Genomic DNA, 57,671 nt, shown 5'->3' with positions numbered 1-57,671 from the left:
GATCAGCGGCATCAGCGTTTCGCTGACAAAGCGCCCGCCATGGATGCCGAAGCGGCCCTGTTCGTCGGGACCGGTCATGAAGCTGTTGATGAGGTCGTCGGCCATGATGCTCTCCCGCAGGGTCAGAAACGCTATCTAAGGTCGATATGCGCAAGGGTAAACCCGATGCGCCCAAGGAAGCGCCGCGTTCTTGCGCGCAGCATGGCTGGCTTGCAGGACCAGGGGCGGCGCGCCTCAGCCAGGGCGAGCAGGGCCGCAGTGATCGGGGGCGCGAGCGGATTGCGGCCATGTGGACTTGCCATGCCGGGCAGCGGGCCGGGACAGGCCCGACATCATTCAAGGCTGATGGCAGGCCGAAATGCCGCCGCCCGCCCCGCCCTGCATGAGCCGCTTACCGGCACCGCATCAAAAAGCCGAAAATGGGAACCGAGCCCTGCCGCCGGTTGTCGGTCCTCTCCCCGGTCGGCAGGGCCGCGAGGGCCGGAACGTCATCGCGGCCTGACCGCGCGCCCGATCACGGGGCAGGGGCTGCGCCCGCTGCGGCGACGAAAGCGGCGATGCGCGCCGCATCCTTGACGCCGGGGGCGCTTTCGACGCCCGAGGAAACATCGACGGCTTGTGCGCCGGTCAGCCGCACGGCCTCGGCCACGTTGTCGGGGGTCAGCCCCCCGGCCAGCATCCAGGGCTTGAGAAAGCGCCGCCCGACCAGCAGCCGCCAGTCGAAAGCCAGCCCGTTCCCCCCGGGCAGGGCTGCATCGGCCGCGGGCTTGGCATCAATCAGCAGCATGTCGGCAACCAACCCATGATCCCACAGCGCATCCAGATCGGCGGGGCCGGCCACCCCTACGGCCTTCATGACGGGCAAGCCGGTCCGTGCCTTGATGGCGGCCACGCGCGCAGGGGTTTCATGTCCGTGCAGCTGGACGATGTCCAGCGGAACGCGGTCCAGAACCCCGTCCAGCGCCGCATCATCAGGATCAACGAACAGCCCCACCCGCGCAAGGCCCGCAGGCGCCTGCGCCGCCAGCGCGGCAGCTTGGGCAGGGGCGATGTTGCGCGGAGAGCGGGCATAGAACACCAGCCCCCCATAGCGGGCACCTGCATGGGCCGCGGCGCTCAGATCCTCAGCGCGGGTCAGGCCGCATATCTTGACGGCGACGTTCATCGCAAAGCGGGCGGCAGGGCCTGTGTTGCGGCGCCCTTGGCTAGCGCTGCATTGCCAGCCGGGCGAGGCGCGTCAAGAATGGCGAGCACCTCGTCGCGCGGGGCGGCATGGGTGATGCGCAGGCCGCCCACCTCGTGTTCAAGCCGGTTCAGCGCCGATGCGCGCCGTGCCGATTCCTGGCGCAGATGCGCCTCGCGCAGCCATTCCCAGATCACACCCAGGATCATCCCCGCCAGCAGCGCCAGGATGATGACCAGGAACAGCGGCATTCCTGCTGACCAGCTGTGGCCGACATAGGACGCGAACTGGCCGGGCAGCAGGCTGACCTGCACCACCTGCCGGTTGGCCAGCGAAACCGTCACCAGTGCGATTGCCAGAACCGCGACAAAGATCATGCGAAGATAGCGCATCATGTTCCTGGATCGCATGTCACGACAGCCGGATTGGCCGCCGCTGTGGGAATTGCCGCGCTCAGCCGCCGTTGTCCAGCCCGTTCAGCCGGTCGCGCAGCAGCTTGCCCGTCTTGAAGAAGGGGACATATTTCTGTTCCACCTGAACGGCCTCTCCGGTGCGGGGGTTGCGGCCGGTGCGCGCGTCGCGGCGCTTGACCGAAAAGGCGCCGAATCCGCGCAGTTCCACCCGGTCTCCGCGCGACAGGGCGCCGGTAATCTCATCGAAGATGGTCGTCACGATCCGCTCCACATCGCGCTGCAGCAGATGGGGATTATTGTCGGCGATCTTCTGGATCAGTTCGGACCGGATCATGAAAGAAACCTGTGGAATATTGCCACCCGTCGGGGGCGCGGCGAGGATGGATGGTGGCCAACGCCCGGCATATGACAAAAGTTGCAGCAAGACTGCCGGCGTTAAACGGAAAAGGCCGCCCCCGCAGGGACGGCCGGGTGCGCCTGGCATGGACGGGCGCAGGCCGCAAGCGGCCCGCGCCTCGTTCCATCTCAGTTGCGGTTCTTGAGGGCGGCGCCCAGGATGTCGCCCAGCGAGGCGCCCGAATCGGACGAGCCGTACTGGTCGATCGCTTCTTTCTCCTCGGCGATCTCGCGCGCCTTGATCGACAGGCCCAGACGGCGGGTCTTGGTGTCGATGTTGGTCACGCGGGCATCGACCGTGTCGCCGACATTGAAGCGCTCGGGGCGCTGGTCCTGACGGTCGCGGGCAAGGTCCGAGCGGCGGATGAACGACTTGACGCCGTTATATTCCACCTCGATCCCGCCATCCTCGATCGCCGTGACGGTGACCGAAACAACCGAGCCGCGTTTGACGCCATCGACCGCCTCGGTCATGGTGTCGTTTTCCAGCGCCTTGATGGACAGGCTGATCCGCTCTTTCTCGGTATCAACCTCCTGCACGACCGCCTGGACGACATCGCCCTTGCGATAGTTCTGGATCGCGTCCTCGCCGCGCTGGTCCCAGGACAGGTCGGACAGATGGACCATCCCGTCGATGTCGCCGTCCAGGCCCACGAACAGGCCGAACTCGGTGATGTTCTTGACCTCGCCCTCGATCTGGGTGCCGGCGGGGTGGGTTTCGGCGAACACTTCCCACGGGTTGCGCTGGGTCTGCTTGAGGCCCAGGGACACGCGGCGTTTCTGCTCGTCGATCTCCAGCACCATCACATCGACCTCCTGCGAGGTGGACACGATCTTGCCGGGGTGGACGTTCTTCTTGGTCCAGCTCATTTCGGACACGTGGACCAGGCCCTCGATGCCGGCTTCCAGCTCGACGAAGGCGCCATAATCGGTGATGTTGGTCACGCGGCCCTTGTGAACCGAACCGATCGGGAACTTGTCGGCGACGGTATCCCAGGGATCGGACTGCAGCTGCTTCATGCCCAGGCTGATCCGGTGGGTCTCCTTGTTGATCTTGACGACCTGGACCTTGACGGTCTCGCCGATCGACAGGATTTCCGAAGGATGGTTCACGCGGCGCCAAGCCATGTCGGTGACATGCAGCAGGCCGTCAACGCCGCCCAGATCGACGAAGGCGCCGTATTCGGTGATGTTCTTGACGACGCCGTCCACAACCTGACCTTCGTGCAGGTTGCTGATGACCTCGGCGCGCTGCTCGGCGCGGCTTTCTTCCAGGATGGCGCGGCGCGACACGACGATATTGCCGCGGCGGCGGTCCATCTTGAGGATCTGGAACGGCTGCTTGAGACCCATGAGCGGGCCGGCATCGCGCACCGGACGCACATCCACCTGGCTGCCCGGCAGGAACGCCACCGCGCCGCCCAGGTCCACGGTGAAGCCGCCCTTGACGCGGCCGAAGATGGCGCCGTCGATCCGCTCTTCCTTGGCATAGGCCTGTTCGAGCCGGTCCCACGCCTCTTCGCGGCGGGCCTTCTCGCGGCTGATCGAGGCTTCGCCGCGGGCGTTTTCCACGCGGTCCAGATAGACCTCGACCTCATCGCCGACCTTGACCGAGGCATCCTCGCCGGGGGCGGCGAATTCCTTGAGATCGACGCGGCCTTCCATCTTGTAGCCGACATCGATGATGGCCTGGCCCGCCTCGATGGCGATGACGCGGCCCTTGACGACCGAACCTTCGTCCGGGGTGTCGATTTCGAAGCTTTCGTTCAGGAGGGCTTCGAATTCCTCCATGGATGCGGTGTGCGCCATGCGGCTTGCGGTTCCTTTGCAGGGTTTCTGGCCGGGCGGTTGGCTCCGCCGGTCTGTGCGTCCAGTTAACGCGAACGGGCCGCGGCACATGGCCCGACCCGTTTCTTCCGCGGCCTGTTCTGGCCATGTCGTTCACAAGACTTGTGCGCCTATAGCTCGCCCCGTCCCGCTGTGCAAGTCATCCCGGCCTGCAACGGCCTCATCCTGCGCAGGATGGCCGGGAGGGCGCGCCCCTCAGCCCTGCTGCTCGCGCCGGGCCTTGCGCTGGGCGCGCAGCAGGATCACCAGGGCCAGCGCCATCATCGCCGCCGCCGCGATGAAGGGCATCCCCGGTGCATAAAGGGGCGTCGCCTCGCGCGTGAAGAAGGCAAAGATCGCGGTCATGATCAGGGGCGAGGTGCCCATCGCGATGGCGGCCACCGATGACAGCACGCCTTGCAATTCGCCCTGCTGATCGTCGCCGGCGGTGTTCGACATGATCTGCTGCAGCGCCGGGCCGCCCAGCCCCGCGATCGCCGCCAGCGGCGTGAAGGCCAGCGCCAGCACCGGATCGCTGACCACCCCGTAAAAAAGGAAGGCCACTATTTCGAGCGCAAAGCCCACCGTCACGGTGCGCCATACGCCGAAACGCTGGATCGCCGGGCCGACCAGCACACCCTGAACCAGCGCCATCGCAACGCCAAAGGCGGCCAGCGACAGGCCGATATGCAGCGGGTCCCAGCCGAAACGGGCCTTGCCGAAAAAGCTCCAGACCGCCGGATAGACATAGCCCGCCAGGTTGAACAGCGCAAAGACCGCCAGCAGCGGCGCCAGTCCCGGCAGCCGCCCGATGGCCGAGAACGAGGCCAGCGGATTGGCCCGTGCCCATGAAAACGGCCGGCGGATCGACCGCGAAACCGTCTCGGGCAGCACGAACCACCCGAACACCAGGTTCGCTGCGGCCAGCGCGCCCGCGATCCAGAACGGCGCGCGCAGGTCGATCACCGAAGCAAGGCTGCCCAGCACCGGCCCCAGGACAAACCCCACCCCGAAGGCCGCGCCGATCAGGCCGAAATTGCGGCCCTTTTCCTCGGGCGTGGAGATGTCGGCCATGTAGGCTGCGGCTGTCGCATGGGTCGCGGCCATGATGCCGCCGATGATCCGCCCGATCAGGATCAGCGTGACGGTATGGGCCAGCGCCAGCAGCAGATAATCCATCGTCATCACCAGCAGCGCCGTCAGCATGACGGGCCGGCGCCCATAGGCATCCGACAGATTGCCGACCACCGGGCCGAACAGGAACTGCATGGCCGAATAGGCCGTGCCGAGGATCCCCCCCCAGACCGCCGCGCCGGCCAGGTTCTGTCCGGTCAGCTGTTCCAGCAGGTCGGGCATGACAGGAAAGATCAGCCCCATGCCGGTTGCGTCGATCAGCACCGTCAGCAGCACGAACAGCCGCGCCGCCCGTCCTGCCTTGCGGCGAAAGGCGGCGCGGCGGCGCTCGGCGCGGGAACGAAGGGCAGTCTCGGGCATGATCCGCTCGGCAGGCTGGCAGGGCAGGGATAGGCGTAGGGCTTGGAACTATGTGCCATGCCGTGCATGCGGGCGAAAGCGGAAGGGCGATCGGAGGCCAGATATCCGGCGGGGAAACGTCGTTGACGCCTGCATCGTTCCGCCTATGGGGCGGCACGCCGCAGATCGGCAAGGGCTGCGGACAGATCCTGCATCAAGGAACGGCGCTCCTCGGGCGAAAGAAAGGCGCCCAGTTCGATCACGCGGGCGCCGTCGCTCAGCGTCAGGTAATCCTCGACCGGCCCATCGCCGCGGATCGACAGCCGCGCCCAGTAGGGGTTGCCCTGCCAGTGGCGTGCCGGCCGGCCTGGATCATGCCGGGTCACGCTCATCCGCCCGCGTGTCAGCATCACCTCCTCGCGCGTGCCGCCGCCCCGCCAGCCATGCTGCACGCCGCCCCACAGCCCCGCCAGGGCAATGACCGCAAAGGGCAGCAGCCCCCACATCGCCGTGCGGCCCAGAACCGCCAGCAGCGGCATCAGCAGCGCGGCGGCAGCGGTTCCGATCACCCAGGCAAATCCTTGCGGCGTCAGGGAACGATGGCGCCAGATCAGCAGCCTGCGGGCGCCGTCACCGGCATCATCGGACCATTCATAGGGCATCTGTGCGGACCGCGTGATCATCGAGGGGTTGGCAGGCAGGCAGCAAGCCGCCTTGAGGGGCCGCGGCGTCGGACACCGGCCGGCCCCCTCGCGCCGAAAGGGCAGGAACAACGGCGGTGCCGCTATCTGCTGGCCGGCCGGCGCCCGCCCGGCCCATGGGCGGGACGGGGCGCAAAACCTGGCCGGCGCAGCGCGCGGGCTGCATGCCGGCAGGCGCTGGCAGGGGCTGTGTCCGGGGCATGAAGGGTAAGGGTTGCATCGCCTGTGCAGGGTGCCGGGGCTGCATGTTTCCCACCGGGGGCAAAGGCTGCCTGATCAAGGCGATCATGCTGCCGCCCGTGGCCAAGGGCAAGGCCCTGTGACCCGCCGACAGGACAGCCTCAGGCTCTGTCGCCGGCAGCGATGGCAACAGGCCGGGCCGCGCGATCATTGCCGCCATGTTCCGGGGCAGCTCCGCATTGGGGCTGCGATAGGCAGGTCGGCGGGGAACCGGCATCCTGATCCGGCGGAACGGCGACGTCTGCATCTGCAAAGAAAGCGGCCCCGGATCGCTCCGGGGCCGCAAGGGTATCACGTTACGCTCAATGGGCAGCGGCGTGGTCCCAGTCCTCGCGCTTGGGCAGCGTCTCGAACGTATGTTCGGGCGGGGGCGAGGGCAGGGTCCATTCCAGCGTGTCGGCGTATTCGTTCCAGTAGTTGTTCTCGGTCACGCGGCGACCGGCGAACAGCGTGTAGAAGACCACCCCGATGAAGAACAGGAACGAGGCGAAGGACAGATAGGCCCCCAGCGACGAGATGTTGTTCCAGTAGGCGAAGGCCTCGGGATAGTCGATGTAGCGGCGCGGCATCCCTTCGCGGCCCAGGAAATGCTGCGGGAAGAACAGCAGGTTCGAGCCGATGAACATCATGAAGAAATGCAGCCTGCCGGCCCATTCGGGATACTGGCGCCCGCTCATCTTGCCGATCCAGTAATAGACGCCGGCAAAGATCGCATAGACCGCGCCCAGCGACATCACATAGTGGAAGTGGGCCACGACATAGTAGGTGTCGTGATAGACCCGGTCCAGCGGCGCCTGGGACAGCACCACGCCGGTCACGCCGCCGACGGTGAACAGGAACAGGAACCCGAAGGCCCACAGCATGGGCGTCTTGAACTCGATCGAGCCGCCCCACATCGTCGCGATCCAGCTGAACACCTTGATGCCCGTAGGCACGGCAATGGTCATGGTGGCGAGCATGAAATAGCTCTGCTGGGTCAGCGACATGCCGGCGGTGTACATGTGGTGCGCCCACACGACAAAGCCCAGCACGGCGATCGCCGCCATGGCCAGAACCATCGGCAGATAGCCGAAGATGGGCTTGCGGGCAAAGGTGGCGATCACATGGCTGATGATGCCAAAGCCCGGAAGGATGATCATGTAGACCTCGGGATGCCCGAAGAACCACAGGATATGCTGATACAGCACCGGATCACCGCCGCCGGCAGGGTCGAAGAAGTGGGTGCCGAAATTGCGGTCCATCAGCAGCATGGTGATGGCGCCGGCCAGCACGGGCAGCGACAGCAGGATCATCCAGGCGGTGATGAACACCGACCAGGCGAACAGCGGCACCTTGAACAGGGTCATGCCCGGTGCGCGCATGTTCAGGAAGGTGGTGATGATGTTGATCGCGCCGACGATGGACGAGGCGCCCGAGACGTGGACGGCAAAGATCGCCAGGTCCATCGAATAGCCGCCTTCGGTCGTGGACAGGGGCGGATACAGCACCCAGCCGACGCCCGAGCCCATCTGGTCGTTCCCGCCCGGCGCCAGCAGCGAGGCGATCCCCAGCGCGACACCGGAGACATACAGCCAGTAGGACAGGTTGTTCAGCCGCGGAAAGGCCATGTCCGGCGCACCGATGTGCAGCGGCATGAAATAGTTGCCGAAACCGCCGAACAGCGCCGGGATCACGACGAAGAACATCATCAGGACGCCGTGATAGGTGATCATCACGTTCCACAGATGCCCGTTCGGGGTGCAGGGCTGGCTGGCATCGGCGATCAGCCGCGCACCCTCCAGGCACATGTACTGAACGCCCGGATGCTGCAGTTCCATCCGCATGTAGACGGTGAAGCAGACCGAGATCAGGCCGACGATGCCGGCCGTGAACAGGTAAAGGACACCGATGTCCTTGTGGTTGGTGGACATGAACCAGCGGGTGAAGAACCCGCGGGTGTCATGGTGCCCACCGTGGCCGTGTAAGGCGGCGTCAGCCATGGGTGCTCTCCTCAGAACCGTGACCGGCTGGGCTGCCCCGGCCAGTGGACTCGGCTTCAGCTTGTAAGCGAGTCCCGTTCCCGAGGCAATGCACCCACGGGCCAACAATGCTGGCAGGCGGACAGGAAAAACCCCGGACGGTCAGACCATCCGGGGGCGTTTCAGTGCGGCGCCGCCGGGCATGGCACCCGGCGGGGCGATCAGTTGGATGCCGGGACGGCCGGAGCACCTGCGGCCGGGGCAGCCGGGGCAGCCGGGGCAGCCGCAGCACCCGCGGCTGGGGCGGCGGCCGGTGCGGCACCTGCGGCCGGGGCGGCGGCGGCACCTTGCGGGGCCGCGCCCGCCTCGGGCGAATTGGCCTTGAGGTAGGCGACCACATCGGCCTGATTCTTGGCCAGCTTGAAGGTCATCTTCGTCTTGGCGCCGGCCTCGCCGGTCTTGTCCTGCGCGTATTTGTTGGGATCGGTGATATAGGCGGCGATGTCCGCCTCGGTCCACACCTCGCCGGCCTCGCCCAGCTTGATCAGGGTCTCGGAATACTTGAACCCCGGCTCGGTTCCCGCCTTGCGGCCGACCACGCCGTAAAGGTTCGGCCCGGTCTTGCCGCCCTTCACGATGTCCTTGCCGGACGGATCGGTGATGGCATGGCAGGCCTTGCACTTCTTGAATTCGTTTTCACCCTTGACCGGGTCGCCCGCCGCATCCTGGGCGGCGGCGGGAACGGCGAAGGCGAGCGCCGCAAGAGTGGCGTACAGGCTGATCTTCATTGTCACGTCCTTCATGACGGGCTGATTCCATGACCGGAAGGTTAGCCTGCCGCAAGGGCGGGGGCATCCCCTTCCTGTTCGGTCAGGTAACGCGGCAGCCCTCAGAAAGTGCCGCCCCTGCCGAAGTCTTTCGGAAATGTGAGCCGGAGCGCCCCGTCGAGGTCATCCATCGTGACCGGCAGCCCCAGATCGACAAGGCTGGTGACGCCGTGGCCCTGGATGCCGCAGGGCACGATGCCTCCGTAATGGGACAGGTCCGGCTCGACATTGACCGCGATGCCGTGAAAGCTGACCCAGCGGCGCAGCTTTATCCCGATCGCCGCGATCTTGTCGTCACGCACCGAGCCGTCGGGCAGGGGCGGCCTTTCGGGGCGCGCGACCCAGACCCCGACACGACCGGGACGGATCTCGCCCCTCACCCCGAATTCGGCCAGCGCGGCGATCACCCACCCTTCGAGCGAGGCGACGAACCGGCGCACGTCGCGGCCGATCCGGTCGAGGTCGAGCATGAGATAGACGATGCGCTGGCCCGGCCCGTGATAGGTATATTGCCCGCCCCGGCCCGTGGCATAAACCGGAAAGCGGCCGGGATCGGTCAGATCCTCGGGGCGTGCCGAGGTGCCGGCGGTATAGACGGCGGGATGTTCGACCAGCCAGACCGTCTCGGGCGCCGCGCCTTGGCGGATCGCCGCGGCGCGCGCCTCCATCCAGCGGACGGCGTCGGGATGGGGAATGAGGCCGGGGGTCAGCAGCCAGGCAGGCCCCCCGCCCGGCATAGGCGGCAGGCAGAGGGTGTCGGGCGTGGGCAGTTCATCGGTCATCACATCCGCAGGGATGGGTGCTGGCGCAGCGAAAGACAAGGTGGGCGGGCGATGATGAAGGCTGCTCATGTCCAGCCTGCATGACATGAATTGGTCATCGGCCCATGCGCGTCCTATATGCATCCCGTCAGCCTTGCCCGGAGTCCCGCGATGATCCGCTCTGCCGCCTTTGATGCCCTTGGCGCCGCCGCGCGCGAGCGTATCCTCATCCTTGACGGGGCGATGGGCACGCAGATCCAGAACCTGCGCCTGGCCGAAGCCGATTTCCTGGGGCAGACCAGCCGGGCGGGCGGCTGCGCCTGCCACATCCATTCCGACCACCCCCAGCAGGGCAACAACGACCTGCTGAACCTGACCCAGCCCGAGGAGATCGAGGCGATCCACCTGCGCTATGCGCTGGCCGGGGCGGATATCGTGGAAACCAACACCTTTTCCTCGACCAGCATCGCGCAGGCCGATTATGGCATGGAAGGCCGGGTGTTCGAGCTGAACCGCGAAGGCGCGCGGCTGGCCCGCCGGGCGCTGGACCGCGCCAGCGCGCAGGACGGCCGCCCGCGCTGGGTCGCGGGGGCGCTGGGTCCGACCAACCGCACCGCCTCGATCAGCCCGGACGTGAACCGGCCCGGCTTTCGCGCCATCAGCTTCGACGGGCTGCGCGCCGCCTATGTCGAACAGATCCGCGGTCTGATCGCCGGCGGGGCCGACCTGATCCTGATCGAGACGATCTTCGACACGCTGAACGCCAAGGCCGCGATCTTTGCCGCCGAGGAGGTGTTCGAGGCGACCGGCCAACGCCTGCCGGTGATGATTTCCGGCACGATCACCGACCTGTCGGGGCGGACGCTGTCGGGGCAGACACCGACGGCCTTCTGGCATTCCATCCGCCATGCCGCGCCGCTCACGGTGGGGCTGAACTGCGCGCTGGGGGCCAGCGCCATGCGCCCCCATCTGGCAGAGCTGTCGCGCGTTGCGGGCACGCTGATCTGCGCCTATCCCAATGCGGGCCTGCCCAACGAGATGGGCGAATATGATGAAAGCCCCTCGGTCATGGCCGCGCAGATCGCGGGCTTTGCCGAGGAGGGGCTGGTCAACATCGTCGGCGGCTGCTGCGGATCGACGCCCGACCACATCGCGGCCATCGCCGCGGCCGTCGCCGGCAGGCCGCCCCGCGCCATCCCCGAAATCGCCCCCCGCCTGCGCCTGTCGGGGCTGGAGCCCTTCGTCAAGACGGACGACATCCCCTTCGTCAATGTGGGCGAGCGCACGAACGTCACCGGCAGCGCCCGTTTCCGCAAGCTCATCACGGCGGGCGACTATCCCGCCGCGCTGGACGTGGCGCGCGACCAGGTCGAGAACGGCGCCCAGATCATCGACATCAACATGGACGAGGGGTTGATCGATTCGGCCGCCGCCATGGCCGAATTCCTCAACCTGATCGCGGCCGAGCCCGACATCGCCCGTGTGCCGGTGATGATCGACAGCTCGAAATGGTCGGTGATCGAGGCGGGCCTGAAATGCGTGCAGGGCAAGCCGGTGGTGAACTCGATCTCGCTGAAGGAGGGCGAGGCCGCGTTCCTGGAACAGGCGCGGCTGTGCCTGCGCTATGGCGCGGCGGTAGTGGTCATGGCCTTTGACGAAACTGGTCAGGCCGATACGGAAAACCGCAAGGTCGAGATCTGCACCCGCGCCCATGATCTGCTGACCGGCATCGGCTTTCCGCCCGAGGACATCATCTTCGACCCCAACATCTTTGCCGTGGCGACGGGGATCGAGGAACACGACAACTACGGCGTCGACTTCATCAACGCCACGCGCCGCATCCGGCAGTCGCTGCCGCATGTCCATGTGTCGGGCGGGGTGTCGAACCTGTCGTTCAGCTTTCGCGGCAACGAACCCGTGCGCGAGGCGATGCATGCCGTGTTCCTGTATCACGCCATCAAGGCGGGCATGGACATGGGCATCGTCAATGCCGGCCAGTTGGCCGTCTATGACCAGATCGACCCGGCCTTGCGCGAGGCCTGCGAGGATGTGGTCCTGAACCGCCGCCCCGGCGGGACCGAACGCCTGCTGGAAATCGCCGAGCGATTCCGCGGCGAGGGCGGGGCGAAGGCGCGCGAAAAGGATCTGTCCTGGCGCGAATGGCCGGTGGACAAGCGGCTGGAACACGCGCTGGTCAACGGCATCACCGAATTCATCGAGGCCGACACCGAGGAAGCGCGCCTTGCCGCCGAACGCCCGCTCCATGTCATCGAAGGGCCGCTGATGGCCGGCATGAACGTCGTGGGCGATCTGTTCGGCACGGGCAGGATGTTCCTGCCGCAGGTGGTCAAATCGGCCCGCGTGATGAAGCAGGCCGTCGCCCATCTGCTGCCCTGGATGGAGGCCGAAAAGGCCGGCGGCGGGGGGGCGGGTTCGGCCGGCAGGATCCTGATGGCGACGGTCAAGGGCGATGTCCACGACATCGGCAAGAACATCGTCGGCGTGGTCCTGGCCTGCAACAACTACGAGATCATCGACCTTGGCGTCATGGTTCCCGCAACCAAGATCCTGGAAACCGCGCGCGCGGAACGTGTCGATGCGATCGGCCTGTCGGGCCTCATCACGCCCAGCCTTGACGAGATGGTGCATGTCGCATCCGAGATGGAGCGCGAGGGCTTCGACATCCCCCTGCTGATCGGGGGGGCCACGACCAGCCGGGTCCATACCGCTGTCAGGATCGATCCGCGCTATCGGCGGGGGCAGACGGTCTATGTCACTGATGCCAGCCGTGCGGTGGGCGTGGTGGCAAATCTTCTTTCCGCTGACAAGGAAAGTTACATCAAGGGCTTGCGGGCAGAATATCAGGATGTGGCCGAACGTCACGCGCGCGGCAGGGCCGATCGCGACCGCCTGCCCTTGGACGCTGCGCGTGCCAATGCATTGCGGCTGGACTGGGCGGGCTATCAGGCAACGCCCCCCCGCTTTACCGGGCCGCGCGTCATCGACGACTGGGATCTGGCCGAGATCGCCCGCCACATCGACTGGACCCCGTTCTTCCAGACCTGGGAGATGAAGGGCGTCTATCCCAAGCTGCTGGACGATCCCCGCCAAGGCGAGGCGGCGCGGGCGCTGTTTGCCGATGCGCAGGCGATGCTGGCACGGATCCTGGCCGAAGGGTGGTTCGCGCCTCGCGCGGTGGTCGGGTTCTGGCCGGCCAATGCAGCGGGCGACGACATCCGCCTGTGGACCGATGAAACCCGCAGCCAGCCTCTTGGCACCCTGCACACGCTGCGCCAGCAGGTGACCAAGCGCGACGGGCGGCCGAATGTGGCGCTGGCCGATTTCGTGGCGCCCGAAGGGCAGCCGGACTGGATCGGCGGTTTCGTCGTCACAGCGGGGGACGAAAGCGCGCGGGTGCAGGCGTTCAAGGATGCGCAGGACGATTTCTCGGCCATCATGGTGCAGGCCCTGTCGGACCGGTTCGCCGAGGCGATGGCCGAGATGCTGCACCAGCGCGTGCGGCGCGATCTGTGGGGCTATGCACCGGCGGAATCGCTGGGCGTCGAGGATCTGATCGCCGAACGCTATGCCGGCATCCGGCCCGCCCCCGGCTATCCGGCCCAGCCCGACCACACCGAAAAGCGAACGCTGTTCGAGCTGCTGGGCGCCAGCGGGGCGACGGGCGTCACCCTGACCGAGTCGATGGCGATGTGGCCCGGCTCGTCGGTGAGCGGCCTGTATATCGGGCACCCTGATGCCTATTATTTCGGCGTGGCCAAGGTCGAGGCGGACCAGGTCGCCGACTACGCCGCCCGCAAGGGCATGAGCGTGGGCGAGGCGGAGCGCTGGCTTGCCCCGCTGCTGAATTATGTGCCGGGCCAGACCATCGCCGCCGAATGACCCCTTTTCAAAGCTGTCCGCCGCCTGTATGAGGCGGCGGTCACGGGATGCGGTCGTGGCGGAATTGGTAGACGCGCAGCGTTGAGGTCGCTGTTCCTTAACCGGAGTGAAAGTTCGAGTCTTTTCGACCGCACCATGAACAAGGGCGCCCCGTGCCGATGGCCGGGGCGCCCTTTTCGTCATCAACTGGCGATCCTTCGTGGAAAATCGTTGCAGCGGCGCGCGGTGCCCGACTAGTCTGGTCCGGCAGCCTCACGACAAAGGATGATCGCGCCTTGATATCCCCCGCCGCATCCGACGGCTTCGTCGTCTTTGATCGCGTCCAGAAAAGCTATGACGGGCAGACCCTTGTGGTCAAAGACCTGAACCTGTCGATCGGCAGGACCGAGTTCCTGACCATGCTCGGCCCGTCGGGTTCGGGCAAGACGACCTGCCTGATGATGCTTGCCGGGTTCGAGACCGCCACCCACGGCGAGATCCGGCTTGACGGGCGCAACATCAATGACGTGCCGCCCCATCAGCGCGGGATCGGGATGGTGTTCCAGAACTATGCGCTGTTTCCCCATATGACGGTGGGCGAAAACCTTGCCTTTCCGCTCGAGGTGCGTGGCATGGGCAAGGCCGAGCGCGACAGCCGCATCCTGCGGGCGCTGGACATGGTGCAGATGGGCGCCTTCCGCAACCGCCGCCCGGCCCAGCTTTCGGGCGGCCAGCAGCAGCGCATCGCGCTGGCGCGCGCGCTGGTGTTCGATCCGAAGCTGGTCCTGATGGACGAGCCGCTGGGCGCGCTGGACAAGCAGCTACGCGAACACATGCAGTTCGAGATCAAGGCCCTGCATGACCGGCTGGGGATCACCGTGGTCTATGTCACCCATGACCAGGGCGAGGCGCTGACCATGTCGGACCGCGTCGCCGTGTTCAACGACGGGCGCATCCAGCAGATCGCCCCCCGGCCGAGCTGTACGAGGCGCCGCAGAACAGCTTTGTCGCCGGCTTCATCGGCGAGAACAACAAGCTGCCGGGCATTATCGAACAGCTTGAGGGCGATCGCGCCGTGGTGCGGCTCGGCAACGGGGCGCTGATCGACGCCACCGCCGTCAACATCAAGGAAAAGGGCCAGCGCACGCTCGTCTCGATCCGCCCCGAGCGGGTGGAGTTCAAGCCCGAGATGATGCCCGCGGGTGCCCACACGCTGGAGGCCGAGGTCCGCGACGTGATCTACATGGGCGACATCCTGCGCGCGCGCATGAAGGTCGCGGGCAGCGACGATTTCGTCGTCAAGTTCCGCAACACGCTGGATCAGGTCCGCCTGCAGCCCGGCCAGCGCATCCGCATCGGCTGGAACCCGCGGGATGCGCGGGCGCTCGACCCGGTCTGACATCTGCCAACAGGAGAGAGAAAATAATGAAAAGACTGCTGATCACGACCACCGCGCTGATGACGCTGGCGACCGCGGCCGCGGCGCAGGACAAGGTGCTGAACGTCCTGGACTGGGGCGGGGCCTATGGTGAAAGCCACAAGGTCGCCTATAACGGTCCCTTTCAGGAAAAGACGGGGATCAGGATCACCGTCACCGACGCCGACAACCCCGCAACGCCGATCAAGGCGATGGTCGAGGCGGGCAACGTCACGGCGGACGTGGCCTCGGTCGAATATGCCGACGCGGTGCGCCTGTGCGACGAGGGCGCGCTGGAAACCATCGACCCGGCCATTCTTGCCGCCGGTCCGGGCGGCGAGGCGGCCAAGGATGATTTCATCGACGGCGCCGTGACCGAATGTTTCATCGCCACCGATGTCTATTCGATGGTGCTGGCCTATGACGACAGCAAGTTCCCCGATGCCAAGCCCGCCTCGCCCGCGGATTTCTTCGATGTCGCCAAGTTTCCGGGCAAGCGCACGATGCGCAAGGGCGCCAAGTTCAACCTGGAACTGGCGCTGATGGCCGATGGTGTTCCGGCGGCCGAGGTCTATCAGGTGCTGGGCACGCCCGAGGGCGTGGACCGCGCCTTCAAGAAGCTGGACACGATCAAGAAGGACGTGATCTGGTGGGAGGCGGGCGCGCAGCCCCCGCAACTGCTGGCGGATGGCGAGGTGACGATGGCCTATGCCTTCAACGGCCGCATCTTCAACGCCGCCATTGGCGAGGGCAAGCCGTTCAAGATCCTCTGGGACGGGCAGATCTATGAAATGGAGGGCTGGATCGTTCCCAAGGGCGCGCCCAACAAGGAAAATGCGATGCAGTATATCGCCTTTTCCACCGAGGCTCCGCAGCTTGCCAAGGCGGCCGAACACATCAGCTATGGCCCGCCGCGCAAATCGGCCTCGGCGCTGGTGGGGAACGTCGCGGGCAAGGATGTGCCGATGGGCCCGCAGCTGCCCACCGCGCCCGGCAACATCGAAAAGGGCCTCGCCTCCAACCTCGATTTCTGGGTGGATCATGATGGCGAGCTGAGCGAGCGCTTCAACGCCTGGCTGGCCGGCTGAGGATCGAGCGGCCGCTTTCCGCCCCGTTGCGGAAAGCGGCCACCTGCAAGGCAGGATCAGGGTGGGGATAGGATGAGAACAGAACTGTTTCTGGTCAGCGCATTGGCGCTGGCCGCGGCCCCGGCACTGGCCGAGGGGCCGCTGAATGTGACGACCTATGGCGGGGCCTTTGGCAGGACGGTCGAGGAGGCCTATGTCAAGCCGTTCGCGCAGGAAACCGGCATCCAGACGACGGTGCTGGACGCGTCGGACCCGCCGGCGCGGCTCAAGGCCGAGGTCGAGGCGGGCAACATCACCTCTGATGTCTATGAGGTCGAGCAGTCGGATGTGATCCGCCTGTGCGACGAAGGGCTGGTCGAGCCGATCGACCCGGCGGCATTGGCCAAGGGGGCGGACGGTTCGGACGCGGCCGAGGACTATCTGCCCGGCGCGCTGAGCGAATGCGGCGCGGCCATCATGGTCTGGTCAACCGTGATCGCCTATGACAAGGACGCCTTTGCCGGCGGCGCCCCCACGACCGTGGCCGATTTCTTTGACACGGCCCGGTTCCCCGGCAAGCGGGGCATCATCAAGCGCCCCAAATACGCCCTTGAATTCGCCCTGCTGGGGGACGGGGTTCCCGCCGCCCAGGTCTATGACGTGCTGGGCACGCCCGAGGGCGTGGACCGCGCCTTCCGCAAGCTGGACACGATCAAGAAGGACATCGTCTGGTGGGAGGCAGGGGCGCAGGCCCCGCAACTGCTGGCCGACAGGGAGGTGTCGATGACGCTGGCCTATAACGGCCGCATCTTTGACGCCATCGTGGGCGAGGGCAAGCCCTTCGGCTTTCTGTGGGACGGCGTCAATCTCGACATGGATTACTGGGTCATTCCCAAGGGCGCGCCTGGCAAGGACACGGCGATGAAGTTCATCGCCTTCGCATCGGACCCGGCACGGCAGGCGGTGATGTCGAGCATGATCGCCTATGGGCCTTCGCGCCGATCGGCGCTGGGCGCGGTGGGCAAATACAAGGACGGCAAGACCGAGATGGCGCCCTATCTTCCCTCGACGCCCGACAATGCCGCGCGGGCGCTGGTCAATGATGCAGGGTTCTGGGCAGACCACGGCGCCGAGCTGACCGAACGCTTCAACGCCTGGCTGGCAAGCTGAAGCCCTGCGGCCGCGCGTGCCGCGCGCGGCCGGCCACCTTGCGCCGGACGATCCCAATGCTGCGCCTTGTTCCCGCCCTTCTGTTGCTTTCCGCCGCCCCGGCCGGTGCAGAGGGGCTGACAGTGCTGTCCTGGGGGGGCGATTTCGCCGCCGCGCAGGACATCGCCATGGCGCGGCCCTTTGCCGAACAGACGGGCATGCCGGTCCGTTTCGTGGACAGCGACGATCCCTTGGGCGTCGTTGCCGCGCAGGTCCAGGCGGGCAATGTCACCGTGGACGTGGCCAGTGTCGGGCAGGGGGCTGCCACGCGGCTGTGCGACGAAGGCATGGCGCTTCCCATCCCTTCCGCCTCACTTGCGCCCGCGGGCGACGGGACCGCGGCGGAGCAGGACTTCGTTCCCGGCATGCTGGGCCCGTGCTTCGTGCCGACCGACATCTATTCGACGGTGATCGCCTATGACGCCTCGCGGCTGGCAGCCCCCCCGGCAAGGGCAGCGGATTTCTTTGACCTGACGCGCTTTCCGGGCCGGCGCGGTCTGTCGCGCACCCCCCAGTTCACGCTTGAGCTGGCGCTGCTGGCGGACGGGGTCGGGCGCGATCAGGTCTATCCCCTTCTGGCCACGCCTGCGGGGGTCGAACGCGCCCTGGCCAAGCTGGACACGATCCGCAACCAGATCATCTGGTGGGAGGCCGGCTCTCAGCCCATCCAGCTGCTTGCCGATGGCGAGGTCGCGATGGCCGCGGCCTATAACGGCCGCGTCTTCAAGGCCGCGCATGTGGACGGGCTGCCGCTTGCGATCCTGTGGGACGGGCAGATCTACGAGGTCGAGGGCTGGGTGATCCCCCGAGGGGCGCCGAACCCGCAGGCGGCGATGGAATTTGTCCGCTTCTCGACGCGGCCCGAGGCGCTCTCTGCCATGGCCGAGCAGTTGCCCTATGGACCGCCGCGGCTGTCTGCGCAAAAGATGGTCGGCCGGTTCGCCGCGGACGGCACCACCCCGATGGCGCCCGAACTGCCAACCGCGCCGGCCAACCTTGCGAACGCGCTGGCGGTGGACCCCGCGTTCTGGGCCGAACACGAAGCCGAGCTGCGCGAGCGTTTCGCCGCGTGGCTGTCCGCCCGCTAGCGGGCGCCGCGAAAAAGGAAGAAGTCGCGCAATGTCCAAAGCCCTCGACCCACATGCCGCTGTCATCGTCGGCGCCCAGGGCGCGCAGCCGGTTCTGACGGCGGCGGATGGCCGGTCGCTGGCGCGGGCGCTGTCGCGCAGCCAGGGACGGGCAAGGCGCAACGCCTTTCTGCTGGTGCTGCCGCTGCTGGCCTTCATCGTCATCACCTTTGTTGTCCCGATCGGGCAGATGCTGCACCGATCCATGTTCAACGACGGCTTTTCGGCCAATATGCCGCAGGTTTCGGAATGGTTCGCCGCCCATCCGGCCGGAACGCCCCCGGACGAGGCCGCCTTTGCCGCCCTGGCCGCCGACCTGTCGGCCGCCGCCGAGGCCAAGACCATCGGCATCGTCGGAACGCGCATCAACTATGACCTGCCCGGCACCCGTTCGCTGTTCACCGCCACCGGGCGCAAGGCCAAGGCCGGCTTCCAGCCGCCCTATGCGCAATCGCTGCCCGCGGCCGACCCGAAATGGGCCGATCCGGCGCTGTGGCGGTCGATGCGCAATGCCTCGACCGCCTATACGGCCAATTTCTATCTGGCCGCGCTCGACCGCACGCGAGATGACGGGGGCAACGTGGTCATGGCCGCGCCCCAGCAGCAGGTCTATGTCATGCTGTTCAAGCGCACCTTCCTGATGTCGCTGCTGATCACCTTCACGACCTTCGTGCTGGGCTTTCCTGTCGCCCATCTGCTGGCGACGCTGCCCATGCGCAAATCCAACCTGCTGATGATCCTGGTGCTGCTGCCGTTCTGGACCTCGCTGCTGGTGCGCACGACGGCCTGGATGGTGCTGCTGCAACAGCAGGGGGTCATCAACGACCTGCTGGTCTGGGCCGGGATCATCGGCAATGACGGGCGGCTCAAGATGATCTACAATCAGGTCGGCACGATCATCGCGATGACGCATATCCTGCTGCCCTTCATGATCCTGCCGCTGTATTCGGTGATGCGGACGATCAATCCCAGCTATGTGCGCGCAGCGCGATCGCTGGGGGCGACATCATGGACGGCCTTCCGCCGGGTGTATTTTCCGCTGACCCTGCCGGGGCTGGGGGCCGGGGCGCTGCTCGTCTTCATCCTGGCAGTCGGCTATTACATCACCCCCGCGCTGGTGGGGGGCGCAAGCGGGCAGCTGATTTCCAACATGATCGCAATGCACATGACCGAGACGCTGAACTGGTCGATGGCCGCGGCGCTGGCCGCCATCCTGCTGGGCGCGGTGCTGCTGCTCTACTGGATCTACGACCGTCTGGTCGGGATCGACAATCTCAAGCTGGGGTGACCTGTCATGGCGCTGCCGACCTATGCCTCGCCGTTGGAACGTGTCTGGCACTGGACCTATCTCGCGCTCTGCGCGCTGATCTTCGTGTTCCTGATCGCGCCGATCATCATCGTGATCCCGCTGTCCTTCAACGCCGAGCCTTATTTCACCTTCACCCCCCGGATGCTGTCCTTCGATCCGCAGGGCTATTCGATGCGCTGGTACGACACGCTGCTGACCTTCGGGATGACGCATGCGGACGGGCCGCGCGGCGGGGCCTGGTGGGCGGATGCCTGGGCCAATGCCAAATGGGTGAGCGCGGCGAGGAACTCGATCATCATCGGGTTCTTCTCGACCATCCTGGCCACGGTCCTGGGCACGCTGGCGGCGCTGGGCCTGTCGCGGCCCGAAATGCCGTTCCGCCGGCTTGTCATGGCGATCCTCATCTCGCCCATGATCGTGCCGATCATCATCACCGCGACGGGAATGTTCTTTTTCTATTCATCGGCCTGCGTCAGCAGCGCGAGCACGCTGGGCCGGCTGCTGGCGCCGGTCCTGTCCAGTTCGGGCTGCCTGGCGAACACCTATCTCGGGGTGATCCTGGCCCATGCCACATTGGGCATACCCTTCGTCATCATCACCGTGACAGCGACGCTGATCGGGTTTGATCAGTCGCTGAACCGCGCCGCAGCCTCGCTGGGTGCCAACCCGCGCACGACATTCTTCAAGATCACCATGCCGCTGATCCTGCCGGGGGTTGTATCGGGCGCGCTGTTCGCCTTTGTCACCTCGTTCGACGAGGTGGTGGCGGTGCTGTTCATCGCCGGTCCCGATCAGCAGACGATCCCCCGGCAGATGTGGAACGGCATCCGCGAACAGATCAGTCCTGCGATCCTGGCGGTCGCCACGCTGCTGGTGATCTTTTCGATCGCCCTGCTGGCCTCGGTCGAGCTGTTGCGCCGACGCAGCGAGCGGTTGCGGGGCCTGTCACCGGCCTGACCGGGCCGGTCGGTCCGGGGTGGGGCTGCGGCCCCCGGCGGGCGGCCCTCAGGGCAGGGTGCCCAGCCAGAACCAGGCGGTCAGCAGGCTCAGCGCCGTGGCGATCAGCACGCTCGATGCGGCAACACGCTGCGCGCGCCCATACATCGTGGCAAACAGATAGGCATTCACGCCGGGGGGCATGGCGGCCGTGATGACAGCCGACCGCATGCCTTCGGCCGGCGTGTTCAGCAGCGTCGTCAGCCCCCATGTCACCGCAGGATGCAGCAGCAGCGAGGCCGCGCAGCACAGCGCCACCACGCCCAGTTCGGCATCGGGCCGATACCGATGAAGAACGCCCCCCAGCCCGAACAGCGCCGCCGGAATGGCGGCCCGCCCGATCATCGCGGTAGCTGCCCAGAACCCTTCGGGCAGCACCAGCCCCTGCGCCTGCGCCAGGTTGACCGCCAGCCCGCACAGGATCCCGATCACCAGCGGCGTGCGCAGCACCCCGCCCAGCGCCCGCATCGACACCCCCGCCACCGACATCGTGCCGCCGCGGGCCAGCGTGAATTCCATCAACGTGATGCCGAGGGTATAGAACAGCGGCGAATGAAAGGTGACGATCGCATAGTTGCCGGCCAGCGCCTGCGGGCCATAGGCCCGTTCGGTGATCGGCACGCCCAGCAACAGCGTGTTCGAGAACATCGACGCAAAGCCGATGGCGACGCAGTCCGCGGGCGGGCGGCCAAAGATCAGGCGGGCGCCGAAATATCCCGCCGCAAAGCCGGCCAGCGCCCCCGCATAGAACGAGCCCACCGCGCCCGTGTCGAAGCTGGCGGTGAAATCGACCGCTGCAATCGACTGGAACAACAGCACGGGCAAGGCGAAGTTCTGCGCGAAACGCTGGATCCCGTCCACGTCCCGAGGGCCGAGCCAGCCGCGCCAGGCGGTGAAATAGCCAAAGCCGATCACCAGAAAGACCGGCAGCAGCACCGAAAACAGCAGCGTCATAGGCCGATCACCAGGCCGTCATAGGCAGGAATGACGTGATCGGGCGTTTCGGCCAGCACCGCGTCATGGTCAAGGTCGATATGCATGTTGGTGATGACGGCGCGGCGCGCGCGCGCCCGTTCGATCCAGCCGAGCGTCAGGGACAGATGGGCGTGGCTTGGATGAGGCGTGCGCCGCAGGGCGTCGCAGATGAACAGATCGGCATCCATGATGGCCGGCCAGGCGGCTTCGGGGATGGCCTTGACATCGGGCAGATAGACCAGCGCGGCCCCCCCTCGGGCGGGGCAATGCGAAAGCCCAGCGCGGTGATATCGCCGTGATCGACCGCAAAGGGCGTCAGCGACAGGGCGCCCCCCGGCCCGTCGATGACGAAGGGACCGTCGATCCGGTTCAGCGCCACGATCGGGGGATAGGAGGATCCGGGCGGCGTTTCAAAGACATAGCCAAAGCGGCTTGTCAGCGCCGCGGCGGTCGGCGCGTCGGCCCAGCCGGCCAGCATGGTGCCGCGGTTATGGGCGATCTGGCGCAGGTCGTCGATGCCGTGGATGTGGTCGGCATGGGGGTGGGTCCAGACCACGGCGTCAAGGATGCCGACGCCCGCATCGGTCAGCTGCGGCACCAGGTCGGGGCCGGTGTCGATCAGAACGCGCGTCGTGCCGCCCGCCCCGCTTCGGTCAAGCAGCAGCGCGCAGCGGCGGCGGCGGTTGCGCGGGTTGGCGGGATCGCATGCCCCCCAGTGCCCCCCCAGCCGCGGCACCCCCCCCGACGATCCGCAGCCGAGGATCGTGGCCCGGATCATTCCTGCCTCCCCGATCGGGACGGGGCCGTTCGGGCCGCCTTGGTGAACAGGCGGTCAAAGTTCGCGCTGGTCAGCGCGGCAAAATCGCGCGGGCTCATGCCCAGCACCTCGGCCCCCACGCGGGCGGTATGGGCAACGAAGGCAGGCTCGTTGCGCTTGCCGCGATGGGGCGGAGGCGCGAGGAAAGGGGCGTCGGTTTCCACCAGCACCCGATCGGGGGGCGCGGCGGCAAAGATCGCGCGTATCTCGGCCGAACGGGGGAATGCGGCGATCCCCGACATCGACAGGTAAAATCCCAGATCCAGCGCGGTTCGTGCCAGTTCGGCGCCCGAGCTGTAGCAGTGCATCACGCAGCCGAACGCCCCCGCCGCGTGTTCGCGGATCAGGATGTCCGCCATGTCGGCATCAGCGTCGCGCGAATGGATGATGAGCGGCAGCCGCGTCCGGCGCGCCGCCTCGATATGGATGGCAAGGCTTTCCTTCTGCAGCGCCGCGCTGTCGGCGCTGTAGTGATAGTCCAGTCCCGTTTCCCCTATGCCGACGAATTTGGGGTGTGCGGACAGGGCGACAAGCTGGTCCACACTTGCCATCGGCTCCTCTGCGGCCTGCATGGGGTGGGTGCCTGCGGCGTAGAAAACGCCCTCATGCGCCTCGGCAATGGCGCGGATCGCGGGTTCCTGGCGCAGGCGCGTGCAGATGGTGACCATCCGCGTCACCCCGGCGCGGCGCGCGCGTTCGATCAGGCCGGGCAGATCGCCCTGGAAATCGGGAAAGTCGAGATGACAATGGCTGTCCACCAGGGGGCTGTCCACGAACGGATCATCCCCGGGGAATGGCGGCTTGTCGTTCATCGGCTCATCCCCTTCCGGCTGCGTCCGTCGCGCCCGGTCCTTGGGCAAGGGTCAGCAGCATATCCATCACCAGCGCGGCCGGGTCAAGGTTGACAGCGCGTCCCCGCCGGGCCCGCGCCGAAAGATGCGCCTGGGCGCCTGCCCAGTGGCGCGAGGCATCTTCGTCAGGCGAAAGGCGCGCCAGCAGCGCGCCTTCGCCCTGCGCCGCTTCGGGCAGGGGCGGCCCCATCAGTCCCGCGCGCGCGGCCCGCGACAGAAAGCGGTCGATCAGCGTCATCGTCAGATCAAAGGGGTCCCCTTCGGCCCCCGCACGCGCGCCTGCCGCCTCGGCAAAGGCCGCAGAGCGCACCCGGTCAAGGGCCGGCAGGCCCGAAAGCAGCGCGACCAGTTCGCCATAACGGTCCAGCCCCCCTTGGCCGGCCAGGCGCAGCGCCTCGCCGACCGAGCCGCCGGCCAGCGCCGCCAGCCGCGCCGGATCGCCCTGGACCTGCAACGGTGCAAGCGCCTCGGCCATCGCTTCGGGGCAAAGGGGCGTCAGCCGCAGCGTCCGGCAGCGCGAGCGGATCGTCGGCAGCAGCCGCCCCGGTTGATGCGACACCAGCAGCAGCACGCCGTCGGTGGGCGGCTCTTCGAGCATCTTCAGCACTGCGTTGGCAGCGGCGGTGTTCATCTCGTCGGCGGCGTCGATGATGGCGACCCGGCGGCCTCCTTCAGCGGCACTCATGTGAAAGAACGAGATCAGGCGGCGGATGTCGTCCACCACGATCTCGGACCTGAGCCGCCCGGTCCGCTCATCGACGCTGCGCCGGACCAGATGCAGCCGCGGCTCGGACAATGCCGTGATCCGGCGGATGGCTGGATGGGTTTCGGGCACGGCGATGTCGTCCGCATCGCCCCCCGCGATCAGCCAGCGCGCGATCGCCCAGGCCAGCGTCGCCTTGCCGGTGCCGCGCGGCCCGGTCAGCAGCCAGCCGTGATGCAGCCGCCCAGCAGCCGCCGCGGCCAGAAAAGCGGCCACGGCCTCGTCCTGCCCGATGACGCGCGGCGCGTGGCGCGGATGGGGCGCGCCGGGCACGCGGTCCGCCTCGACGGGCGGATCCTCGGCCGCGCCGCTCACAGGGCGGCCCTGACGCGGGCGGCAACCGCATCGGCATCGCCGGACCCGTCGATCAGCCGGATGCGGGCCGGGTGGGCCGCGGCAAGGGCGCGAAACCCCTCGCGCAGGCGCGCCTGGAACGGCAGGCCCATTGATTCGAACCGTTCCTCGGCGCCCGCGACGGGCGAGAGGGCGGGATTGCACCCGGTCCCCGCCGCGCCTGGCGCCCCGCCCGGAGATGATGTTTGCGCCTCCATCCCGGATCGTTCCTCAGTCACGCCCGCCGGGCCATGGCACATGGCGGCCCCGGCGCCGCGCCGTGCCGTTCGCGCCATAGCCTTGGCCGGATCAAGGTCGATGATGAAGGTGGCATCCGGTTCGATCCCGATCATCAGCTCGTGGACAAGGTTGACGGCCCCGGCCAGATCGCCCCGCGTCACGCCCTGATAGACGCGGCTTGAATCGGCAAAACGGTCGGTGATGACCCAGGCACCGCTGTCGAGGGCGGGGCGGATGGTGCGTTCCAGGTGATCGCGCCGGGCGGCGGCAAACAGCAGCAGCTCGGTTTCCGGCGACCAGCGATCCGCCAAGCCCTCGACCAGCAGGTGGCGGATCTGCTCGGCTCCGGGCGATCCGCCCGGCTCTCGGGTCAAGACGACCGCCCGTCCTTCGGCGCGCAGCGTCTCGGCCAGCCGCCTCGCCTGGGTGGATTTGCCCGAGCCGTCGATGCCCTCGAAGCTGATGAACATCGGTAAGCTGCGCCCCGCCTGACGTTTCGATCCGGGCGCCTGAGTGGCCCGGCGCGCTTTTACCCTCACGCGCCGGCCGCGGCCATCACCCTGTGGCCCAGACGGCGCGCCGCATTCTGCAGGCGGCCGACAAAGCCGGCGCGGGCCACGTCCTCGGCCGCGACCAGCGGCAGGCGCGATTCGACCGAGCCGGGCACGCTGACCACCAGCTCGCCCAGCCGCTGCCCGGCGGCGATCGGCGCCTCGACTGGTCCGTTGAACACCGCCTCGGCCGTCACGCCCGCGGCCGCGCCGGCCGGGATAAGGACGTTCACGCCGTCCTGCGTGGTCAACGCGACACGGCGCGACGCCCCGAGCCAGACCGGCGCCCATGCGACCCGTTCGCCCTTGGGCACCACCGTCTTCATCGTGAACTGACGGAAGGCCCAGTTGACGATGCGCTCGGCCTCCTCGGCGCGGGCCTTTTCCGAGGGCAGCCCGGTGAGAACGAAGATGATGCGCCGCCCGTCCTGGACCGCCGATCCGACCAGGCCATAGCCCGCCTCGTCGGTGTGGCCGGTCTTCAGCCCATCGGCCCCGATCCCCAGATGCAGCAGCGGGTTGCGGTTGCGCTGGTTCGCAGGGGCGCGGTTGTCGAAGGCGAACTGCTCGATCGAGAAGTTCTTGTAGAGTTCGGGAAAGTCGTTGACCAGATGCTCGGCCAGCAGTCCCAGATCATGGGTGGACATCCGGTGTTGCGGATCGGGCCAGCCCGAGGCATTGGTGAGGTTCGTCTGCGTCAGCCCCAGCGCCTTTGCCCGCGCCGTCGCCTCGCGGGCAAAGGCGCTTTCGGTGCCCGCCAGCCCCTCGGCCACCACGACGCAGGCATCGTTTCCCGACAGCACGATGATGCCCTTGATGAGCTCTTCGACGGTGGGACGGTCGCGTTCGTTCAGGAACATGGTCGATCCCTTCATCTCACGCGCATTGGTGGAGACCGGAAAGCGCGTGTCCAGCGACACGCGCCCCTCGTGGATCGCCTCGAACAGCATATAGACCGTCATCAGCTTGGACATGGACGCAGGCGGCATCGGCACATCGGCGTTCTTGTCCATCAGCACGGTTCCGGTCGCCATGTCATAGACCCAGGCCGAACGGGCATTGGTGTCGAAGGCCAGCGCGGGCGCCGCGCACAGCAGCGCGGCCAACAGCGCCAGCAAGGGACGCAGCGCGCGAAGGACCGGGAAAGACAGCATGACGGCACCCCTGCATTGTCGTGGGCAGGGTTAACCCAGGCCCGACCCGCCCGCAACGCCGCCGTCCTCTTGCATAGGGGCTGCCGGTAAAGATTCCCTCAACCGGGGGCGTTCAGCGCCCCATGGCCGCGCGCCAGTGCCGGCGGCACAGCGAAACATAGCTTTCGTTTCCACCCACCTGGATCTGTGCGCCCTGGCGCAGCGGCTGCCCGTCCGTGTCCAGCCTCACGACCATCGTGGCCTTGCGTCCGCAATGGCAGATGGTGCGCACCTCGCGCAGGTCATCGGCGATCGCCAGCAGCGCGGCCGATCCCGGAAACAGCTCGCCGCGAAAATCGCTGCGCAGCCCATAGGCCATGACCGGCTGGCCGAGATCGTCGGCCACGCGCGCAAGCTGCCAGACCTGCGCGGCGGTCAGGAACTGCGCCTCGTCCACGAAGATGCAGGCAGCCCCTGCACCCTGGTCCTGCACGAGGGCAAACAGGTCGGCATCGGGGCCGAAGGCGACGGCATCCTCGGCGATGCCGATCCGGCTGGCGATGCGGCCCGCCCCCGCGCGGGTATCCACCGCCGCGGTCAGCAGCAGCGTGGTCATGCCCCGTTCGCGATAGTTGTAGGACGCCTGCAACAGCAGCGTGCTCTTGCCGGCGTTCATCGTCGAGTAGTGGAAATACAGCTTGGCCATGCCGCCCGCATAAGAGCAGGCGAACCGGCCCTGCAAGCCCTGCGGGTGCCTCGGCCCGCGGCGTGATGGCCGCGGGCCGGGCGGTCAGCCCTGGCGCTGCTGCGACTTGGGCGCGCGCGAGGGGCGGCGGGGCGGACGGCTGCGCTGCGCAGCTGCGCCCGCGCCTGCAGGCTTGCCGCCTGCGCGGCGGGGGGCAGGGGCCGGGCCTGCGGGCGGCTCGCCGCCGATCACGGGGATCTGCGCCTTCATGGCGCGTTCGATCGCGCGCAGGTCGCCCACCTCATCGGGGGCGCAGAACGCCACCGCGCGCCCGTCCCGCCCAGCCCGCGCGGTGCGGCCGATGCGGTGGACATAGTTTTCCGGCACATTGGGCAGGTCATAGTTATAGACATGCGCCACCTCGGGGATGTCGAGGCCCCGCGCCGCCACATCGGTCGCCACCAGCACCTGGGTCTGGCCCTCGCGGAAGCTTGCCAGCGCCCGTTCGCGCTGGCCCTGGCTCTTGTTGCCGTGGATGGCGCCCACCTTGAAGCCCCATTTCTCCAGCAGCTTGGACAGCTTGTCCGAACCATGCTTGGTGCGGCCGAAGACGATCGCCAGCTCGCCGGGGTGCCTGGCCAGATATTCCGCCAGCAGCGCCGCCTTGTCGCCCTGATTCACGAAATGCACGCCCTGCTCGATCTTTTCCGCGGCCTTGCCGGGCGGGTTCACCGCCACGCGGACCGGATCGGTCAGATAGCTTTCGGCCAGTTCCTCCATCAGCTTGGGCATGGTGGCGGAAAACAGCATCGTCTGGCGGTTGCGCGGCAGCAGCCGGGCGATGCGGCGCAGCGCGTGGATGAAGCCGATGTCCAGCATCTGGTCAGCCTCGTCCAGCACCAGAAAGCCGGTCTGGTCGAACTGCACCGCGCCGCGTTCGATCAGGTCGATCAGGCGGCCGGGGGTTGCGATCAGGATGTCCACGCCCCGCGACAGGCGGTCCACCTGCACGTTGATCGAGGCGCCGCCCACGACGCGAAAGGCGCGCAGGCCGGTGCCCCTGGCAAAGCCTTCGACATTCTGGGCGATCTGGGTGGCCAGTTCGCGCGTCGGGGCCAGCACCAGCGCCCGGCAGGATTTCGGCGCGGGACGTTCGCCCGCGACCAGCAGCCGCGTCAGCATCGGCAGGCCGAAGGCGGCGGTCTTGCCCGTGCCGGTCTGCGCCAGACCCAGAAGGTCGCGGCCCGCGACGATGGCGGGGATCGCCTCGGCCTGAATCGGGGTCGGCTCGTTCAGGCCCAGTTCGGGCAGGTTGATGGCGACGCGCTTGTCGATGCCCATGCGGGTAAAAGGCGTGTCCATGTCCGGGATCGCGCGGCGGATGAAGGGTTCGGCCTGGTCCTCGGCCCGCGCCTTCTTGGCGCGGCCGGGGCCGCGGCGGGCGGCGAAACCTTCGGATTTCGGCTTGTCGGCGGACGCGCTGCGGGGCGCCCCGTCGCGGCCGTCATGGGCACGCTCGCGCGGCGCGGGACCGCGACCGCGGCCTGCAAGGCTCGGGCCAGCGGAGGAGGTGTCGTTGCCTGCGGTGCGGCGGGCGGGTCGGTTGTGGTCGGTCATGTCTCTCATGCTTCCGAAGGCGCCGTGCCCCGTATCGGAACGGCGCGGGAACAGCCGGGTTGCCCGAAAGGCGCGCGGCGACGTAGGGGCGCAGGTCGGCGATACGAGACCCGCGGGCAACCCTGCGTGAAAGGGGAAACCGGTGAAGCGTCCGGCCCTCGCATAACTATCTGCGGCTGCTCACGCGGCAGCGGGCCTTGACGATTCATAGATCGGACCGGAGGCGGCCAAAGTCAAGGGCCGGTCGTCAGCCGCAGCGCGAATGGCCGCAGCTGGGGCAGGTCAGGCAGCCTTCGACCATGCGCATCCCCGGCATGCCGCAGGCCGGGCAGGCCGGCCCCGGCGCGGGTTCAGGCGCCGGTTCCGCAGCCGCCGGCAGGGCGGTGGGGTCGGACTTGAGGCCCGCCCCCTCAGCGGCAAGGAACCCGATCGCCACCATGTGCCGTTCGATCACGCCCCCGATGGCCGCGAGGATCGAGGGGACATAGCGCCCCTCCATCCAGGCGCCGCCGCGCGGGTCGAACACGGCCTTGAGTTCCTCGACCACGAAGCTGACATCGCCCCCGCGCCGGAACACGGCCGAGATCATCCGCGTCAGCGCCACGGTCCAGGCGTAATGCTCCATGTTCTTGGAATTGATGAAGACCTCGAAGGGCCGCCGGCGGCCGCCCTCGTCGATGTCGTTGAGCGTGATGTAGATCGCGTGTTCGCTGCCGGGAAACCTGAGCTTGTAGGTCGCCCCGTCCAGCGCCGCTGGCCGGTCCATGGGCTGGTCCAGACAGGGGAGAGGGGCGCGCGGCGCCGGCGCCGCCGGGGCCACCGACAGCACCGATCCGGTCACCTCATTGGGACGATAGGTGGTGCAGCCCTTGCAGCCCTGATCCCAGGCGGCAAGATACACGTCCTTGAACGCCTCGAACGAGATGTCCTCGGGGCAGTTGATGGTCTTGGAGATCGAGCTGTCCACCCATTCCTGCGCGGCCGCCTGCATGGCGACGTGATCCAGCGGATCCAGCGTCTGGGCATCGACGAACCATGCGGGCAGCGGCGCGTCCCCCATCCGCTCGCGCCACAGCGAAACCGCATAGTCCACGACCTCTTCCTCGATGCGGGTGCCGTCCTTCTGCAACACCTTGCGGGTATAGGCATGGGCAAAGACCGGCTCGATCCCCGAACTGACATTGCCGGCGTAAAGCGAGATGGTCCCCGTCGGCGCGACCGAGGTCAGCAGCGCGTTGCGGATGCCGTGTTCGCGCACCGCGGCGCGCACATCCTCGTCCATCCGCCGCATGAAGCCCGAGCCGAGATATGCCCCGGCGTCGAACAGGGGAAACGGCCCCTTTTCGCGGGCCAGCCCGACACTGGCCAGATAGGCCGCACGGGCGATCCGGCGCATCCAGCGGCGGGTCATGTCGGCCGCCTCGGGCGCGCCATAGCGCAGGCCGATCATCATCAGCGCATCGGCAAGCCCCGTCACGCCCAGCCCGATGCGGCGCTTCAGCCGCGCCTCCTCGGCCTGCCGGGGCAGGGGAAAGCGGCTGGCATCCACGACATTGTCCATCATCCGAATGGCAGTGGCGACAAGATCGTCCAGCGCGCCTTCGTCAAGCCGCGCCTGGGGGCCGAAGGGATCATCGACCAGCCGCGCCAGGTTCACCGAACCCAGAAGGCAGGCGCCATAGGGCGGCAGGGGCTGTTCGCCGCAGGGGTTGGTGGCCGCGATCGTTTCGGCATAGCCGAGATTGTTCATGGCATTGATGCGGTCGATGAAGATGACGCCGGGTTCGGCGTAATCATAGGTCGCGCGCATGATCGCATCCCACAGCGCGCGGGCGCGGACGGTGCGATAGGTCTGTCCGTCAAAGACCAAAGGCCAGTCCTGATCGGCCCTGACCGCGGCCATGAAGCCGTCCGTCACCAGCACCGACAGGTTGAACATGCGCAGCCGCGCGCTGTCCTGCTTGGCGGCGATGAAATCCTCGATATCTGGATGATCGCAGCGCATGGTGGCCATCATCGCCCCGCGGCGGCTGCCCGCCGACATGATGGTGCGGCACATGGCATCCCACACATCCATGAAGGACAGCGGCCCCGAGGCGTCGGCGGCCACCCCCTTCACCTCGGCCCCGCGCGGGCGGATGGTGCTGAAGTCATAGCCGATCCCGCCGCCCTGCTGCATGGTCAGCGCCGCTTCCTTGAGCGACTGGAATATCCCCTCGATGGTATCGGGGATGGTGCCCATGACGAAACAGTTGAACAGCGTCACCGATCGCCCGGTGCCCGCCCCCGACAGGATGCGGCCCGCCGGCAGAAAGCGGAAATCGGACAGGGCGGCGTAGAAGCGCTCCTCCCAGGCTGCGGGGTCGGCCTCGACGCTGGCAAGATCGCGGGCGACGCGCCGCCAGCTGTCCTCGACCGTCGCATCGGCCGGGGCGCCGTCAGCGGCGCGCAGGCGGTATTTCATGTCCCAGATCTGCTCGGCGATGGGGGCTGCGAAACGGGTCATGGGGGCATCCTGGCAGAGGGCGGCGGAAAGGGGCAGGATCGTTTCATGCGCCAGCGCGGCCGGCCTGGCAACACCGGGCGGGCATCAGCTCCTGGCATGCATCCCGCGCAGCGCCCGGCGGTTGATCTTGCCGGTGGGCGTCCGGGGCAGCGCGTCCAGATGGATGTATTCGCGCGGCTGCTTATAGCGGGCCAGCACCTCTTGCGCGGCCATGCGCAGCGTCTCGGCCCCGGCCGGTCCGGTCCAGAACAGCGCGATCACCGACACCCCGCCCCCGACAGGCAGCTCGGCCGCCGCCAGCTCGCCCGCGCCGGGAATGCCTGCCAGCGCATCCTCGACCTCGGCCGGGGCAACGCGATAGCCGCCGGCATTCATCATGTCGTCGGCCCGCCCCAGGGTCGAGATCGCGCCATCCGTTGCGGCCACGGCCAGATCGCCGGTCAGGAACCACTCGCCGCAAAAGCGGGATGCGGTTTCCTCGGGCTGGCCGAGATAGCCCAGGAAAAGCCCCGGATCGCTGCGATGGACGGCCAGCAGGCCGGGCGCGCCCGGCGGCTGCGCCTCGCCATCCTCGGACAGCACGGCGATGCGGCGGCCCGGCTGGGGATAGCCGGCAGTCCCATCGGGCGCAGGGCGGGCGGGCGAGCCGGACAGGAAGGTCGAGCATTCCGACATTCCCATCGCCTCGTGCAGGTCGGTCCCGGTCCGCGCTTGCCAGGCGCGACGCAAGGCAGGGTCCAGCCGTTCGCCCGCCGTCAGGGCGTGCCGCAGATCGGGCAGGGGCTGCCAGTCGGCGCGCAGCATCCGGCGATAGACGCCCGGCGCGGCAGCGATGATCGTGGCGCCATGCCGCCGCGCCAGCAGCGGGATCTGTTCGATGGCGGTGCCTTCCGCAGGGATCAGTGCGGCGGCCCCGAGGGTCCAGGGATCCATCAGCCCGGTGCCGAGGGTAAAGGTCCAGTTGAAGGCCCCCGCATGCAGCAGCCGGTCGCCGGGACCAAGGCCATACCAGCCGTTGAACATCATCGCGCGCGCGAGGATTGCCCGATGGGCATGCATGACCGCGCGGGGTTTGCCTGATGTGCCCGAGGTATAGACGATATAGGCCAACCGGTCCGGGTCACCCCGTTCGAACGGGGCCGGGGGCAGAGCGGCCATTTCTGCCAGCGCGCCGACGGGCAGCACCGGCGCGGGATTGCCCTGCGGCAAGGGAACGCCGGTTCCTGCAATGATGAGAGCGGGCTCGATCCCGGCGGCAAGGGCAGTGATTTCGGGCACCGTCAGCATGGCCGAGCTGGGCACCGGGACCAGCCCGGCGGTGATGCAGGCCAGATAGGCGACGGGAAAGGCCGGCTCGTTTCCCATGCGCAGCAGCACCCTCGCCCCAGGGGGCAGGCCGCGCTGGCGCAGGCCCGTCGCGGCGCCCCGGACGGCGGCGATCAGGCGCGCATAGGACCAGCGCTCGGCGCGCGAGGGCGACAGGACCGCCAGCGCCAGCCGGTCGGGCGCGGCCATCCCGGCGGCAAGGACATGTTCGGCAAGGTTGAAACCAGACGAGGCAGTGAGGGTCATGGCCGTGACTGTGTCGCAGCCGAGGCGCGGCGGCAAGCGGGCAGAGGTGCCGGCCCGCAATGAAGAACCCCAGATAACAGGACGGCCCGCGTTTCCGCAGGCCGCCGACAATCCCTTGGACAGGGCGATTGACGCAGGCCGCCCGGCGGCCCGCCGATCCGATCAGAGCAGACGCAGGTCCGACGCCGAGGCGCGGCCGTCGCGGCCGGACTGAAGCTCGTACTGGATCTTCTGGTTGTCGTTCAGGCCGGTCAGGCCCGCACGTTCCACCGCCGAGATGTGGACGAAAACATCCTTGCCGCCATCATCGGGTGCGATGAAGCCGTAGCCCTTGGTGGCGTTGAACCATTTAACCGTTCCGGTCGCCATGACCTTCTCTCCTTCGTTTTCCTGCGGGCGATATTGCCAACAGGCCGTGCAGCCCTTTCGCAGTCCGGCTGCCCCGTGAAGGGAGGCGGTAGAAAGTATCGCTCACGCAAGCCAAGGATGCCTGATTCGCAATCGGTCGCCAAGGGCCAAAATCAACCCCGCAATGCCGTGCCTGCCGCCGTTTGCCGCCGCTGCGGGGGCAGCGGGGCTGTTGCGGGCGCAGCGCGCCGCGCGGCGGCGCCGTCCTGCCGGACAGACCGCCAGCCCTCGCGGCAAGCCCCTGCGTTCCGGTTGGGCCTGCGATAAGGCGGCTCAGCGCAGGTCGGGCGCCGTCGCCTCGCCCGCAAGCGCGCCGACCGCTTCGTCCAGCGGGCAGGACTGCGAGCCCTGGCTGTCCAGGCGGCGGATCGACACGCTGCGCTGCTCGACCTCCTTCATGCCGACCGCCATGATGACCGGCACCTTGGCCAGCGAATGTTCGCGGACCTTGTAGTTGATCTTTTCGTTGCGGGTGTCGGCTTCGGCCCGGATGCCGGCGGCAGTCAGCGCATCCACCACCTCGCGCACGTAATCATCCGCGTCCGAGACGATGGAGGCGACGACCACCTGCCGCGGCGCCAGCCACAGCGGCAGCTTGCCGGCAAAGTTCTCGATCAGCATGCCGATGAAGCGTTCAAAGCTGCCCAGCACGGCGCGGTGCAGCATGACCGGGCGATGCTTGGCGCCGTCCTCGCCGATATAGTTGGCGTCCAGCCGCTCGGGCAGGTTCGGGTCAACCTGCAGCGTGCCGCATTGCCAGTCGCGGCCGATGGCGTCGGTCAGCACGAATTCCAGCTTGGGCCCGTAAAAGGCGCCCTCGCCCTCGAAGATCTCGTGGTCGTGCCCGGCCGCGCGCACGGCGTTCGCCAGCGCCGCCTCGGCATGATCCCAGCTTTCCTCGCTGCCGATGCGCTTTTCGGGGCGGGTGGACAGCTTGATGCGGAATTTCTCGAAGCCGAGATCGCGATAGACTTGGGTGAGAAAGCTGATGAAGCGGGTCGATTCGCTTTCGATCTGCGCCTCGGTGCAGAAGATATGCGCATCATCCTGGGTGAAGCCGCGCACCCGCATGATGCCGTGCAGCGCGCCCGACGGCTCATAGCGGTTGCACGAGCCGAACTCGGCCATGCGCAGCGGCAGGTCGCGATAGGATTTCAGGCCCACGTTGAACACCTGGACATGGCAGGGGCAGTTCATCGGCTTGAGCGCATTGATCGTCTTTTCGCGGGCATGATCCTCGTCCACTTCGACGATGAACATGTTTTCCTGATAGTTTTCCCAGTGTCCGCTGGCTTCCCACAGCTTGCGGTTCACGACCTGCGGGGTGTTCACCTCGACATAGCCCGCCCGCCGCTGCTGTCGGCGCATGTAGTCCTGCAAGGTGGTGTAGATCGTCCAGCCGTTCGGGTGCCAGAACACCTGGCCGGGCGCCTCCTCCTGCATGTGGAACAGGTCCATCTCGCGGCCCAGCTTGCGGTGGTCGCGCTTTGCGGCCTCCTCGAGCATGGTCATGTGGGCCTTCAGCTCGTCCCGGTTGCGGAAGGCCACGCCATAGATGCGTTGCAGCATCGGGCGGGTGGAATCGCCCAGCCAGTAGGCGCCCGCGACATGGGTCAGCTTGAAGGCGTCGGCGGGCAGCTGGCCGGTCGATTGCAGGTGCGGGCCGCGGCACAGATCCTGCCAATCGCCATGCCAGTACATGCGCACATCCTCGCCCTCGGGGATGCGGTCCAGCAGCTCGAGCTTGAACGGCTCGCCCGCCGCCTCGTAATGGGCGCGGGCGCGGGCGCGGTCCCAGACCTCGGTGCGGACCGGATCGCGGGCGGCGATGATCTGGCGCATCCTCGCCTCGATCTGCGCGAGATCCTCGGGCGTGAACGGCTCGGCCCGGTCGAAATCGTAGAACCAGCCATGATCGCGCACCGGGCCGATCGTGACCTTCACGTCGGGCCAGATTTCCTGCACGGCGCGGGCCATGACATGGGCCAGATCATGGCGGATCAGTTCCAGCGCCGGACCCGTATCCTTGATCGTGTTGATCGACAGCCGCCCCGGAGCGGTGATCGGCCATGCCAGGTCGATGTGCCGCTCGTCCAGCGTGGCGCTGATGGCGGCCTTGGCAAGGCTGGGGGCGATCGATGACGCGACCTCGGCGGCCGTGATCCCGGCGGGATAGTCGCGGACGGCGCCATCGGGGAAGGTCAGGGAAATCTGGTCGGCCATCTGCGGCTCCTCGTCGGTTCGGCGCCCACGGAACGCCCGGCTGCGGGTTGTGGCGGGTGCTGTGGCGCGCAAGGCGGGCGCTGTCAATGCCAAGGCGCCGCTGTTGCAGCCGGGGGCTTCACGCCCCCGGACCCCCGTGGGATATTTCCGTGCAGAAGAAACCGAAAGGACGCGGATCATGAGCGGGCATTTCCAGACACGCGGCGGGCGGCGGCTTGCCTTTGACAGGCTGGACGGGGGCGGCGCGCTGCCGGGCGTCGTGTTCATCCACGGATTCCGGTCGGACCGGAACGGGACCAAGGCGCTTGATCTGGAGGAATGGTGCCGCGAGACGGGCAGGGGGATGCTGCGCTTTGACCTGGCCGGTCACGGCGAAAGCGATGGCGCCGTCGAGGATTTCGGGATCACCGACTGGCTGGACGATGCCCGCGAGATCATCGACGCCCAGGCGCTAGGGCCGCAGGTTCTGGTCGGATCGTCACTGGGCGGCTGGCTGGCCCTGCTGCTGGCGCGCGAAGATCCGCGCCGCTGGGCCGGGCTGGTGACCATCGCCGCGGCGCCCGATTTCACCCGGCGCATGCAGCAGGAAATGGGCGAGGAAGAGCGCGCCGCCCTGGCCGAGCAGGGGCGGATCACCCGGCCGAGCGCCTATGGCGAGGATTACGTCTTTTCGCACCGGCTGTTCGAGCAGGGGGAGGACAACCGGATTTTTGATGCGCCGCTGCTGCTGACGATGCCGGTGCGGATGCTGCAGGGCAAGGCCGACCAAGAGGTGCCGCCATCCGAGGCGACAGCCCTGCGCGATCATGCCGAGGGGCCGGACATCGAACTGACGATCGTGGAGGATGCTGACCACCGGTTTTCGCAACCTGAACATCTGCAGATGATCCGGGCCGCCATCGAGGATGTCAGCATTCGCTGACATCCTGCCTGGTCTGGTCTGTCTGCTGCGCCTTTAGGGCCGGCACCTGGCCGGCAGACCGGCGGGCACGGCATTGGCCGCGCGCCGCCGCCATCGGCGCCGTCAGGTGAAATCGACGGTGAAATGATCGCCCATGTCGGGCTTGGCGCCCGTCACCTTGGACTTGGCGATCTCGTAGAGGAAGGAAAGCGCGCCATCAGTCGTCCACACCTCGGCAAGATCAAGCGACAGCCTGAGCAGCCGCACATCATCATCGCGCTTGCCTTCCTCGAACCAGCTCGAGGCGACGGCATTCCATATCTCGTCCAGCTTTTCCCGGTCGTCGGACAAGGAAAGCCGTCCCTCGATCCGGGCATACAGCTTGCCGCCCTGGCTGCTGACGGCATGGACAGCCTTTTGCGGGCCGGCCGCGACGCTTTCGGCCAGATCGGTGCCTGCCGCCGTGATGAACCACAGGGCGCCTTCCTCGGGGTCGGCGTAATGCGACATGGGCACCAGCCGCCATTCTGGCGCGCAGCCCAGCATCCCGGCCCTCACATCCTCAAACCGTTTCCAGAATGTATCGCGCTCGCTCATGGGGCACCCCTGTCCTGTTTGCAGCGGTCAACCGCAAAGGCGCCGCGGGGCTCCTTCCCCGCGGCGGGCGCTCAGACGGGCATGCTGGCATTGCCGGACGGCTCTGGCGATGCGGCCGCCCTGTCGGCGTCAGGCTGATCCGCGACCCCGTCTGCCTTGGACAGCGCAGCGGGGGGCGCGCCGCCTGTATCGTTGCGGGCCTTGTCGGCTCGGCGGCGCTTGCGTTGGGCCCGGGCGGGGTCGCGGGAATGTTCGTCAATGAAATCAAGCACCAGCGGCCGGATATTCAACCGCCAGCTCTTGCCGGCAAAGATCCCGTAATGTCCGGCCCCCGGCTCCAGATGCTGTGCCTTTTTCTGATCCGGCAGCCCCGTACACAGATCCAGCGCCGCGACGCATTGGCCGGGGGCGGAGATATCGTCATTCGCGCCCTCGACCGTCATCACGGCCACATTGGTGATTCGGCCGATATCCACGGGTTTGCCGCCCACGCTGAAACGATTCTGCGCGATCTCGAGCTTTTTGAAGATGCGATCGACGGTGGAAAGGTAGAATTCGGCGGTCATGTCCATGACGGCAAGATATTCGTCATAGAATTTGTTGTGGCGGTCGCCCTCGGTGCCCTGTCCGGACGCCTCGGCGAAGATCTTGTCCATGAAGGCCTGTCGGTGGGTATCGGCATTCATCGCGATGAACGATGCCAGCTGGGCCAATCCCGGATAAACCATCCGGCCCGCGCCCTTGTATTTGAAGCCGACCTGCTGGATGACGAACTGCTCCAGCTCTCCCATCGTGACGCGGTTGCCGAAATCGGTGACCTCGGTGGCGGCGGCGTCCGGATCGATCGGGCCGCCGATCAGCGTCAGCGTGCGCGGCTGGGCGGCGGGGTTTTCCTCGGCCAGCAGCGCGGTTGCAGCCAGGGCCAGCGGGGCGGGCTGGCAGACCGCGACGATATGCAGGTCCGGCCCCAGATGTGTCATGAAATCGACCAGATAGCGGGTATAGTCCTCTATGTCGAACTTGCCCGCGCTGACCGGGATATCGCGGGCATTGGTCCAATCGGTCACCCAAACATCGCAATCGGGCAGCAGCGAGGTCACGGTGGAACGCAGCAGTGTCGCATAATGGCCCGACATGGGCGCCACCAGCAGCACCCGGCGTTCCATCGGATCGCGCCGGGCCACGCGGAAACGCACGAGATTGCCGAAGGGACGTTCCAGTTCCGGCTCGACATAGACGATATGGTCCTGCCCCTCTTTCCCGGCGATGGGGGGGATTTCCCAATCGGGCTTGATGACCATGCGGGCAAAGCTGCGTTCGGTGACGCGCCCCCAGGCCGAGAGCATCTTGAACAGCGGCGTCGGCATCAGGGCGAAGATGGGATAGGAGGCGATGGCGCGTGCCGATGCGCCCATCCATTCGTTGGTGTTCCTCAGGGTTTCCATCGCGTCGTAGGACACAATCCCCCGGTATCCCTTGTAGGTCATCGGTGCGATCCTTCGTAAATGCCGCTTGAGGCGCAAAGTCCGGTTTACGAATTTCGTGAACCGAGTCTAATTGAAGCACGGTAGGGAGGAGCTGGTGCCATGGCAAGGAAGCGTGACAAGAAGAACCCGGCCGCAGGCGGGATCGACCCGGCCCAGCCGGATGCGGCAAGGGACATCGCCATGAACATGGATGGCCTGCCCCAAGATGGCGCCGCCCCCCTTGCCGCAGGCGCCGCGCCCGGCCCTTCCGCAGACGGCGGCGCCGAGGCCGGCCAGGGCACCGCCCCCCGCATCCCCGAGGCGGGCTTTGGCGATACCGGCCCTGCCGGCGATGCCCCGCAGGGCGCGGCCTCGCCCGAGGACTTTGCGGCGGCGCTGGAAGCCGTTCCTGCCGAAACGGCCGCGGCCCTTGTCACCGCGGACATGGCCGCCGATCTGGTGGCTGCCCCGGCTGGCGGTGACGCGCCGGGCAAGCTGCCTGCGGCGGCCCCGCTTCCTTCGGCGGCAGAACCCGACGCGGTGGCGCCTGCGGCAGATGCGCCGGCGCCCCCGGCGCCTGCCCCGGACGCAGGCACCGCGCAGGCTGACGCGGCGTCAGACCCGCAGGGCGCGCAGCTTCCTGCGGCGCCCTCCGCCGCGGAGCGGACAGATGAGCCGATTGCCGCGGCATCCGCCCCGGTCATGCCCCCGCCTGCCGGCTCGCCCGAGGGGGAGGCGCCCGATGGGGGCGCGGCTGAGAACCGGCTGGTGGGCAGCGCGGCGTCTGAGCCCGCGATGCCCCTGTCCCCCACCGGGACCGCTGCCGATGACGAAGCCGATCGGGTGATCGCGCAGGGCAATGCCGCGCCCAGCGGCGCAGATGACAGCGCGGCCCCCGCCGCGCTGACGTCGGCCGATCCGGCGGGTGAGGCCGCTTCGGCCTCGGGGCCGGCCAATGGAGCGGACAGCGTGGCTGCGGGCGGGCCGGAAAGCGGGGCAGGGGGCGCCGCCGCGGCCGCCGTGAAGGACACGGATGGCGAGAGCCGGGCCAACCCGCTGACCGTGCCCGACCTGCCCGCGCGGCTGGCCGAGAACATCGAGCGGATCGAGACGCTGGGCCAGCGCCTGCTGGCGGCCCTTGCCGCGCGCCCGATGCACACCCCCGCCATCGAAGGGCCTGGCCCGGCCTTCTATGGCTCGGTCGCGGGGGCCTGGTTCAGGCTGGCCGCCCAGCAGCCCGCGCGCATCATCGAGCAGCAGGTGCGCTTCTGGGGGCAGACCCTTCGCCATGTCGCCGTCGCGCAGGAGGCGTTCGCGCGCAACCTGTCCGCCCCCCGCACCGAGGCAGCCGAGGATCGCCGCTTCAAGAACCCCTTGTGGCAGACGAACCCGTTCTACAGCTTCGTGCGCAACCAGTATCAGATCAATGCCGACGCCCTTCGCCAGGCGGCGGCAGACCTGTCGATCGAGAATGATGCCGAGCGGCGGCGGGTGGAATGGTTCACGCGGCAGATGATCGACATGCTGGCCCCGACGAACTTTCTGGCCACCAATCCCGACGCGCTGCAGCGCGCGATCGAGACAGAAGGCGAGAGCCTCGTCAGGGGCCTTGAAAACCTCGTGCGCGACATCGAGCGGGGCGGGGGCGATCTGGTCGTCTCGCTGGCCGATCCCGACGCCTTCCAGGTCGGCGAGAATATCGGCGCGACGCCCGGCGAGGTCGTCCATCGCACCGACCTGTTCGAGCTGATCCAGTTTGCCCCCGCGACCGATCAGGTTCACCGCACGCCTGTCGTCGTGTTCCCGCCCTGGATCAACAAATACTACATCATGGATCTGAGGCCGCAGAACAGCCTGCTGCGGTGGATCGTCGATCAGGGCTATACGCTGTTCGTCGTTTCATGGAAGAACCCGCGCGCCGAGGATGCCGGCCTGTCCATGGATGATTATGTCGCCGCCTATCTGGACGTGATCGGCAAGGTGCTGGACCTGACGGGCGAGCCGCAGCTTAACGCCGTCGGCTATTGCATCGCAGGCACCACGCTGTCGGCGACGCTCGCCCTGATGCACCAGCAGGGGGATACGCGCGTCCGCTCGGCGACCTTCCTGACGACCCTGACCGATTTTTCCGATCAGGGAGAGTTCACGACCTTCCTGCAGGACGATTTCGTCGGCGGGATCGAGGACGAGGTTTCCCGCACCGGCTATCTGTCGTCTCAGCTGATGCAGCGGACCTTCAGCTTTCTTCGGGCCAATGATCTTGTCTGGGGACCAGCGATCCGCAGCTACATGATGGGCGAGACGCCGCCGGCCTTCGATCTGCTCTACTGGAACGGGGACGGCACCAACCTGCCGGGGCGTATGGTGACGCAGTATCTGCGTGATCTGTGCCAGCGCAACGCCTTGGCGGCCGACGGCTTCGAGATCCTGGGCCGCCGCGTTCATCTGTCCGAGGTGACATTGCCCCTGTGCGCCGTGGCCTGCGAGAACGACCACATCGCGCCCTGGCTGCACAGCTGGGCCGGGGTGGCGCAGATGGGATCGCCGGACAAGACCTTCATCCTGTCCGAATCGGGCCATGTCGCCGGCATCATCAACCCGCCCGGCAGGGTCAAGTATGGGCATTACATCTCGGATGCAGGCTTTGGGGGCGGGGCCGAGGCCTGGCGCGCGGCGGCAGAGTTCCGGCCGGGCAGCTGGTGGACATTGTGGGGCGCGTGGCTGGCCGAGCGGTCGGGCGAGATGATCCCCGCCCGTGCGCCCCATGATGGCCTTTATCCCGCACCGGGCCGCTATGTGCTGGAAAAGGCATGATGACGCCAGCCGCAGGGAGGCTGCGCCGCATCGCTGCGGTGCAGCATAAATGTCTTGAAATGCTGCACCGCAGCATCTAGAGGGTTACTACCCCGACCGACCCGCCATTGATGGAGAGAGATGATGGCCAAGGCTCCCGACTTTACCAAGGGCTTCCAGGACATGATGCAGAACCTTCCCATGGATACCTCATCGCTGACCGAGGCTTTCAAGAGCCAGTCGCAGCTGGGCGAGCGGATGAGCCGCGTGGCGCTGCACGCCGCCGAGCGCTCGACCGAGGTGTCGGCCGCATGGGCCAAGGACACCATCGCCCGCATGGCCGAACTGGCGACCTCGAAAGAGCAGCCGGCGGATTATGCCAAGGCGATGTCCGATTTCGCCTCGGCTGCCGCCGAGCTGGCCGCCGAGCACATGTCGGCCTATGCCGAGATCGCCAAGAAGGTTCAGATGGAAACCGTCGACCTGCTGATGAACGCCGGCAAGGATGTTCAGGGCGACATGCAGCGCATGGCCGAAAACGCCTCGGCCAATGTCCAGAAGGCGACCCGCCAGGTTCAGGACGCCGCCAGCAACCTGACCAACAAGACGCAGGGCTGACCGGCCCATTCGGCCCGCCGCGGCAGGGCCGGCATCGTCCGAGGCGCGCGTCCCACCCTTGGGGCGCGCGTTTTTCTTTTGCAATCGCGGGTCTGGTTCCCCATCATCACTGCGCAGCACCAGACATGACGGGCCATGCCTTCCCAGACCGACAAGCCGACCGAGCCCCTGCTCATCAAGCGCTATGCGAGCAGGCGGCTCTACAACACCGAAACCAGTGATTATGTCACGCTGGACGAGATCGCCCGCATGATCCGCGAGGGGCGCGAGGTCCGCATCGTCGATCTGCGCTCGGGCGACGACCTGACGCGGCAATATCTGCTGCAGATCATTGCAGAACATGAAAGCCGGGGCGAAAACGTCCTGCCGCTGGAGGTGCTGACCGATCTGGTGCGCAGCTATACCGCGCAGGCGCAATCGGTCGTGCCGCAGTTCCTCGCCGCCAGCTTCGAGATGCTGCGCAATGGCCAGTCGAGGATGCTTGAACAGCTTACGGCCCTGCAGCACCCCATGGCCTCGATGCCCGGCTTTGCCGAGATGCAGCGCCAGCAGCAGGCTTTCCTGCGCGCGATGATGGCGGGCTGGACCGGCCCCGCGCTGGGCGCAGGCGATCCGTCCCCATCGGGCACCAGGGCGCAGCCCGATGCGCCCCTTTCGGCCGAGGCCGAGGACATCCGCCGCCAGCTGGCTGAGCTGCAGGCGCGCATCTCTCGCCTGTGACCGGGCGCCCCTGACCGCCCGCGCGCGTTGCCCGCTTGCGCGCCGCGCAACCCCGCGCTAAACCGCGCGGGCATGGACGGTTGGCCGAGTGGTCGAAGGCGCACGCCTGGAAAGTGTGTAGGCGGGGAACCGTCTCGAGGGTTCGAATCCCTCACCGTCCGCCATGCTTGATTGATCCTTTAGCCTGTCTCTGCGTTGCTGTGGCTTGCGCGCCTTGCCCGGCGGCGGGCCAATCGTCTGGAAAACAGCCGCCGGACTGTTCCTGACCTGCCCCATGAGCATGTTGAACAGCAGATCCTTTGGCACAGTCCTGTCGGGCATCGTTTCGCCCACCGGGCGCTTCAGCTTGGGTTCCCGACCCTGAGCGCCTTCAGCGGCTTGGACGCGGAAGGTTCCATGCCGCCTAGCTTAGCCCCTCGGGCATGAAACGCCGTGCTGCTGATCCCGTGCCTGCGGCAAGCCTCGGCTGTTTTCGGCCCCGCATTCTCATCTCTCAAGACCGTAATGATATGCTCTTAGGAGACTTTGGCTCTCTTTATGTCCGGTCCTTTCCATGGGCCGGAGTTCAGATTCAGATGGATGCGTTAACAGGGGCACAGCAAAGTGGCTGAACGATCAGCGGCGCAGGCTTGTCGCCTTCTGTTGTTCGCTGGTATTTTTCCATCTCAATGGAAAACTGGCGGAGAGGGTGGGATTCGAACCCACGGAACCCTTGCAGGCTCAACGGTTTTCGAGACCGCCCCGTTCGACCACTCCGGCACCTCTCCGCGCTCTATGGGTGGTGAGCGCGGGGGTTACACAGCGCCGGGCCGAAGCGCAAGGGGGACATGACAAGATTTTCGCTTTTGCCTCGGTGGGTATGGAGCCTCCTACGGGATAACCAGCCGGTCCTTTGCATAGGGCATTGCCTGTGGCCTTGGGCAAGCGCCTTCTTTGGCAGGCGGTGCGGGTTGCGAGGAACGGGGCCTTGGACCTGCTGTGCATGAATGGGACTAGGGTAAGCGGCCCCGGCCTGCGCGGCTGCCGTGGCGGTCCGCTGGCGCCTTCTCGTCGGCGCATGTCTGGCCTATGACAGGGGCGGCGTCGCCCGCGGCGCCGGTCCGCACAAGGAGGGCAGGGGTTTGAGCGACGACGGGATTGTCCTGCTGGCAGGCATGCTGGCAGAGCCGGCGGTGATGAAGGCCCTTGGCCTGAACGCGGCCGGCGCGGCAGCGGATGACGGAACGGGGCTGGGCGCGCAATCTTGCAGCCCCTCCCTTAAGGGCGGGGCGCCCGGCGGCTGCGGCCCTCTTGTGCCGGTGCTGCCCAACCAGGCGCTGCGGCGCTATGCCGAGGTCATGGAGCTGGTGCCCGTGCCTGGCCCCCACGGGCCTGTCCTGGGGCTGAACCCCTCGGGCGCCCCATCGCCCCCGCACGATGCCGCCGACCCTGCGCTTGCCGCCGCCATCGCGCGGGCCATCGCCGCCAGCACCCAGCCTGTCGCCCTGATCCGCAAGCGCCTGCCCCTGATCGCCGGGTGGGTCGCCTCGCAGCGCCGTGCCGAGGACGAGCGCGGCCTGCCCTTGCCGCCCGGCCCTGCCGATCCCGACCGCCTGCGGATCGAAGAGCGCCGGGAGCCCTATGCCGCCTACTTCTCGGTCCATGAACTGCGCCTGCGCCATCGCCTGCACCGCGGCGGCTGGTCGGCGCCCGTGGAACGGGCCGTCTTCGTTTCGGGCGATGCAGTGGTCGTTCTGCCCTGGGATCCCGTCCGCGACCGGGTTCTGCTGGTCGATCAGCTGCGCGCGGGACCGGCCGCCCGCGGGGATGCGCAGCCTTGGGTTCACGAACCCATTGCCGGCCGCATCGACGCGGGCGAAAGCCCGGAAACCACCGCCCGGCGCGAGGCCGAGGAGGAGGCGGGGATCACGCTGGGCCGGTTGATCCCCGTTCCGGCGCATTATCCCTCGCCCGGCATCATGGCCGAATATGTCTATTCCTTTGTCGGGATCGCCGATCTGCCCGATGGGATCGCAACGGTTTCCGGACTGGACAGCGAGGGCGAGGACATCCGCGGCACCCTGCTGGCCCGAGAGGAGCTTACGCGCATGACGCTGGATGGTCGCATCGTCAGCGGACCCTTGATGATCCTGGCGCTTTGGCTGGACCGCATGGCGCCCCGCCTGCAGGCGGGCAAGGGCTGACCGGCGCGGGCGACGGGGCAAGGCGCAGCGGCACCCTGGGGATAGGCGGGCCGGCCTGCCTTGGGGGCTGACGGGTTGCCGCGCCTTGCCTGCCGGGGTTAAACGGCAGGGTAACCTTGAGGGCTGACCCATGCGAAACTATCCTGATCTCGCCGCGGCCATCGGACATACGCCGCTGATCCGCCTCAACCGCGCCTCTGAGGAAACGGGGTGCGAGATCTGGGGAAAGGCCGAGTTCATGAACCCCGGCCAGTCTGTCAAGGACCGCGCCGCGCTTTACATCATCCGCGAGGCCGTCGCGCGGGGCGAGCTGCGCCCGGGCGGCACCATCGTCGAGGGGACGGCCGGAAACACTGGCATCGGCCTTGCGCTGGTCGGCGCCTCGATGGGCTTTCACTCGGTCATCGTGATCCCCGAAACCCAGAGCCAGGAAAAGAAGGACATGCTGCGCCTTGCCGGGGCCGAACTGGTCGAGGTGCCGGCCGTGCCCTACAAGGATCCCAACAACTATGTCCGCTATTCCGGCCGGCTGGCCGAGGCGCTGGCCCGATCGCTGCCCGGCGGGGCCATCTGGGCCAACCAGTTCGACAACCTGGCCAACCGCAAGGCGCATTTCGAAACCACCGGGCCCGAGATCTGGGAACAGACCGGGGGCCGGGTGGACGGGTTCATCTGCGCGGTCGGATCGGGCGGGACGCTTGCCGGGGTCGGGATGGCGCTGCAGCCCAGGGGCGTGCGGATCGGCGTCGCCGATCCCGAAGGGTCGGCGATGTTTTCGTGGTACTCGGGGGGCGAGCTGGCCTCGCGCGGAAATTCGATCACCGAGGGGATCGGGCAGGGGCGGGTGACGGCAAACCTGAAGGGATTCACCCCCGATTTCGCCTGCCAGGTTCCTGATGAGGAGGCGCTGCCGGTCCTGTTCGGGCTGCTCGAACATGAGGGGCTGTGCCTTGGCGGCTCGTCTGGCATCAACGTCGCCGGCGCGATGCGCATGGCCCGCGACATGGGGCCGGGCAAGACGATCGTCACGGTGCTGTGCGATTCAGGCACCCGCTATCTGACCAAGCTGTGGAATCCCGCATTCCTGCGCGACAAGGGTTTGCCGGTGCCGCACTGGCTGGAACGCGGCGCATCGACGCTGCCCGACGTGACCGAAAACTGATCCCATGATGCGAACAGGTCGACAGAGCGCAGCCGTGCGGCGGCTTGCCGCCGGCATGCAGGCATTGGCCGCCGCGCTGTGGCTGGCGCTGGCGCTGGCGCTGCCGGCTATGGCCCAGGACGAGCCGGACTATGCCAACTGGGATCAGGTTGCCCGCCATGCCGACGAACAGTTGCAGTCGGACGCGACCCCGGCCGATGCGCTGGACCGGGCGCGGGCCGAGATCGCAGGCTGGCGCGACCGCTTTTCCCAGGCGCAGTCGCTGAACGGGCCGCGCATCGCGGCGCTCAGGGATCAGATCGCCGGGCTGGGCCCTGCGCCCGCCGAAGGCCAGACCGAAGCGCCCGACATCGCCGCGCGCCGCAAGCAGCTGAATGCCGAGCTTGCCCAGTTGCAGGCGCCGGGCCAGCGCGCGGACGAGGCCTATCGCCGCGCCGACAGCCTGATCCGCGCCATCGACGAGACGATCCGCGCCCGCCGCACCGACGACCTGCTGCGCCAGACCCCCTCGCCGCTGCTGCCGTCCAGCTGGATGGCGGCAGCGGCGGACGGGGTGAAGATCCTGCGCGGGATTGCCCAGGACGTGCGCGACCGCACCTACGGCCAGGCCCGTGATGCCCTGATCGAGCGGCTGCCCTTGGTGGGCCTTTATCTGGCACTGGCGCTGGGGCTGCTGGTGCTGGGCCGGCGCTGGATCGATTCGCTGCCCTCGCGCCTTGGCTCGCGTGCCAGCGACTATTCGCGCGATGCGGTGGCCTTTGCGGTTTCGCTGGGCCAGATCGTGGTGCCCACGACGGGCGCCTATCTGTTTGTGCGCGCGCTTGACACGACCGGGCTTGCCGGGCCCTGGGCAAGGCCGATCCTGATGGTCATGCCGGTCGCGGCGCTGATCCTGTTCGGCGGGCGCTGGCTGATCGGGCGGTTTTTTCCCGCCACGGGCGATCCGCCCATATGCTATGCGCTGCCCGTCCGGCAGGAGGGCCGGCTTTACGGCACCGCCCTGGCCGGGGCGCTTGCGCTGCATCATGCGGTCGGGCGGGCACTGCTGCCGCTGTCAGGCATCCGCGGCAAGGAACCCGTCGGCAGCCGCATCCCCCTTGATGTCAGCGATGCCGCCGCCGGTGTCTGGCATCTGCCCGTCATCCTGGTGGGCGCGTTCCTTCTGTTCAGGCTGGCCCTGCTCTTGCGCAACCGCCCTGCGACCGCGGGGGACGAAGGAACAGCCTATCGCACGCGGGTGATGGCGGCGCTGGGCTGGGCGGGGCGGCTGATCGCCCTGGTGTCGCCGGTGCTGGCGCTGGCGGGTTATGTCGTGCTGGCCAATTCGCTGCTGTGGCCGGCGGCGATGACGATCGGGCTGGCGATGCTTGTCATCCTGCTGCAGGAATTCGTCACCGACCTGTGGGCCATCATCAAGCGTGACCGCGGTGTCTCACGCGACGCCCTGGCGCCGGTGCTGATCGGCTTTCTGCTGGTGATCGGGGCGATGCCGCTGCTGGCGCTGCTCTGGGGGGCAAGCGCCTCGGATCTGGGCGAGGCATGGACGCGACTGCGGCAGGGGGTGTCGCTGGGCGGCGTGCGGCTGTCACCCGGCGCGATCATCACCTTTGTCGTGGTGTTCAGCATCGGCTATGCGGTGACGCGGGCGGTGCAGGGCACGGTGCGCACCTCGATCCTGCCGCGCACGCGACTGGACGCAGGCACCAAGAATGCGGCCGTGTCCGGGCTTGGATATCTGGGCATCTTCGTTTCGGCGCTGGTGGCGATCACCTCTGCCGGGATCAACCTGTCCAGCCTTGCCATCGTGGCCGGGGCGCTTTCGGTCGGCATCGGTTTCGGCCTGCAGAACATCGTGTCGAACTTCGTCTCGGGCATCATCCTGCTGGTCGAACGGCCCGTGGCGGTGGGGGACTGGATCAAGGTCGGCAATGCCCAGGGCTATGTCCGGCGCATCTCGGTCCGCTCGACCCAGATCCAGACCTTCGACCGCACCGACGTGATCGTCCCCAATTCGGACCTGATCTCGAAGGAGGTGACGAACTGGACGCGCGGCAACCAGCAGGGCCGGATCATCGTCACGGTGGGCGTGGCCTATGGCAGCGATACGCGCCAGGTGGCCGATATCTTGCGCCGGATTGCCGAGGATCAGCCGACCGTGCTCATCAACCCGCCGCCCACCATCCTGTTCACGGGCTTCGGCGCCGACAGCCTGGATTTCGAGATCAGGGCGATCCTGTCGGACATCAACCAGGGCGTGAGCGTCTCGTCCGAGATCCGGCACGAAATCATCCAGCGCTTTGCCGAAGCCGGCATCGACATTCCCTTTGCCCATCGCGAGGTGCGGATCGTCAACCCCGACGCGCTGATGGCCGAGCCAGGCCCGGCCTCTGCCCAGCCTGGGCAGGCCGCCACGGCCATGTCCGATGCCGTGCCCCCGCAGGGCGCGCGTCAGGCGGACAGGGCTTCGGTTCCCGGCCGCGAGGACGAGCAGGATCCCCGCATCACCCGCGCCGCCGCCTCGGGGCTGGAAATCGCCGAAGGCGGGGAGGACGGGGCCGAGCGCGACTGAAAAGGCCCACGCCCCGGGAAAGGGGCGCTGCCCCTTGCCGCTGGCGCGGCTCGGCCCCGAATAGTCCTGTGCAGAAGAAAGCCATGGGCGGCCGCCATCAACCGAGGCGCGCCGCGCATTGCCGATCGGTTCAAAAGGGCAGGGCCGCGGGACATGGCGCATGACGGCAGGCCCAGGGCCGGGCCACTGCGGCATACCAAGCGACAGGGCTGGGCGTGAGCATCATGAATACCCGCGCCCACTGTGCCGGGGATGGGGCAGCGGCCCGCTGGGGCAAGGACGGCCACGCCCTCGCGCGCCTTGCCGGGCCTGTCAGGTGCCGGCCTCTCCAGGCTCATCTCCCTGGTCGGCCACGCGGGCAACGGTCACGACTTCCTCGCCCTCGGCCGCATTCAGAACACGCACCCCCCCGCGGACCGTGAGCGGAAGCTGATCCCGTCCACCGGCACCCGGATCGACTGCCCGGTCGAGGTCGCCAGCATCACCTGGTCGTCCCGCGCCACCGGGAAGCTGGCGACCAGCGGCCCGCCGCGCATGGCCTTGTCCATCGCCATCACGCCCTGGCCGCCGCGCCCGCGCACCGGATAATCATGCGAGGATGACAGCTTGCCCGATCCGCGGACCGTGACGGTCAGGATCAGGTCCTCATGCGCGCTCATCCCGGCATAACGTTCGGCCGAAAGGGCGGCTTCGGCGACGTTTTCCTCGTCATCGGCCTCGGCCCCGTCATCCAGCGCGCCCTCGACCGCCCGGCGCATCTTGATATAGGCCGCGCGTTCCTCGGGCGATGCCTCGAAATGGCGGATGATCGACATGGACACGACCCGGTCGCCCGGTGCCAGCCGGATGCCCCGAACCCCGGTCGAATCGCGGCCCTTGAAGATGCGCACATCCGTCGTGGGGAAGCGGATCGCGCGCCCCTGCGCCGTGACCAGCATCACGTCGTCCTGGTCGTCGGCGATGCGCACATCCACCAGGCTGACGCCCTCGGGCAGCTTCATCGCGATCTTGCCGGCGCGGTTGATCGAGGTGAAATCAGACAGCGCATTGCGGCGCACATCCCCGTCCGAGGTGGCAAAGACGACCTGCAGGTCGTCCCAATCGGCCTCGGGCACATCCACCGGCATCAGCGCGGCGATCGAGGTGCCGCCGTCGATGGGCAGGATGTTGACCAGCGCCTTGCCGCGGGCCGTGCGCCCGCCCAGCGGCAGCCGCCAAGTCTTGAGCCGATAGACCATCCCGTCCGTGGTGAAGAACAGCAGCTCGGTATGGGTGTTGGCGACGAACAGCGTCGTCACCACGTCGTCTTCCTTGGTCGCCATCGAGGACAGGCCCTTGCCGCCGCGCCGCTGGCTGCGGAATTCGGCCAAGGGGGTGCGCTTGATATAGCCGCCCGAGGTGATCGTCACGACCATGTCCTCGCGCTCGATCAGGTCCTCGTCATCCAGATCGCCCGCCCATTCGGTGATCTCGGTCCGGCGGGGAACGGCGAACAGTTCCCTGGCCTCGGCCAGTTCGGCGGCGATGATGGCCATGATCCTGTCACGGCTGGCCAGGATCGCCAGATAGTCGCGGATCGAATCGGCCAGCGTCTTCAGCTCGTCCGTGACCTCCTGAACGCCAAGCTGGGTCAGGCGCTGCAGGCGCAGGTCAAGGATCGCGCGTGCCTGCGTTTCCGACAGATTATAGGTGCCGTCGTCGTTGACGGGATGCAGCGGGTCGTCGATCAGGCGCAGATATTCCACGATCTCATGCGCCGGCCAGCGCCGTTCCATCAGCCGCTCGCGCGCCTGGGCGGCGTCCTGGCTGGCGCGGATCGTGGCCACCACCTCGTCCACGTTCGACACGGCGACGGCAAGGCCGCACAGGACATGGCTGCGCTCTCGTGCCTTGCGCAGCTCGAACGCCGTGCGGCGGGCCACCACTTCCTCGCGGAAGGCGATGAAGTGGGTCAGGAAATCGCGCAAAGTCAGCTGTTCGGGCCGCCCGCCGTTCAGCGCCAGCATGTTGGCCCCGAACGAGGTCTGCATCGGGGTAAAACGGTAAAGCTGGTTCAGCACCACCTCGGCCGTGGCATCGCGCTTCAGCTCGATGACGACGCGGACGCCGTGGCGGTCGGATTCGTCCTGGACATGGGCGATGCCCTCGATCTTCTTGTCCTTGGCCAGTTCGGCGATCCGTTCGATCAGGCTTGCCTTGTTGACCTGATAGGGCACGTCGTCCAGCACGATGGCCTCGCGCCCGGCGCGGATCGTCTCGACCCGCGTGCGCGCGCGCACCACGATCGAGCCGCGCCCTTCCAGATAGGCCTTGCGTACGCCCGACCGGCCAAGGATCGTCCCGCCCGTGGGGAAATCCGGGCCGGGCACGATGTCCAGCAGCCGTTCGGTCGGGATGTCGGGGTTTTCGATCAGGGCCAGCGTGGCATCCACGATCTCGCCGAGGTTGTGAGGCGGGATGTTGGTCGCCATGCCGACGGCGATGCCGCCCGCGCCGTTTACCAGCATGTTGGGAAAGCGCGCCGGCAGGACGGTTGGCTCGCGGTCCTTGCCGTCATAATTGTCCTGGAACTCGACCGTGTCCTTGTCGATGTCCATCAGCAGCCAGTTGGCCGCCTTGGCCATCCGGACCTCGGTATAGCGCATCGCGGCCGGCGCATCGCCGTCCATCGACCCGAAATTGCCCTGCCCGTCCAGCAGCGGCAGCGACATGGAAAAATCCTGCGCCATCCGCACGAGCGCGTCATAGATCGCCGCATCGCCATGCGGGTGATACTTGCCCATCACGTCGCCGACCGGGCGGGCCGATTTGCGATAGGACTTGTCGAAGGTATTGCCCGTCTCGTCCATCGCGAACAGGATGCGCCGGTGCACGGGCTTGAGCCCGTCGCGCAGATCGGGGATCGCGCGGCTGACGATGACCGACATCGCATAATCAAGATAGGCGGTCCGCATCTCGGATGCGATGTCGACGGTCGGCCCGTCATGCGCCATGACGGCAGAACCGGCAGCAGCATCCTGCGCCGGCAGGTCGTCTTCGGAAGGATCGGGGGGAGTATCGGCCACGGCTCGCCTTCAACATATCGTTGAGGCCAACTCTAGCACCCACAGCCTCTGGGTTCAACGCAGCAGGCGGGCAAAGGCATTGCCCGTTTAGCGGGGGCAGGGCCGCCCCGGTGCCGCAATACCCGACCCGGCACCCGGAGGGCAAAGCAAGAGAGCCGCGCCGATAGCCGGCGCGGCTGCTGTTCAGTCGAAGGGGCCGGCGGTCAGAGCCCGGCGTTCGAGAAGGTATCGCACTGCGCCAGCTGGCCCGAGCGCATCCCGCGCTGCAGCCAGGTCATGCGGTCGCGTGCCGAGCCATGGGTGAACGAATCGGGCATGGGGGCACGCCCGGCCTTTTGCATCAGCACGTCATCGCCCACGGCGCGGGCGGCGTTCAGCGCCTCCTCGATGTCGCCTTGCTCGATCGTGCCGTAACGCTCGCTTGCCTGGCGCGCCCAGATGCCCGCAAAGCAGTCCGCCTGCAATTCGGTCAGCACCGAAAGATGGTTGGAATCGGCCTCGCTGGCGCGGGCGCGGACGCGGTTAACCTCAGACAGCACGCCGAGCTGGTTCTGGACATGGTGGCCGATTTCATGCGCCACGACATAGGCATAGGCAAAATCGCCGCCCGCGCCCATCTTGGATTGCATCACGCGGAAGAAGTCTGTGTCGAGATAGACCTTGCGGTCGTTGGGGCAATAGAACGGCCCCATCGCGGCCGAGGCGCCGCCGCAGGCCGACTGCACCGCGCCCGAAAACAGCACCAGCGTCGGGTTGGTATATTGCATGTTGGCCTGCCGGGACAGGACATCCGCCCACACCTCCTCGGTGTCGGCCAGCACGACGGAGACGAAATCGCTCGCATCGCGGTCGGCCTGTGACAGCTCGCCGCGCGGGGCGGCGCCGGGCTGCTGGGACAGGCCGCCCATCGTCGGCGTGATGTCGACGCCGAAGAAATACCCTACCGCCAGCACCACCAGCGTTCCGACAAGCCCGATGCCGCCGACTCCCGCGGTGCCCATGCCGCGGCGATCCTCGATGTTGCTGCTGCCGCGTCGGCCACGCCATTCCATTCCGCATCCTCCCTGAGCCGGACAGGCGCGATCCGCGCGGTGCGCAGGTTCGGGCCAGTCGGTGAATGGTTATGCAGGGTTGACGGTTCCCGCAAGCCGGGCTTTCTTGCCGCCACCCCCAAGGGCGCCACGGCGCTGCGATGCAGGAGCGGTGGATGTTCGAATGGGTCGTCTCGGTGATCGGGGGCTGGGGCTATCCCGGCGTCTTTGCCCTGATGCTGCTTGAAAACCTGTTCCCGCCCATTCCGTCCGAGGTCATCATGCCGCTGGCCGGCTATCTGATCGCGCAGGGAAAGATGGCCCTGGTGCCGACGCTGCTTGCCGGAACGGCCGGCTCGGTCCTGGGCACATCGGTCTGGTTCATCCTGGGCGCCTGGATCGGCGCGGCACGGCTGCGCCGCTGGGCGGGGCGCTGGGGGCGCTGGCTGACGGTCGCGCCGTCTGACATCGACGCGGCGCAGGGCTGGTTCGACCGCAGGGGCGGCATCGCCGTCTTCCTAGGCCGGATGATCCCGGCGGTGCGCACGCTGATCTCGGTGCCCGCCGGGGTTGCCGGCATGGGATGGCTGCGGTTCCTCGGCTGGACCATCCTGGGCAGCCTGCTATGGACCGGGCTGCTGGCCGCCGCCGGCATGCTGCTGGCCGCGAACTGGGCGCGTGTCGCTGATGTGATTGATCCGCTGTCCAAGATCGTCGTCGCCGCCGTCGTGCTGGTCTATCTGTGGCGCGTTGTCACCTGGCGCGCCCACTGAGATTTCGGAGCCGATCCATGCCCCAATCCCGGCCTGTTTCCCTGCCGCCTGTCGGCGTGTTCCGGCGCAGGCTTGCGCTGGCCGCGGCGGCCGGATCGGCCCTGCTGCTGGCCGGGGCATTCGGCTTTCAGGCAGCGGGGTATCGTCCTTGCGAATTGTGCCTGCTCCAGCGCTGGACCCATGCCGCGGCCGTGGCGGTCGGGGCGGCAATCCTGCTGACAGGGCATCGACGCGCCCTGGCGTTTCTTGGCCTGCTCGCCGCGCTCGCTGCGGCGGGGACCGCGCTTTACCACACGGGGGTGGAGCTGCAGTGGTGGGCCGGGCCCACCGCCTGCACCGGGGGGCTTGGCGATCTGGGAGCCGCCAGCACCGCCGACCTGCTGAACCGTATCCGCAGCGCGCAGGTCGTGCGCTGCGACCAGCCGGCCTGGTCCTTCCTCGGGCTCAGCATGGCGGCCTGGAATGCGCTGTGTTCGGCCGGGCTGGCGGTGCTGTGGGCGATGTCGCTGCGCACCGCCCGGCGGTGATCACGACCGGCCGAACGCCCGCCGCCCCGCCGACCACAGGGGCGCGATGACCCCGTTCGCCACCGGCAGCAGCAGCAATCCCAGAACAAGCCCGAAGATGCCGTCGAACAGGGCGGTGACGAACCATCCCGCAAGGCCCGCGATGCCCGGCATCGCGGCGGCTGCCTCGGCCGCGCGGTGCTGGATCCATTCATAGGGCTGGTGCAGACCCAGGTCGTGCAGGCCGTGCAGGACGATGCTGCCCCCCACCCAGATCATGGCCGCCGTCCCGATGATGGTAAGCGCCGCCATGAAACGCGGCATGACCCGCACCAGCCAGCATCCCGCCCTGCTCAGCAGGCCCGTGCGCGTGCGCGCCAGCGACAGGCCATAATCATCGACCTTCACGATCAGGGCGACAAAGCCATAGACCCCGCCCGTGATCGCCATGGCGACAAAGGCCAGTGCCGCGGCCTCCATCGCGAACTTGAGGGGGCCGTGGATGCCCTGCGCGACGACGAGCCGCGTCACCTCGTTCAGGGCGATGGTCATGATCTCGGCCGACAGGATGAAATCGGTCTTGATCGCCCCCGCGACCTTGCTTTCCTCAAGATGCGCGGGATCTTCGGCGCACGTGTCCTCGTCCTCGTCCTCGTGCCCCCCGCCGGGCGCAAAGGCGTGCCAGACCTTCTCTGCGCCCTCGAAGCACAGATACCCGCCCCCCAGCATCAGCAGCGGCGATATCGCCCAGGGCGCAAAGGCCGACAGCAGCAGCGCCACCGGCAGCAGGATCACGATCTTGTTGAAGATCGAGCCCTTGGCGATCTTCCAGACGATCGGCACCTCGCGATCGGCATCGAAGCCGTGGACATATTTCGGCGTCACCGCCGCATCGTCGATGACCGCGCCGGCGGCCTTGGCGCTGGCCTTGACGGACATGCCCGCCACATCGTCGATCGAGGCCGCCGCCACCTTGGCGATGCCGGCCACGTCGTCCAGCAATGCGATCAGTCCGCTCATCTCCGCTCCGTTTCTGTCCGCACGTTACCGGGGCGAACGCACCGGCCCCCATTCGGTTCGGCCTTGCTTGCACCTTTGCGGGCGATGCTTCATCACCACAGCATTCAAGGAAAGGGAACCCGGACGATGACCGATCTGGACGTGAACGCGAAACCGACCGAGGAAATCGACATCCGCGACGTCTTCGGCATCGACAGCGAGATGAAGGTCAAGGGCTTTGCCGAACGCACCGACCGGGTGCCCGACCTCGACCCGACCTACAAGTTCGACCCTGACACCACGCTCGCCATCCTGGCGGGGTTCGCCTACAACCGCCGGGTGATGATCCAGGGCTATCACGGCACCGGCAAATCCACCCATATCGAGCAGGTGGCGGCCCGCCTGAACTGGCCCTGCGTGCGCGTCAATCTTGACAGCCATGTCAGCCGCATCGACCTGATCGGCAAGGACGCGATCAAGCTGGTGGACGGCCAGCAGGTGACGGTGTTCCACGAAGGCATCCTGCCCTGGGCGCTGCGCAACCCGACGGCGATCGTCTTTGACGAATACGACGCCGGCCGCGCCGACGTGATGTTCGTGATCCAGCGCGTGCTGGAGGCCGAGGGCAAGCTGACGCTGCTCGACCAGAACGAGGTGATCGCCCCGAACCCCTATTTCCGCCTGTTCGCAACGGCCAACACGGTGGGCCTTGGCGATACGACCGGCCTTTACCATGGCACCCAGCAGATCAACCAGGGCCAGATGGACCGCTGGAACCTGGTCGCGACGCTTAACTATCTGTCCCATGATGCGGAGACGGCGATCGTGCTGGCCAAGGTGCCGCAGATGAACACCGAAAAGGGCCGCGGCATCGTCGCCCGCATGGTGACGCTGGCCGACCTGACCCGCACCGCCTTCATGCAGGGCGATCTGTCCACCGTCATGTCGCCCCGGACGGTCATCAGCTGGGCGCAGAACAGCCGCATCTTCGACAATGTGGGCTATGCGTTCCGCCTGACCTTCCTGAACAAATGCGACGAGTTGGAGCGCCAGACGGTCGCCGAGTTCTATCAGCGCCTGTTCGACGAGGAACTGCCGGAGAGCGCGGCGGCAAGGGCGGTTTGATGGATGTTCGCCAAAGCTCGCTGACGGGGCCGCCGGCGAGCATCTGGTCATGTCACGGCTGTTGTCGCGGGGATACATCGCCGCGCTGGCGCCGCAGGGCGTACTGAACTTTGACATCGTCGTGACATCGACAGACGGCACACAGCTGTGCGCCTTTCAGGTCAAGACAAGTTGGGACAAAGGCGCCGATCGCGGCTGGCACATGCAGGAAAAGCATGAGCGCATCGCGGGCGACAGCATATTCTATGCCTTTGTCGATCTGGGGAAAGAGGCGGAGCTGCGCAAGGACAGTCTCTTTCCCGTGGTCTATGTGGTGCCTTCCCGCATCGTCGCTGATGCAGTGAGGTCAAGCTACAAGGCGTGGCTTGGCCGGCCAGGGAAGAATGACGCGGTCCGCAACCCAACGACGCTGCGGCGTCTCAACCTTGATTACACTAGGATCTGTGGAGCCGATTTTCCGCTGAGGGCCGGCTGGCTCGACGCGTACAAAGAAAACTGGGGTCAGATCGCCCAGTACGCGGCGCCTTTGGCTTCTGCCCCCGAGCCGCGCCGGATCATGACGGCGGCCGACCAGAACCGGATCTGATCGGCCGCTGATCTTCAAGCCTCGCGCGCGGCCTTGGTTGCCTTGGTCCACCAGACCAGCTCGTCCAGCATGGCGTTCAGCGAGACTTCCAGGTGGTCTTCGATCTCGCTCATCGGCTTGTCCTGCCCGCCGCTCCAGACCGTGAAGAAATCGCCCCCGCCGATATGGACGGCATTGCGCAGGGGAACCATCTGCAGCTCGACCGCGATGCCGCGCAGATGTTCGAGCGACCGCGCCCCGCCCATCGAGCCATAGGCCACCGCGCCCATCGGCTTGCGGTTCCACCCCGTATAGTCGTGATCCAGCGCGTTCTTGAGCGCGCCGGGCAGCGAATGGTTGTATTCCGGCAGGACAAAGACATAGCCGTCAAAGCCCTTGACGACCTCTTGCCAGCGCTGCGCCTCGGGGCTGGCCGAAGGGGCATAGGCGTTCGAGGCCACCTCGTCAAAAATCGGCAGGTTGAAGTCGCGCAGATCGACCAGTTCGAAGGCAAGGTCGGCATGGTCGCTGACCTTTTCCATGAACCAGCGCGCCGGCTTGTCGCCGAAGCGGGCCTGGCGGGTGGATCCGATAATGACGGCGATGGTGGGTTTGGACATCGGCGGTCTCCGTTGTTAACGTGGTTTATGTCGGTAACTATGGGGCGGGCTGGCGATGGCACAAGAAGGCACCTCGGCGATACCTCCCGATACGCAGGATACGGGAACTTGCCGGCGGATTAGTGAAATGCTGGGGCGGATCGGCGATAAATGGACATTGCTGATCGTGCGCGAACTGGGGCAGGGGCCGCTGCGCTTTTCCGCGCTCAAGCGCAGGATGGGCAGCATCTCGCAGAAGATGCTGACCGCCACGCTGCGCAAGATGGAACGCGACGGGCTGGTCAGCCGCACGGTGACCCCGCTGCGCCCGCCGCAGGTGGAATATGCGCTGACCGAAATGGGGCATGACCTGTTCCGCCCGATCGCAGCCCTGGCGGAATGGACCTGGGCCCATGCCGATGCGATCGACGCGGCGCGGGCGCGTTTTGATGCGCGAAACCGTCAGCGCCCGGCGTAATCCATCAATGCCTTGAACAGGGCAGGCGGCAGGTTCTGCGGATCACTGATGGTGATGGTCGTCC

Annotated in this window: 45 protein-coding genes, 3 tRNA genes and 3 pseudogenes (2 of these 51 cut by a window edge); 21 read left to right on the top strand and 30 right to left on the bottom strand. The window is 67.4% G+C overall.

Annotation, left to right across the window (positions count from 1 at the left end):
- From trpB to lipB, 10 genes are all read right to left on the bottom strand, one after another.
- Positions 1-105: the 5' end (the start) of a tryptophan synthase subunit beta gene (gene trpB, locus B0A89_RS00520; protein ID WP_085376466.1), read on the bottom strand. Its footprint begins 1,122 nt before the window's first position; only the first 105 of its 1,227 coding nucleotides appear in the window; its start codon is at positions 103-105; its stop codon lies off the left edge, out of view.
- Positions 106-514: 409 nt separating this feature from the next.
- On the bottom strand, positions 515-1,165 hold the full coding sequence (locus tag B0A89_RS00515; protein WP_085376465.1) for a phosphoribosylanthranilate isomerase: 651 nt from the start codon (positions 1,163-1,165) through the stop codon (positions 515-517).
- The gene (locus B0A89_RS00510) at positions 1,162-1,578 is read right to left on the bottom strand and encodes a lipopolysaccharide assembly protein LapA domain-containing protein (RefSeq protein WP_240558578.1); all 417 of its coding nucleotides are present in this window, start codon (positions 1,576-1,578) and stop codon (positions 1,162-1,164) included. Before B0A89_RS00510 ends, B0A89_RS00515 begins: the two co-directional genes overlap by 4 nt.
- 58 nt (positions 1,579-1,636) lie before the next feature.
- A complete protein-coding gene (gene ihfB, locus B0A89_RS00505; protein WP_085376464.1) occupies positions 1,637-1,930 on the bottom strand; it encodes an integration host factor subunit beta in 294 nt (97 codons plus the stop codon).
- A gap of 191 nt (positions 1,931-2,121) precedes the next feature.
- Positions 2,122-3,801 carry a 30S ribosomal protein S1 gene (rpsA, locus tag B0A89_RS00500; protein WP_085376463.1) on the bottom strand — a complete coding sequence of 560 codons (1,680 nt, stop codon included), beginning with the start codon at positions 3,799-3,801 and terminating at the stop codon, positions 2,122-2,124.
- 234 nt (positions 3,802-4,035) lie between these two features.
- A complete protein-coding gene (locus B0A89_RS00495) occupies positions 4,036-5,313 on the bottom strand; it encodes an MFS transporter (RefSeq protein WP_085376462.1) in 1,278 nt (425 codons plus the stop codon).
- Positions 5,314-5,456: 143 nt separating this feature from the next.
- A complete protein-coding gene (locus tag B0A89_RS00490) occupies positions 5,457-5,975 on the bottom strand; it encodes a DUF2244 domain-containing protein (protein ID WP_240558577.1) in 519 nt (172 codons plus the stop codon).
- A 560-nt stretch (positions 5,976-6,535) separates the two neighbouring features.
- The gene (locus B0A89_RS00485) at positions 6,536-8,212 is read right to left on the bottom strand and encodes a cytochrome c oxidase subunit I (RefSeq protein ID WP_085376461.1); all 1,677 of its coding nucleotides are present in this window, start codon (positions 8,210-8,212) and stop codon (positions 6,536-6,538) included.
- A gap of 200 nt (positions 8,213-8,412) precedes the next feature.
- Positions 8,413-8,979 (bottom strand): c-type cytochrome, encoded by a 567-nt coding sequence (locus B0A89_RS00480; RefSeq protein ID WP_205949763.1) that lies wholly within the window; start codon positions 8,977-8,979, stop codon positions 8,413-8,415.
- 101 nt (positions 8,980-9,080) lie between these two features.
- Positions 9,081-9,755, bottom strand: a complete 675-nt coding sequence (lipB, locus tag B0A89_RS00475; RefSeq protein WP_157115367.1) for a lipoyl(octanoyl) transferase LipB — start codon at positions 9,753-9,755, stop codon at positions 9,081-9,083.
- Between the two features lie 195 nt (positions 9,756-9,950).
- On the opposite strand from lipB, the gene metH reads away from it, so the two are divergent.
- From metH to B0A89_RS00435, 8 genes and pseudogenes are all read left to right on the top strand, one after another.
- Positions 9,951-13,679 carry a methionine synthase gene (gene metH / locus B0A89_RS00470; RefSeq protein WP_085378652.1) on the top strand — a complete coding sequence of 1,243 codons (3,729 nt, stop codon included), beginning with the start codon at positions 9,951-9,953 and terminating at the stop codon, positions 13,677-13,679.
- 49 nt (positions 13,680-13,728) lie between these two features.
- A tRNA-Leu gene (locus B0A89_RS00465) sits at positions 13,729-13,815 on the top strand.
- Between the two features lie 139 nt (positions 13,816-13,954).
- Positions 13,955-15,057: pseudogene (locus B0A89_RS00460) on the top strand (ABC transporter ATP-binding protein).
- A 26-nt stretch (positions 15,058-15,083) separates the two neighbouring features.
- Positions 15,084-16,163: an ABC transporter substrate-binding protein gene (locus B0A89_RS00455; RefSeq protein WP_085376460.1), complete on the top strand. Its 1,080-nt coding sequence runs from the start codon at positions 15,084-15,086 to the stop codon at positions 16,161-16,163.
- 72 nt (positions 16,164-16,235) lie between these two features.
- Positions 16,236-17,312, top strand: a complete 1,077-nt coding sequence (locus tag B0A89_RS00450) for an ABC transporter substrate-binding protein (protein ID WP_085376459.1) — start codon at positions 16,236-16,238, stop codon at positions 17,310-17,312.
- A 56-nt stretch (positions 17,313-17,368) separates the two neighbouring features.
- Positions 17,369-18,439: an ABC transporter substrate-binding protein gene (locus tag B0A89_RS00445; RefSeq protein ID WP_085376458.1), complete on the top strand. Its 1,071-nt coding sequence runs from the start codon at positions 17,369-17,371 to the stop codon at positions 18,437-18,439.
- A 31-nt stretch (positions 18,440-18,470) separates the two neighbouring features.
- Positions 18,471-19,766 carry an ABC transporter permease gene (locus B0A89_RS00440; protein ID WP_085376457.1) on the top strand — a complete coding sequence of 432 codons (1,296 nt, stop codon included), beginning with the start codon at positions 18,471-18,473 and terminating at the stop codon, positions 19,764-19,766.
- 6 nt (positions 19,767-19,772) lie between these two features.
- Positions 19,773-20,744, top strand: a complete 972-nt coding sequence (locus B0A89_RS00435; RefSeq protein WP_085376456.1) for an ABC transporter permease — start codon at positions 19,773-19,775, stop codon at positions 20,742-20,744.
- A 48-nt stretch (positions 20,745-20,792) separates the two neighbouring features.
- On the opposite strand, the gene B0A89_RS00430 is transcribed toward B0A89_RS00435, so the two are convergent.
- The 12 genes and pseudogenes from B0A89_RS00430 to thrS all read right to left on the bottom strand — a co-directional run bounded on the left by B0A89_RS00430 (position 20,793) and on the right by thrS (position 35,457).
- A complete protein-coding gene (locus B0A89_RS00430; RefSeq protein ID WP_085376455.1) occupies positions 20,793-21,737 on the bottom strand; it encodes an AEC family transporter in 945 nt (314 codons plus the stop codon).
- Positions 21,734-22,536: pseudogene (locus tag B0A89_RS00425) on the bottom strand (MBL fold metallo-hydrolase). Before B0A89_RS00425 ends, B0A89_RS00430 begins: the two are co-directional and overlap by 4 nt.
- On the bottom strand, positions 22,533-23,387 hold the full coding sequence (locus tag B0A89_RS00420) for a TatD family hydrolase (protein ID WP_085376454.1): 855 nt from the start codon (positions 23,385-23,387) through the stop codon (positions 22,533-22,535). The pseudogene B0A89_RS00425 and the gene B0A89_RS00420 overlap by 4 nt, the downstream one beginning before the upstream one ends.
- A 4-nt stretch (positions 23,388-23,391) precedes the next feature.
- A complete protein-coding gene (locus B0A89_RS00415; RefSeq protein ID WP_085376453.1) occupies positions 23,392-24,504 on the bottom strand; it encodes a DNA polymerase III subunit delta' in 1,113 nt (370 codons plus the stop codon).
- Complete coding sequence (tmk, locus tag B0A89_RS15010; protein ID WP_085376452.1) at positions 24,501-25,232, bottom strand: dTMP kinase; 732 nt, start codon at positions 25,230-25,232, stop codon at positions 24,501-24,503. Before tmk ends, B0A89_RS00415 begins: the two co-directional genes overlap by 4 nt.
- A gap of 65 nt (positions 25,233-25,297) precedes the next feature.
- On the bottom strand, positions 25,298-26,467 hold the full coding sequence (locus tag B0A89_RS00405) for a D-alanyl-D-alanine carboxypeptidase family protein (RefSeq protein ID WP_085376451.1): 1,170 nt from the start codon (positions 26,465-26,467) through the stop codon (positions 25,298-25,300).
- A 112-nt stretch (positions 26,468-26,579) separates the two neighbouring features.
- On the bottom strand, positions 26,580-27,152 hold the full coding sequence (locus B0A89_RS00400) for a thymidine kinase (RefSeq protein ID WP_085378651.1): 573 nt from the start codon (positions 27,150-27,152) through the stop codon (positions 26,580-26,582).
- An 84-nt stretch (positions 27,153-27,236) separates the two neighbouring features.
- Positions 27,237-28,493, bottom strand: a complete 1,257-nt coding sequence (locus B0A89_RS00395) for a DEAD/DEAH box helicase (protein WP_085378650.1) — start codon at positions 28,491-28,493, stop codon at positions 27,237-27,239.
- 502 nt (positions 28,494-28,995) lie between these two features.
- Positions 28,996-31,254, bottom strand: coding sequence for an adenosylcobalamin-dependent ribonucleoside-diphosphate reductase (locus tag B0A89_RS00390; RefSeq protein ID WP_085376450.1), 2,259 nt, complete (start codon positions 31,252-31,254; stop codon positions 28,996-28,998).
- 84 nt (positions 31,255-31,338) lie between these two features.
- A complete protein-coding gene (locus B0A89_RS00385) occupies positions 31,339-32,826 on the bottom strand; it encodes a class I adenylate-forming enzyme family protein (protein ID WP_085376449.1) in 1,488 nt (495 codons plus the stop codon).
- 162 nt (positions 32,827-32,988) lie between these two features.
- Complete coding sequence (locus tag B0A89_RS00380) at positions 32,989-33,195, bottom strand: cold-shock protein (protein ID WP_085376448.1); 207 nt, start codon at positions 33,193-33,195, stop codon at positions 32,989-32,991.
- Positions 33,196-33,507: 312 nt separating this feature from the next.
- Positions 33,508-35,457 carry a threonine--tRNA ligase gene (gene thrS, locus B0A89_RS00375; protein WP_085376447.1) on the bottom strand — a complete coding sequence of 650 codons (1,950 nt, stop codon included), beginning with the start codon at positions 35,455-35,457 and terminating at the stop codon, positions 33,508-33,510.
- 178 nt (positions 35,458-35,635) lie between these two features.
- Between thrS and B0A89_RS00370 the strand changes: the two genes are divergently transcribed.
- Positions 35,636-36,379, top strand: coding sequence for an alpha/beta fold hydrolase (locus B0A89_RS00370; RefSeq protein ID WP_085376446.1), 744 nt, complete (start codon positions 35,636-35,638; stop codon positions 36,377-36,379).
- 102 nt (positions 36,380-36,481) lie between these two features.
- Here B0A89_RS00370 and B0A89_RS00365 read toward each other — a convergent pair whose 3' ends face one another.
- Both B0A89_RS00365 and phaZ read right to left on the bottom strand, forming a co-directional pair.
- Positions 36,482-36,955 carry a pyridoxamine 5'-phosphate oxidase family protein gene (locus tag B0A89_RS00365; protein WP_085376445.1) on the bottom strand — a complete coding sequence of 158 codons (474 nt, stop codon included), beginning with the start codon at positions 36,953-36,955 and terminating at the stop codon, positions 36,482-36,484.
- 71 nt (positions 36,956-37,026) lie between these two features.
- Positions 37,027-38,442: a polyhydroxyalkanoate depolymerase gene (phaZ, locus tag B0A89_RS00360; RefSeq protein WP_085376444.1), complete on the bottom strand. Its 1,416-nt coding sequence runs from the start codon at positions 38,440-38,442 to the stop codon at positions 37,027-37,029.
- A 99-nt stretch (positions 38,443-38,541) separates the two neighbouring features.
- Here phaZ and phaC point away from each other — a divergent pair, with 99 nt between their 5' ends.
- The 4 genes from phaC (at position 38,542) to B0A89_RS00340 (ending at position 42,716) form a co-directional block, all read left to right on the top strand.
- The gene (phaC, locus tag B0A89_RS00355) at positions 38,542-41,235 is read left to right on the top strand and encodes a class I poly(R)-hydroxyalkanoic acid synthase (protein ID WP_338045735.1); all 2,694 of its coding nucleotides are present in this window, start codon (positions 38,542-38,544) and stop codon (positions 41,233-41,235) included.
- A 123-nt stretch (positions 41,236-41,358) separates the two neighbouring features.
- Complete coding sequence (locus tag B0A89_RS00350; RefSeq protein WP_085378648.1) at positions 41,359-41,832, top strand: Phasin; 474 nt, start codon at positions 41,359-41,361, stop codon at positions 41,830-41,832.
- Between the two features lie 135 nt (positions 41,833-41,967).
- Entirely contained in the window at positions 41,968-42,552 is a 585-nt protein-coding gene (gene phaR, locus B0A89_RS00345; protein ID WP_085376443.1) for a polyhydroxyalkanoate synthesis repressor PhaR, read from the top strand.
- A gap of 74 nt (positions 42,553-42,626) precedes the next feature.
- Positions 42,627-42,716: transfer RNA gene (locus B0A89_RS00340), tRNA-Ser, on the top strand.
- A 513-nt stretch (positions 42,717-43,229) separates the two neighbouring features.
- Here the strand turns inward: B0A89_RS00340 and B0A89_RS00335 are convergent.
- Positions 43,230-43,319 (bottom strand) — tRNA-Ser (locus tag B0A89_RS00335).
- A 354-nt stretch (positions 43,320-43,673) separates the two neighbouring features.
- Between B0A89_RS00335 and B0A89_RS00330 the strand changes: the two genes are divergently transcribed.
- From B0A89_RS00330 to B0A89_RS00320, 3 genes are all read left to right on the top strand, one after another.
- Positions 43,674-44,735, top strand: coding sequence for an NUDIX domain-containing protein (locus B0A89_RS00330; RefSeq protein ID WP_240558576.1), 1,062 nt, complete (start codon positions 43,674-43,676; stop codon positions 44,733-44,735).
- 130 nt (positions 44,736-44,865) lie between these two features.
- Complete coding sequence (locus B0A89_RS00325) at positions 44,866-45,897, top strand: cysteine synthase A (RefSeq protein ID WP_085376442.1); 1,032 nt, start codon at positions 44,866-44,868, stop codon at positions 45,895-45,897.
- Positions 45,898-45,931: 34 nt separating this feature from the next.
- Positions 45,932-48,466 carry a DUF3772 domain-containing protein gene (locus B0A89_RS00320; RefSeq protein ID WP_169712116.1) on the top strand — a complete coding sequence of 845 codons (2,535 nt, stop codon included), beginning with the start codon at positions 45,932-45,934 and terminating at the stop codon, positions 48,464-48,466.
- A gap of 312 nt (positions 48,467-48,778) precedes the next feature.
- Here B0A89_RS00320 and gyrA read toward each other — a convergent pair.
- Together gyrA and ypfJ are read right to left on the bottom strand one after the other, a co-directional pair.
- A pseudogene (gene gyrA, locus B0A89_RS00315) lies at positions 48,779-51,459 on the bottom strand (DNA gyrase subunit A).
- 275 nt (positions 51,460-51,734) lie between these two features.
- Positions 51,735-52,583, bottom strand: coding sequence for a KPN_02809 family neutral zinc metallopeptidase (ypfJ, locus tag B0A89_RS00310; RefSeq protein WP_085376441.1), 849 nt, complete (start codon positions 52,581-52,583; stop codon positions 51,735-51,737).
- 140 nt (positions 52,584-52,723) lie between these two features.
- On the opposite strand from ypfJ, the gene B0A89_RS00305 reads away from it, so the two are divergent.
- Together B0A89_RS00305 and B0A89_RS00300 are read left to right on the top strand one after the other, a co-directional pair.
- Positions 52,724-53,335: a DedA family protein gene (locus B0A89_RS00305; RefSeq protein WP_338045734.1), complete on the top strand. Its 612-nt coding sequence runs from the start codon at positions 52,724-52,726 to the stop codon at positions 53,333-53,335.
- 56 nt (positions 53,336-53,391) lie between these two features.
- Positions 53,392-53,862, top strand: a complete 471-nt coding sequence (locus tag B0A89_RS00300) for a disulfide bond formation protein B (protein WP_240558575.1) — start codon at positions 53,392-53,394, stop codon at positions 53,860-53,862.
- Here the strand turns inward: B0A89_RS00300 and B0A89_RS00295 are convergent, their stop codons facing one another.
- Positions 53,863-54,861 carry a DUF808 domain-containing protein gene (locus B0A89_RS00295; protein ID WP_085376438.1) on the bottom strand — a complete coding sequence of 333 codons (999 nt, stop codon included), beginning with the start codon at positions 54,859-54,861 and terminating at the stop codon, positions 53,863-53,865.
- An 84-nt stretch (positions 54,862-54,945) separates the two neighbouring features.
- Here B0A89_RS00295 and cobS point away from each other — a divergent pair, with 84 nt between their 5' ends.
- On the top strand, positions 54,946-55,965 hold the full coding sequence (gene cobS, locus B0A89_RS00290) for a cobaltochelatase subunit CobS (protein WP_420814399.1): 1,020 nt from the start codon (positions 54,946-54,948) through the stop codon (positions 55,963-55,965).
- 49 nt (positions 55,966-56,014) lie between these two features.
- Positions 56,015-56,551 carry a hypothetical protein gene (locus B0A89_RS00285; protein ID WP_205949762.1) on the top strand — a complete coding sequence of 179 codons (537 nt, stop codon included), beginning with the start codon at positions 56,015-56,017 and terminating at the stop codon, positions 56,549-56,551.
- A gap of 14 nt (positions 56,552-56,565) precedes the next feature.
- Here B0A89_RS00285 and B0A89_RS00280 read toward each other — a convergent pair whose 3' ends face one another.
- Positions 56,566-57,150 carry an NADPH-dependent FMN reductase gene (locus B0A89_RS00280; RefSeq protein WP_085376436.1) on the bottom strand — a complete coding sequence of 195 codons (585 nt, stop codon included), beginning with the start codon at positions 57,148-57,150 and terminating at the stop codon, positions 56,566-56,568.
- Between the two features lie 127 nt (positions 57,151-57,277).
- Between B0A89_RS00280 and B0A89_RS00275 the strand changes: the two genes are divergently transcribed.
- Positions 57,278-57,607, top strand: coding sequence for a winged helix-turn-helix transcriptional regulator (locus tag B0A89_RS00275; RefSeq protein WP_240558574.1), 330 nt, complete (start codon positions 57,278-57,280; stop codon positions 57,605-57,607).
- Here B0A89_RS00275 and B0A89_RS00270 read toward each other — a convergent pair.
- Positions 57,592-57,671, bottom strand: partial view of a hypothetical protein gene (locus B0A89_RS00270; RefSeq protein ID WP_169712115.1) — the 3' portion only. It continues 448 nt past the right edge of the window; only the last 80 of its 528 coding nucleotides appear in the window; the start codon falls outside the window, past its right edge; it ends in the stop codon at positions 57,592-57,594. The genes B0A89_RS00275 and B0A89_RS00270 overlap by 16 nt on opposite strands.

The sequence above is a fragment of the Paracoccus contaminans genome (genome assembly GCF_002105555.1).
Taxonomy (GTDB): domain Bacteria; phylum Pseudomonadota; class Alphaproteobacteria; order Rhodobacterales; family Rhodobacteraceae; genus Paracoccus; species Paracoccus contaminans.
This window is presented reverse-complemented; position numbering and strand designations above follow the sequence as displayed.

What these genes read in the sequence shown, in the direction of transcription:
- B0A89_RS00450 (WP_085376459.1), top strand. Translation starts at nt 16,236, where the DNA reads ATGAGAACAGAACTGTTTCTGGTCAGCGCATTGGCGCTGGCCGCGGCC.
- B0A89_RS00295 (WP_085376438.1), bottom strand. Translation starts at nt 54,861, where the DNA reads ATGAGCGGACTGATCGCATTGCTGGACGACGTGGCCGGCATCGCCAAG.
- B0A89_RS00515 (WP_085376465.1), bottom strand. Translation starts at nt 1,165, where the DNA reads ATGAACGTCGCCGTCAAGATATGCGGCCTGACCCGCGCTGAGGATCTG.
- B0A89_RS00430 (WP_085376455.1), bottom strand. Translation starts at nt 21,737, where the DNA reads ATGACGCTGCTGTTTTCGGTGCTGCTGCCGGTCTTTCTGGTGATCGGC.
- B0A89_RS00365 (WP_085376445.1), bottom strand. Translation starts at nt 36,955, where the DNA reads ATGAGCGAGCGCGATACATTCTGGAAACGGTTTGAGGATGTGAGGGCC.
- B0A89_RS00395 (WP_085378650.1), bottom strand. Translation starts at nt 28,493, where the DNA reads ATGGACACGCCTTTTACCCGCATGGGCATCGACAAGCGCGTCGCCATC.
- B0A89_RS00400 (WP_085378651.1), bottom strand. Translation starts at nt 27,152, where the DNA reads ATGGCCAAGCTGTATTTCCACTACTCGACGATGAACGCCGGCAAGAGC.
- B0A89_RS00325 (WP_085376442.1), top strand. Translation starts at nt 44,866, where the DNA reads ATGCGAAACTATCCTGATCTCGCCGCGGCCATCGGACATACGCCGCTG.
- B0A89_RS00455 (WP_085376460.1), top strand. Translation starts at nt 15,084, where the DNA reads ATGAAAAGACTGCTGATCACGACCACCGCGCTGATGACGCTGGCGACC.
- B0A89_RS00510 (WP_240558578.1), bottom strand. Translation starts at nt 1,578, where the DNA reads ATGATGCGCTATCTTCGCATGATCTTTGTCGCGGTTCTGGCAATCGCA.
- B0A89_RS00370 (WP_085376446.1), top strand. Translation starts at nt 35,636, where the DNA reads ATGAGCGGGCATTTCCAGACACGCGGCGGGCGGCGGCTTGCCTTTGAC.
- B0A89_RS00285 (WP_205949762.1), top strand. Translation starts at nt 56,015, where the DNA reads ATGTCACGGCTGTTGTCGCGGGGATACATCGCCGCGCTGGCGCCGCAG.
- B0A89_RS00350 (WP_085378648.1), top strand. Translation starts at nt 41,359, where the DNA reads ATGGCCAAGGCTCCCGACTTTACCAAGGGCTTCCAGGACATGATGCAG.
- B0A89_RS00275 (WP_240558574.1), top strand. Translation starts at nt 57,278, where the DNA reads ATGCTGGGGCGGATCGGCGATAAATGGACATTGCTGATCGTGCGCGAA.
- B0A89_RS00480 (WP_205949763.1), bottom strand. Translation starts at nt 8,979, where the DNA reads ATGAAGATCAGCCTGTACGCCACTCTTGCGGCGCTCGCCTTCGCCGTT.
- B0A89_RS00380 (WP_085376448.1), bottom strand. Translation starts at nt 33,195, where the DNA reads ATGGCGACCGGAACGGTTAAATGGTTCAACGCCACCAAGGGCTACGGC.
- cobS (WP_420814399.1), top strand. Translation starts at nt 54,946, where the DNA reads ATGCTTCATCACCACAGCATTCAAGGAAAGGGAACCCGGACGATGACC.
- tmk (WP_085376452.1), bottom strand. Translation starts at nt 25,232, where the DNA reads ATGTTCATCAGCTTCGAGGGCATCGACGGCTCGGGCAAATCCACCCAG.
- phaC (WP_338045735.1), top strand. Translation starts at nt 38,542, where the DNA reads ATGGCAAGGAAGCGTGACAAGAAGAACCCGGCCGCAGGCGGGATCGAC.
- phaR (WP_085376443.1), top strand. Translation starts at nt 41,968, where the DNA reads ATGCCTTCCCAGACCGACAAGCCGACCGAGCCCCTGCTCATCAAGCGC.
- thrS (WP_085376447.1), bottom strand. Translation starts at nt 35,457, where the DNA reads ATGGCCGACCAGATTTCCCTGACCTTCCCCGATGGCGCCGTCCGCGAC.
- B0A89_RS00485 (WP_085376461.1), bottom strand. Translation starts at nt 8,212, where the DNA reads ATGGCTGACGCCGCCTTACACGGCCACGGTGGGCACCATGACACCCGC.
- lipB (WP_157115367.1), bottom strand. Translation starts at nt 9,755, where the DNA reads ATGCCGGGCGGGGGGCCTGCCTGGCTGCTGACCCCCGGCCTCATTCCC.
- B0A89_RS00435 (WP_085376456.1), top strand. Translation starts at nt 19,773, where the DNA reads ATGGCGCTGCCGACCTATGCCTCGCCGTTGGAACGTGTCTGGCACTGG.
- ihfB (WP_085376464.1), bottom strand. Translation starts at nt 1,930, where the DNA reads ATGATCCGGTCCGAACTGATCCAGAAGATCGCCGACAATAATCCCCAT.
- B0A89_RS00440 (WP_085376457.1), top strand. Translation starts at nt 18,471, where the DNA reads ATGTCCAAAGCCCTCGACCCACATGCCGCTGTCATCGTCGGCGCCCAG.
- B0A89_RS00495 (WP_085376462.1), bottom strand. Translation starts at nt 5,313, where the DNA reads ATGCCCGAGACTGCCCTTCGTTCCCGCGCCGAGCGCCGCCGCGCCGCC.
- B0A89_RS00305 (WP_338045734.1), top strand. Translation starts at nt 52,724, where the DNA reads ATGCAGGAGCGGTGGATGTTCGAATGGGTCGTCTCGGTGATCGGGGGC.
- B0A89_RS00420 (WP_085376454.1), bottom strand. Translation starts at nt 23,387, where the DNA reads ATGAACGACAAGCCGCCATTCCCCGGGGATGATCCGTTCGTGGACAGC.
- ypfJ (WP_085376441.1), bottom strand. Translation starts at nt 52,583, where the DNA reads ATGGAATGGCGTGGCCGACGCGGCAGCAGCAACATCGAGGATCGCCGC.
- B0A89_RS00490 (WP_240558577.1), bottom strand. Translation starts at nt 5,975, where the DNA reads ATGATCACGCGGTCCGCACAGATGCCCTATGAATGGTCCGATGATGCC.
- B0A89_RS00280 (WP_085376436.1), bottom strand. Translation starts at nt 57,150, where the DNA reads ATGTCCAAACCCACCATCGCCGTCATTATCGGATCCACCCGCCAGGCC.
- phaZ (WP_085376444.1), bottom strand. Translation starts at nt 38,442, where the DNA reads ATGACCTACAAGGGATACCGGGGGATTGTGTCCTACGACGCGATGGAA.
- B0A89_RS00385 (WP_085376449.1), bottom strand. Translation starts at nt 32,826, where the DNA reads ATGACCCTCACTGCCTCGTCTGGTTTCAACCTTGCCGAACATGTCCTT.
- B0A89_RS00405 (WP_085376451.1), bottom strand. Translation starts at nt 26,467, where the DNA reads ATGCTGTCTTTCCCGGTCCTTCGCGCGCTGCGTCCCTTGCTGGCGCTG.
- B0A89_RS00390 (WP_085376450.1), bottom strand. Translation starts at nt 31,254, where the DNA reads ATGACCCGTTTCGCAGCCCCCATCGCCGAGCAGATCTGGGACATGAAA.
- rpsA (WP_085376463.1), bottom strand. Translation starts at nt 3,801, where the DNA reads ATGGCGCACACCGCATCCATGGAGGAATTCGAAGCCCTCCTGAACGAA.
- B0A89_RS00445 (WP_085376458.1), top strand. Translation starts at nt 17,369, where the DNA reads ATGCTGCGCCTTGTTCCCGCCCTTCTGTTGCTTTCCGCCGCCCCGGCC.
- metH (WP_085378652.1), top strand. Translation starts at nt 9,951, where the DNA reads ATGATCCGCTCTGCCGCCTTTGATGCCCTTGGCGCCGCCGCGCGCGAG.